57 protein-coding genes, 2 tRNA genes and 1 pseudogene (1 of these 60 only partly in view) are annotated in these 54,405 nt (G+C 71.7%); 28 read left to right on the top strand and 32 right to left on the bottom strand.

Annotated features, from left to right (window positions below):
- Nucleotides 1–103: 103 nt before the first annotated feature.
- Complete coding sequence (locus tag ACFZBT_RS34375) at nt 104–448, top strand: cupin domain-containing protein (RefSeq protein ID WP_033307796.1); 345 nt, start codon at nt 104–106, stop codon at nt 446–448.
- A gap of 13 nt (nt 449–461) precedes the next feature.
- On the opposite strand, the gene ACFZBT_RS34380 is transcribed toward ACFZBT_RS34375, so the two are convergent.
- The gene (locus tag ACFZBT_RS34380; protein ID WP_391112204.1) at nt 462–1,460 is read right to left on the bottom strand and encodes a substrate-binding domain-containing protein; all 999 of its coding nucleotides are present in this window, start codon (nt 1,458–1,460) and stop codon (nt 462–464) included.
- A gap of 110 nt (nt 1,461–1,570) precedes the next feature.
- Here ACFZBT_RS34380 and ACFZBT_RS34385 point away from each other — a divergent pair, with 110 nt between their 5' ends.
- Nucleotides 1,571–2,734: a Gfo/Idh/MocA family oxidoreductase gene (locus tag ACFZBT_RS34385; protein WP_391112207.1), complete on the top strand. Its 1,164-nt coding sequence runs from the start codon at nt 1,571–1,573 to the stop codon at nt 2,732–2,734.
- A 4-nt stretch (nt 2,735–2,738) separates the two neighbouring features.
- Here the strand turns inward: ACFZBT_RS34385 and ACFZBT_RS34390 are convergent, their stop codons facing one another.
- Nucleotides 2,739–3,350 (bottom strand): TMEM175 family protein, encoded by a 612-nt coding sequence (locus ACFZBT_RS34390; protein WP_391112210.1) that lies wholly within the window; start codon nt 3,348–3,350, stop codon nt 2,739–2,741.
- Nucleotides 3,351–3,375: 25 nt separating this feature from the next.
- A complete protein-coding gene (locus ACFZBT_RS34395; RefSeq protein WP_391112213.1) occupies nt 3,376–4,410 on the bottom strand; it encodes a substrate-binding domain-containing protein in 1,035 nt (344 codons plus the stop codon).
- 108 nt (nt 4,411–4,518) lie between these two features.
- Here ACFZBT_RS34395 and ACFZBT_RS34400 point away from each other — a divergent pair, with 108 nt between their 5' ends.
- The 4 genes from ACFZBT_RS34400 to ACFZBT_RS34415 all read left to right on the top strand — a co-directional run bounded on the left by ACFZBT_RS34400 (nt 4,519) and on the right by ACFZBT_RS34415 (nt 8,600).
- Entirely contained in the window at nt 4,519–5,676 is a 1,158-nt protein-coding gene (locus ACFZBT_RS34400) for a phytanoyl-CoA dioxygenase family protein (protein WP_391112216.1), read from the top strand.
- Nucleotides 5,677–5,684: 8 nt separating this feature from the next.
- Entirely contained in the window at nt 5,685–6,461 is a 777-nt protein-coding gene (locus tag ACFZBT_RS34405) for an oxidoreductase (RefSeq protein WP_391112219.1), read from the top strand.
- Nucleotides 6,462–6,582: 121 nt separating this feature from the next.
- Nucleotides 6,583–7,587, top strand: coding sequence for a Gfo/Idh/MocA family oxidoreductase (locus tag ACFZBT_RS34410; protein ID WP_391112222.1), 1,005 nt, complete (start codon nt 6,583–6,585; stop codon nt 7,585–7,587).
- Nucleotides 7,584–8,600, top strand: a complete 1,017-nt coding sequence (locus ACFZBT_RS34415; protein WP_391112225.1) for a Gfo/Idh/MocA family oxidoreductase — start codon at nt 7,584–7,586, stop codon at nt 8,598–8,600. The genes ACFZBT_RS34410 and ACFZBT_RS34415 overlap by 4 nt, the downstream gene beginning before the upstream one ends.
- Nucleotides 8,601–8,640: 40 nt before the next feature.
- Here ACFZBT_RS34415 and ACFZBT_RS34420 read toward each other — a convergent pair whose 3' ends face one another.
- Genes ACFZBT_RS34420 through ACFZBT_RS34440 form a run of 5 tightly spaced genes read right to left on the bottom strand, consistent with a single transcriptional unit; the run spans nt 8,641 to nt 13,580 of the window.
- The gene (locus ACFZBT_RS34420; RefSeq protein WP_391112228.1) at nt 8,641–9,663 is read right to left on the bottom strand and encodes a Gfo/Idh/MocA family oxidoreductase; all 1,023 of its coding nucleotides are present in this window, start codon (nt 9,661–9,663) and stop codon (nt 8,641–8,643) included.
- An 18-nt stretch (nt 9,664–9,681) separates the two neighbouring features.
- Nucleotides 9,682–10,584, bottom strand: a complete 903-nt coding sequence (locus ACFZBT_RS34425; RefSeq protein ID WP_391112231.1) for a TIM barrel protein — start codon at nt 10,582–10,584, stop codon at nt 9,682–9,684.
- A 1-nt stretch (nt 10,585) separates the two neighbouring features.
- Nucleotides 10,586–11,479, bottom strand: a complete 894-nt coding sequence (locus ACFZBT_RS34430) for an ATP-binding cassette domain-containing protein (RefSeq protein WP_391112233.1) — start codon at nt 11,477–11,479, stop codon at nt 10,586–10,588.
- A gap of 5 nt (nt 11,480–11,484) precedes the next feature.
- Nucleotides 11,485–12,561 (bottom strand): ABC transporter permease, encoded by a 1,077-nt coding sequence (locus ACFZBT_RS34435; RefSeq protein ID WP_391112236.1) that lies wholly within the window; start codon nt 12,559–12,561, stop codon nt 11,485–11,487.
- Entirely contained in the window at nt 12,561–13,580 is a 1,020-nt protein-coding gene (locus ACFZBT_RS34440; protein ID WP_391112239.1) for a substrate-binding domain-containing protein, read from the bottom strand. The genes ACFZBT_RS34435 and ACFZBT_RS34440 overlap by 1 nt, the downstream gene beginning before the upstream one ends.
- 323 nt (nt 13,581–13,903) lie before the next feature.
- Between ACFZBT_RS34440 and iolC the strand changes: the two genes are divergently transcribed.
- From iolC to ACFZBT_RS34470, 6 genes are all read left to right on the top strand, one after another.
- The gene (gene iolC / locus ACFZBT_RS34445) at nt 13,904–14,887 is read left to right on the top strand and encodes a 5-dehydro-2-deoxygluconokinase (protein WP_391112242.1); all 984 of its coding nucleotides are present in this window, start codon (nt 13,904–13,906) and stop codon (nt 14,885–14,887) included.
- A gap of 13 nt (nt 14,888–14,900) precedes the next feature.
- The gene (locus ACFZBT_RS34450) at nt 14,901–15,779 is read left to right on the top strand and encodes a deoxyribose-phosphate aldolase (protein WP_391112245.1); all 879 of its coding nucleotides are present in this window, start codon (nt 14,901–14,903) and stop codon (nt 15,777–15,779) included.
- Nucleotides 15,780–15,840: 61 nt separating this feature from the next.
- Nucleotides 15,841–16,734, top strand: coding sequence for a 5-deoxy-glucuronate isomerase (gene iolB, locus ACFZBT_RS34455; RefSeq protein WP_391112248.1), 894 nt, complete (start codon nt 15,841–15,843; stop codon nt 16,732–16,734).
- Nucleotides 16,731–18,602, top strand: a complete 1,872-nt coding sequence (gene iolD / locus ACFZBT_RS34460; protein WP_391112250.1) for a 3D-(3,5/4)-trihydroxycyclohexane-1,2-dione acylhydrolase (decyclizing) — start codon at nt 16,731–16,733, stop codon at nt 18,600–18,602. Before iolB ends, iolD begins: the two co-directional genes overlap by 4 nt.
- Before the next feature lie 42 nt (nt 18,603–18,644).
- Entirely contained in the window at nt 18,645–20,138 is a 1,494-nt protein-coding gene (locus ACFZBT_RS34465; RefSeq protein ID WP_391112253.1) for a CoA-acylating methylmalonate-semialdehyde dehydrogenase, read from the top strand.
- A 21-nt stretch (nt 20,139–20,159) separates the two neighbouring features.
- Nucleotides 20,160–20,945: a UTRA domain-containing protein gene (locus tag ACFZBT_RS34470; RefSeq protein WP_391112256.1), complete on the top strand. Its 786-nt coding sequence runs from the start codon at nt 20,160–20,162 to the stop codon at nt 20,943–20,945.
- Between the two features lie 9 nt (nt 20,946–20,954).
- Here ACFZBT_RS34470 and ACFZBT_RS34475 read toward each other — a convergent pair whose 3' ends face one another.
- The gene (locus tag ACFZBT_RS34475) at nt 20,955–21,770 is read right to left on the bottom strand and encodes a DUF427 domain-containing protein (protein ID WP_391112258.1); all 816 of its coding nucleotides are present in this window, start codon (nt 21,768–21,770) and stop codon (nt 20,955–20,957) included.
- Nucleotides 21,771–21,902: 132 nt separating this feature from the next.
- On the opposite strand from ACFZBT_RS34475, the gene ACFZBT_RS34480 reads away from it, so the two are divergent.
- Together ACFZBT_RS34480 and ACFZBT_RS34485 are read left to right on the top strand one after the other, a co-directional pair.
- Nucleotides 21,903–23,237, top strand: a complete 1,335-nt coding sequence (locus tag ACFZBT_RS34480) for a SpoIIE family protein phosphatase (protein ID WP_391112261.1) — start codon at nt 21,903–21,905, stop codon at nt 23,235–23,237.
- Nucleotides 23,238–23,304: 67 nt separating this feature from the next.
- The gene (locus ACFZBT_RS34485) at nt 23,305–24,303 is read left to right on the top strand and encodes an MASE1 domain-containing protein (RefSeq protein ID WP_391112264.1); all 999 of its coding nucleotides are present in this window, start codon (nt 23,305–23,307) and stop codon (nt 24,301–24,303) included.
- A 38-nt stretch (nt 24,304–24,341) separates the two neighbouring features.
- On the opposite strand, the gene ACFZBT_RS34490 is transcribed toward ACFZBT_RS34485, so the two are convergent.
- Nucleotides 24,342–24,415, bottom strand: a tRNA-Pro gene (locus ACFZBT_RS34490).
- Nucleotides 24,416–24,515: 100 nt separating this feature from the next.
- Between ACFZBT_RS34490 and ACFZBT_RS34495 the strand changes: the two genes are divergently transcribed.
- From ACFZBT_RS34495 to ACFZBT_RS34505, 3 genes are read left to right on the top strand one after another with little or no spacing between them, the layout of a single operon-like run.
- Nucleotides 24,516–25,082: a DUF309 domain-containing protein gene (locus tag ACFZBT_RS34495; protein WP_391112266.1), complete on the top strand. Its 567-nt coding sequence runs from the start codon at nt 24,516–24,518 to the stop codon at nt 25,080–25,082.
- 48 nt (nt 25,083–25,130) lie between these two features.
- Complete coding sequence (gene cobF, locus ACFZBT_RS34500) at nt 25,131–25,901, top strand: precorrin-6A synthase (deacetylating) (protein WP_391112268.1); 771 nt, start codon at nt 25,131–25,133, stop codon at nt 25,899–25,901.
- An 18-nt stretch (nt 25,902–25,919) separates the two neighbouring features.
- Nucleotides 25,920–26,720, top strand: a complete 801-nt coding sequence (locus tag ACFZBT_RS34505) for an HAD-IIA family hydrolase (RefSeq protein WP_391112270.1) — start codon at nt 25,920–25,922, stop codon at nt 26,718–26,720.
- 7 nt (nt 26,721–26,727) lie between these two features.
- Here the strand turns inward: ACFZBT_RS34505 and ACFZBT_RS34510 are convergent, their stop codons facing one another.
- Together ACFZBT_RS34510 and ACFZBT_RS34515 are read right to left on the bottom strand one after the other, a co-directional pair.
- Complete coding sequence (locus ACFZBT_RS34510; protein ID WP_391112273.1) at nt 26,728–27,501, bottom strand: TSUP family transporter; 774 nt, start codon at nt 27,499–27,501, stop codon at nt 26,728–26,730.
- 72 nt (nt 27,502–27,573) lie between these two features.
- Nucleotides 27,574–28,761, bottom strand: a complete 1,188-nt coding sequence (locus tag ACFZBT_RS34515) for an acetyl-CoA C-acyltransferase (RefSeq protein WP_391112276.1) — start codon at nt 28,759–28,761, stop codon at nt 27,574–27,576.
- Between the two features lie 125 nt (nt 28,762–28,886).
- On the opposite strand from ACFZBT_RS34515, the gene ACFZBT_RS34520 reads away from it, so the two are divergent.
- Genes ACFZBT_RS34520 through ACFZBT_RS34535 form a run of 4 tightly spaced genes read left to right on the top strand, consistent with a single transcriptional unit; the run spans nt 28,887 to nt 30,652 of the window.
- Nucleotides 28,887–29,144, top strand: a complete 258-nt coding sequence (locus ACFZBT_RS34520; RefSeq protein ID WP_391112279.1) for a WhiB family transcriptional regulator — start codon at nt 28,887–28,889, stop codon at nt 29,142–29,144.
- Nucleotides 29,141–29,623 (top strand): ferritin-like domain-containing protein, encoded by a 483-nt coding sequence (locus ACFZBT_RS34525; protein WP_391112282.1) that lies wholly within the window; start codon nt 29,141–29,143, stop codon nt 29,621–29,623. The genes ACFZBT_RS34520 and ACFZBT_RS34525 overlap by 4 nt, the downstream gene beginning before the upstream one ends.
- A gap of 34 nt (nt 29,624–29,657) precedes the next feature.
- Nucleotides 29,658–30,002 (top strand): DUF3140 domain-containing protein, encoded by a 345-nt coding sequence (locus tag ACFZBT_RS34530; protein WP_391112285.1) that lies wholly within the window; start codon nt 29,658–29,660, stop codon nt 30,000–30,002.
- Between the two features lie 2 nt (nt 30,003–30,004).
- Nucleotides 30,005–30,652: an endonuclease gene (locus ACFZBT_RS34535; RefSeq protein WP_391112288.1), complete on the top strand. Its 648-nt coding sequence runs from the start codon at nt 30,005–30,007 to the stop codon at nt 30,650–30,652.
- A gap of 26 nt (nt 30,653–30,678) precedes the next feature.
- Here the strand turns inward: ACFZBT_RS34535 and ACFZBT_RS34540 are convergent, their stop codons facing one another.
- The 7 genes from ACFZBT_RS34540 to ACFZBT_RS34570 are packed head-to-tail and all read right to left on the bottom strand — an operon-like array spanning nt 30,679 to nt 37,597.
- On the bottom strand, nt 30,679–31,368 hold the full coding sequence (locus ACFZBT_RS34540) for an SDR family oxidoreductase (RefSeq protein WP_391112291.1): 690 nt from the start codon (nt 31,366–31,368) through the stop codon (nt 30,679–30,681).
- Entirely contained in the window at nt 31,365–32,246 is an 882-nt protein-coding gene (locus ACFZBT_RS34545; RefSeq protein WP_391112294.1) for a cupin domain-containing protein, read from the bottom strand. The genes ACFZBT_RS34540 and ACFZBT_RS34545 overlap by 4 nt, the downstream gene beginning before the upstream one ends.
- Nucleotides 32,243–33,604: an amidohydrolase family protein gene (locus tag ACFZBT_RS34550; RefSeq protein WP_391112296.1), complete on the bottom strand. Its 1,362-nt coding sequence runs from the start codon at nt 33,602–33,604 to the stop codon at nt 32,243–32,245. Before ACFZBT_RS34550 ends, ACFZBT_RS34545 begins: the two co-directional genes overlap by 4 nt.
- 22 nt (nt 33,605–33,626) lie before the next feature.
- Nucleotides 33,627–34,607 carry a pyruvate dehydrogenase complex E1 component subunit beta gene (locus tag ACFZBT_RS34555; protein ID WP_391112299.1) on the bottom strand — a complete coding sequence of 327 codons (981 nt, stop codon included), beginning with the start codon at nt 34,605–34,607 and terminating at the stop codon, nt 33,627–33,629.
- The gene (locus tag ACFZBT_RS34560) at nt 34,595–35,572 is read right to left on the bottom strand and encodes a thiamine pyrophosphate-dependent enzyme (RefSeq protein WP_391112302.1); all 978 of its coding nucleotides are present in this window, start codon (nt 35,570–35,572) and stop codon (nt 34,595–34,597) included. The genes ACFZBT_RS34555 and ACFZBT_RS34560 overlap by 13 nt, the downstream gene beginning before the upstream one ends.
- Nucleotides 35,572–36,897: a M24 family metallopeptidase gene (locus tag ACFZBT_RS34565; RefSeq protein WP_391112305.1), complete on the bottom strand. Its 1,326-nt coding sequence runs from the start codon at nt 36,895–36,897 to the stop codon at nt 35,572–35,574. Before ACFZBT_RS34565 ends, ACFZBT_RS34560 begins: the two co-directional genes overlap by 1 nt.
- 52 nt (nt 36,898–36,949) lie before the next feature.
- Nucleotides 36,950–37,597 (bottom strand): cupin domain-containing protein, encoded by a 648-nt coding sequence (locus ACFZBT_RS34570; protein ID WP_391112307.1) that lies wholly within the window; start codon nt 37,595–37,597, stop codon nt 36,950–36,952.
- Between the two features lie 25 nt (nt 37,598–37,622).
- On the opposite strand from ACFZBT_RS34570, the pseudogene ACFZBT_RS34575 reads away from it, so the two are divergent.
- From ACFZBT_RS34575 to ACFZBT_RS34605, 7 genes and pseudogenes are all read left to right on the top strand, one after another.
- Nucleotides 37,623–38,260: pseudogene (locus tag ACFZBT_RS34575) on the top strand (DNA-binding response regulator).
- Between the two features lie 110 nt (nt 38,261–38,370).
- Nucleotides 38,371–39,198, top strand: a complete 828-nt coding sequence (locus ACFZBT_RS34580; RefSeq protein WP_391112312.1) for a hypothetical protein — start codon at nt 38,371–38,373, stop codon at nt 39,196–39,198.
- A 138-nt stretch (nt 39,199–39,336) separates the two neighbouring features.
- Nucleotides 39,337–40,149, top strand: coding sequence for an SAM-dependent methyltransferase (locus tag ACFZBT_RS34585; RefSeq protein WP_391112315.1), 813 nt, complete (start codon nt 39,337–39,339; stop codon nt 40,147–40,149).
- Between the two features lie 16 nt (nt 40,150–40,165).
- Nucleotides 40,166–41,569, top strand: a complete 1,404-nt coding sequence (locus ACFZBT_RS34590) for a glutamine synthetase (protein WP_391112318.1) — start codon at nt 40,166–40,168, stop codon at nt 41,567–41,569.
- 1 nt (nt 41,570) lies between these two features.
- Nucleotides 41,571–42,710, top strand: coding sequence for an amidohydrolase family protein (locus ACFZBT_RS34595; protein WP_391112321.1), 1,140 nt, complete (start codon nt 41,571–41,573; stop codon nt 42,708–42,710).
- 76 nt (nt 42,711–42,786) lie between these two features.
- The gene (locus tag ACFZBT_RS34600; RefSeq protein WP_215117242.1) at nt 42,787–43,323 is read left to right on the top strand and encodes an NUDIX hydrolase family protein; all 537 of its coding nucleotides are present in this window, start codon (nt 42,787–42,789) and stop codon (nt 43,321–43,323) included.
- A 123-nt stretch (nt 43,324–43,446) separates the two neighbouring features.
- Nucleotides 43,447–44,010: a hypothetical protein gene (locus tag ACFZBT_RS34605; RefSeq protein WP_391112324.1), complete on the top strand. Its 564-nt coding sequence runs from the start codon at nt 43,447–43,449 to the stop codon at nt 44,008–44,010.
- An 86-nt stretch (nt 44,011–44,096) separates the two neighbouring features.
- Here the strand turns inward: ACFZBT_RS34605 and ACFZBT_RS34610 are convergent.
- The 13 genes from ACFZBT_RS34610 to ACFZBT_RS34670 form a co-directional block, all read right to left on the bottom strand.
- Nucleotides 44,097–44,170: transfer RNA gene (locus tag ACFZBT_RS34610), tRNA-Pro, on the bottom strand.
- Nucleotides 44,171–44,278: 108 nt separating this feature from the next.
- On the bottom strand, nt 44,279–44,638 hold the full coding sequence (locus tag ACFZBT_RS34615; protein ID WP_391112327.1) for an MmcQ/YjbR family DNA-binding protein: 360 nt from the start codon (nt 44,636–44,638) through the stop codon (nt 44,279–44,281).
- Nucleotides 44,639–44,668: 30 nt separating this feature from the next.
- Complete coding sequence (locus tag ACFZBT_RS34620) at nt 44,669–45,202, bottom strand: GNAT family N-acetyltransferase (protein ID WP_391112330.1); 534 nt, start codon at nt 45,200–45,202, stop codon at nt 44,669–44,671.
- Nucleotides 45,199–45,777, bottom strand: a complete 579-nt coding sequence (locus ACFZBT_RS34625; protein ID WP_391112333.1) for a helix-turn-helix domain-containing protein — start codon at nt 45,775–45,777, stop codon at nt 45,199–45,201. Before ACFZBT_RS34625 ends, ACFZBT_RS34620 begins: the two co-directional genes overlap by 4 nt.
- A 46-nt stretch (nt 45,778–45,823) precedes the next feature.
- A complete protein-coding gene (locus tag ACFZBT_RS34630; protein WP_391112336.1) occupies nt 45,824–46,741 on the bottom strand; it encodes a LysR substrate-binding domain-containing protein in 918 nt (305 codons plus the stop codon).
- Nucleotides 46,742–46,767: 26 nt separating this feature from the next.
- Nucleotides 46,768–47,970: a glycine C-acetyltransferase gene (locus ACFZBT_RS34635; protein WP_391112339.1), complete on the bottom strand. Its 1,203-nt coding sequence runs from the start codon at nt 47,968–47,970 to the stop codon at nt 46,768–46,770.
- A gap of 34 nt (nt 47,971–48,004) precedes the next feature.
- Nucleotides 48,005–49,033, bottom strand: a complete 1,029-nt coding sequence (gene tdh / locus ACFZBT_RS34640) for an L-threonine 3-dehydrogenase (protein ID WP_391112342.1) — start codon at nt 49,031–49,033, stop codon at nt 48,005–48,007.
- 154 nt (nt 49,034–49,187) lie between these two features.
- Nucleotides 49,188–49,760: a GAF domain-containing protein gene (locus ACFZBT_RS34645; protein ID WP_391112345.1), complete on the bottom strand. Its 573-nt coding sequence runs from the start codon at nt 49,758–49,760 to the stop codon at nt 49,188–49,190.
- Between the two features lie 61 nt (nt 49,761–49,821).
- On the bottom strand, nt 49,822–50,451 hold the full coding sequence (locus ACFZBT_RS34650) for an ATP/GTP-binding protein (protein ID WP_391112348.1): 630 nt from the start codon (nt 50,449–50,451) through the stop codon (nt 49,822–49,824).
- Entirely contained in the window at nt 50,429–50,800 is a 372-nt protein-coding gene (locus ACFZBT_RS34655) for a DUF742 domain-containing protein (RefSeq protein ID WP_391112442.1), read from the bottom strand. The genes ACFZBT_RS34650 and ACFZBT_RS34655 overlap by 23 nt, the downstream gene beginning before the upstream one ends.
- Before the next feature lie 2 nt (nt 50,801–50,802).
- On the bottom strand, nt 50,803–51,237 hold the full coding sequence (locus ACFZBT_RS34660; RefSeq protein WP_391112351.1) for a roadblock/LC7 domain-containing protein: 435 nt from the start codon (nt 51,235–51,237) through the stop codon (nt 50,803–50,805).
- Between the two features lie 87 nt (nt 51,238–51,324).
- On the bottom strand, nt 51,325–53,196 hold the full coding sequence (locus ACFZBT_RS34665) for an ATP-binding protein (protein WP_391112354.1): 1,872 nt from the start codon (nt 53,194–53,196) through the stop codon (nt 51,325–51,327).
- 396 nt (nt 53,197–53,592) lie between these two features.
- Nucleotides 53,593–54,405 carry the 3' portion of an MBL fold metallo-hydrolase gene (locus ACFZBT_RS34670; RefSeq protein ID WP_391112357.1) on the bottom strand. It continues 453 nt past the right edge of the window, so 813 of the gene's 1,266 nt are visible here — the last part of the coding sequence; the start codon falls outside the window, past its right edge; it ends in the stop codon at nt 53,593–53,595.

Raw genomic sequence — 54,405 nt, forward strand, 5'->3', positions numbered from 1 at the left:
CCGGTGAACGTCTCCACCCACACCGGCTCAGCCCTCAACACCCCACCCATACAGGCAAGATGCCCGCCACCAAGCCTTCTGCAACACCCTTTAGGGTCGCCGCATGACGCACAGCTTCGTAGTCCACATCCCCGACGCCGAGCTCGAACCCGAGCCCCTCGCGCCCGAGCAGATCGTCTCCGGAACGCCCGAGGTCACTGGCAAGGTCGTCTGGGAGTCGGAGGACGGCCGTCAGGTCCGGGGCGTCTGGCAGATCACGCCCGGCGTGGTCACCGACACCGAGGCCGACGAACTGTTCGTCGTGATCAGCGGCTCGGCGACGATCGAGGTGGAGGGCGGGCCGACCCTCACGGTCGGGCCCGGCGACCTGGCCGTCCTGCGCGAGGGCGACCGTACGACGTGGACGGTCCACGAGACGCTGCGCAAGGCGTACGCGATCAACCTCTGAGCGAGGTGAGCGGTCAGGGCGCCGGGGCCGTCGACCCCCGGATCTCCAGGGTCGGCGTGGCCAGTTGGATCCGGCCCGCTCCGCCGGGCCCCTCGAAGCGCTCCAGGAGGCAGCGGGCCGCGCGGCGGCCGACCTCGTGGCTCGTGTTGTCGACCGTCGTGAGCCACACGTGCCGCAGCCGGGCGATGCTCGTGTTGTCGTAGCCGACGACGGAAAGGTCGCGCGGGACCCGCAGCCCCAGTTCCTCGGCCGCCGAGAGCACGCCGATGGCGGCCATGTCGTTGACGGCGAAGACGGCCGTGGGCCGTTCGGGGCCGCTGAGCAGCCGGACGGTCGTGCGGTAGCCGCCCTCCTCGGTCATGTCGCTCGGCTCGACCACCGCCCGCTCCGCCAGGCCGTGCCGGAGCATGGTCGCCTCGAAGCTGCCGCGCCGCAGCTCGCCCACCGCGCCGTAGCCGGCGATGTGCGCGATACGGCGGTGCCCGAGGCCGATCAGGTGCTCGGCGGCCAGGCGGGCGCCCCGCTCGTCGTCGCCCGCCACCACGTCCACGCCCGGCGGGGCCGGTTCGCGGGAGCCGGCCAGTACGACCGGGATCTGCTCGGCCACCGCGCCGAGGGCCGCCGGGTCGGGCAGCGTGCCGACCACGACCAGGCCGTCGACGCGCAGGTCCAGCAGGGGGTCGGCGGGGTCCTGGCCGGTGCGGCGGTTGAGACGGGCGTCGGCCAGCAGCATGTGCAGGCCGTTGGCGTGCAGCAGGGAGTTCAGGCCGTCGAGGAGGTCGACGAACCAGGGGTTGCGCAGGTCGTTGAGGAGGACGCCGACTGTGCGGGTGCGCTGCTCGCTGAGGCTGCGGGCGGCGGCGTTGGGCCGGTAGCCCAGCTCTTGGGCGGCCCGGAGCACGGCGTCCCGTCTCTCGGGGCGTACCTGGTCGGAGCCGCGCAGCACCAGGGAGACCAGCGACTTGGAGACTCCGGCGCGTTCGGCCACGTCGCGGATCGTCGGCGGTCTCATGTATGGACCGTTCCATGCGGGTCCACGGCTTGTCAAAGGGTTGACAGGCACGGGAAACCGCGCTCAGGGTGGGCTGGACAGTTTCTGGAACGGTCCAAAGAGGGGCTCTCATGGTGGACACGCTCGGCGTCGCCGTCATCGGATTCGGCTGGATGGGGCGGGTGCACACCCAGGCGTACGCGCGCGTGCGGCACCACTTCCCGGGACTGCCCCTCGTCCCGGAGCTGGTGACGGTCGCCGAGGAGGTGCCGGGCCGGGCGGAGGAGGCCGCCGCGCGGTTCGGGTTCGCCTCGACGACACGCGACTGGCGCGAGGTGGCCGCCGACCCTCGGGTCAAGGCGGTCAGCATCACCGCGCCGAACTTCCTGCACCGCGAGATCGGCGTCGCCATGGCCGGGGCGGGCAAGCACATCTGGATCGAGAAGCCGGTGGGACTGACCGCCGAGGACGCCGGCGCGGTCGCGGACGCGGTGGCCAAGGCGGGTGTGCAGGGCGCCGTCGGCTTCAACTACCGCAACGCGCCCGCCGTCGAGGCGGCGCGTGAGCTGATCTCCTCCGGGGAGATCGGCACGGTCACCCATGTCCGCATCCGGCTGTTCAGCGACTACGCGGCTCATCCCGAGGGCGCGCTGACCTGGCGGTACGAGCGGGAGCGGGGCGGCAGCGGGGTGCTGGGCGATCTGGCCTCGCACGGCACCGACCTGGCCCGGCATCTGCTCGGCGACATCACCTCCCTCACCGCCGACACCGCGGTCTTCCTGCCCGAGCGGGCCCGCCCGACCGGCGCCACGGCGGGCCACAGCCGCGCCTCCGGCGGGGAACTCGGCCCCGTCGAGAACGAGGACTACGTCAGCTGCCTGCTGCGCTTCGCCTCCGGGGCGCGCGGTGTCCTGGAGGCCTGCCGGGTGTCAGTCGGCGAGCAGAACAACTACGGCTTCGAGGTGCACGGCACGAAGGGCGCCGTCTTCTGGGACTTCCGCCGGATGAACGAACTGGGCGTCAGCCGCGGCACGACGTACCAGGACCAGTCCGTCACCACGGTGTACGTCGGCCCGGGCCATGGCGAGTTCGCCGCGTTCCAGCCCGGGGCGGCGAACTCGATGGGGTACGACGACCTGAAGGTCATCGAGGCGTACCGCTTCCTGCGCTCGGTCGCCGAGGGCACCCCGCACGGGGCGACGCTCACGGACGCCGTGCACAGCGCCGCCGCGCTGGACGCGATGGCGCGGTCGGCGGCCAGTGGTGCGTGGGCGGACGTGTCCGCGGGGGCGTGACGTCTCAGGCCTGCTTCTGGAGGCGGCGGCCGAGGAGGAACCTCACCGGGACGAGGCCGAGCCACAGCCACATGGCGTGCGACCCCACCACCACGGCCAGCGGCACGGTCACGGCGAACACCGCCACCATCGTGGCGCTGTCGACGAGGTAGAGCGTGGTACCGGCCTCCGATGACGTGCCGTGGCGGAGCCAGGGGCGTCTGGCCAGGAGGGCGGCGAGCGCCAGGTGGGCGGCGCCCATCGCGGCGACCGCCGCCGCGTAGACGGCGACCGAGACGGGCTCGTCGCCGTACTCCGCGAGCAGCCTGGTCGGAAAGGGCACCAGGGCCGCGACCCCCAGTCCGGCGATGCACAGGGTGATCACCTGTCCGTCGACCTCCCGCACATCACGGAAGATCCTGCGATGGTCGTGCCAGAAGCTGCCGAGCACCGTGACGCTGAGCACGTAGGCCCCGAGATCCGGGAGCAGTCGGCGCAGCGCCTGGTCGTACTGGGCCGCGTCAAGGCCGCGCGGTACGTAGAGGTCCAGGACCAGCAGTGTGATGGCGATGGCGAACACGCCGTCGGCGAGCGTCAGCAACCGGTCGGGCCCGCCGTCCGGGCGCGATGTCCACATGGGCACGACGGTAAGGCACCCCGCCTCACACACCCGGGGCCTGCGGCGGCATGTTGTACGGCGTCACCACCTGGATCGCCGACGGCAGGGTCGGTCCGGCCGGCGGCAGCGCGTCGTGCGCCCGCATGACGGTGTGGCAGGCCTCGCGTACGTCCTGGCGCAGGTCGTGGTGGAGCACGGCGGACAGGCGGTGCTCGCGCAGCAGCCGGGTGTTGTCGTGGTCGAGGTCGTGCGCCACGAACACGGCGCACTCGCGGCCGAGGTCGTCGAACGCCCTGAGCGTGGCGATGTTGCCGCCGCCGATCGAGTACACCGCGCGGATCTCCGGGTCGCGTTCCAGCGCGGCCCGCACCAGGTCGTACTGGGTGGCGTCCAGGCCCTGCCCCTCGGCGATCTCGACCAGCGCGCGCTCGGGGTGCCGGGCGCGCATCCCGCCGCGGAAGCCCATCTCGCGCTCCTCCTCGTTGCGGAAGAAGCCGCTGCTGAGGCTGGTGAGGACGTTGCCCGGACGGTCGCCGAGCCACTGCCCCATCAGATACGCGGCCGTCGCCCCCGCCGCCCGGTCGTCTATACCGACATACGCACGGCGGGCGCTTGCAGGCAGGTCGGTCACCAGGGTCACAACCGGGATGCCGGCGGCATCGAGCCGGCCGACGGCGGCGGTGACCTCCGGGACGTCCGGGGCCTTGAGGATGACGCCCTGCGAGCCGCGCCGGGCGATCCGGTCCAGGGTCCGCACCAGTTCCCCGGCCGGGCCGGTCTCGCGGAAGTGGAAGCGGGAGCGCAGCACGGCTGGGTGCAGGGACGGCAGCTCGGCCTCCAGGGCGGCGCGGACCGCCGTGGTGAAGCGCTCGGGCGCCTGCATCACGATGTCGACCATGAACGTCCGGCCGACGAGCCGGACCTGGGTGCGCTGCCGGTCCAGGTCGGCGATCGCGCGGCGCACCTCCCGCGCGGTGCTCTCCCGCACCCCGCCCCGGCCGTTGAGCACCCGGTCGACGGTCGCCTCGCTCAGTCCCGCCTGACGGGCGATCTCCCGGATCGGGAAGGGGTGGCCCATGCGCCGGCTCCTTGAGGGGTTTTTGATGGCTGACTGCTGGTTGTTCGAGGGGTTTGTACTGACAAGAATGGCAGGGCTGCGTCGCTCCGTGACCCCGAAGGGACGACGATGTCCTTCACTTCCGTACACCACCGTGCCTGGCTGTCCGAGCAGGACTGCGATCTCGACGCGTTCCGCGTACTGGTCGAGCAGGGGACGGACCCCGCCGACTATCCGCACGCCTCCGCCGTGGAGCGGAACGTGCCGGTCTACGACACCGGACTGCTGGAGGGTGACCGGGTGGTCCAGGCCGAGCTGTCCCGGGCACTCGCCGACGGTCCCGGCATCGTCGTCTTCCGCGGCGCCTTTCCCGACCCGGACGTCGTGGACCGGGCCACCGCCGTGTTCGACGCCCTGATCGCCGAGCAGCGCGCGTCGGGTGCGACGGCCGGTGACCACTTCGCGAAGCCGGGCGCCAACGACCGGGTGTGGAACGCGCTGGAGAAGGCGGCCCTGTACGACGCGGAGGCCTTCGCCGACTACTACGCCAACGAGGTGCTGGCGCTGGTCGCCACGGCCTGGCTGGGTCCCGGCTACCAGGTCACCTCCCAGCTCAACGTGGTCAACCCGGGCGGCGCCGCGCAGAGCGCGCACCGCGACTACCACCTGGGCTTCCTGTCGAACGAGGCCGCCGCCGCGTACCCCGCGCACGTGCACCGCCTCTCCCCAGTACTGACCCTCCAGGGCGCGGTCGCGCACTGCGACATGCCGGTGGAGTCCGGGCCGACGATGTACCTGCCGCACTCCCAGAAGTACCAGCCGGGCTATCTCGCCTGGCGGCTCCCCGAGTTCCGGGCGTACTTCGAGGCGCACCAGGTGCAGCTGCCGCTCGCGAAGGGCGACGCGGTGTTCTTCAACCCGGCCCTCTTCCACGCCGCCGGCACCAACCGCTCGGCGGACATCCGGCGCATGGCCAACCTGCTGCAGGTGTCATCGGCGTTCGGTCGGGCGATGGAGACGGTGGACCGGGAGGCCGTGACCAACGCCGTGTACCCGGTGCTGATCGAGCGCCGGGCCGAGGGTGCCGACGAGGCGTGGCTGGACCGGGTGATCGCGGCGAGCGCCGAGGGCTACCCCTTCCCCACCAACCTCGACAGCGACCCGCCGGTCGACGGATTGGCCCCGCCCTCACAGGCGGATGTGCTGCGGCGGGCGCTGCGTGAGAAGTGGACACCGGAGGCGCTCCGTGCGGAGCTGCGGGCCGGTACCGAACGGCGAGAGAGCTGAGGAAACCTGTGGGACTTCTCGACGACAAGGTCGTCCTGGTCAACGGCGGCAGCCAGGGGGTCGGCGCGGCCATAGCGCGGGCCGCGGTCCGCGAGGGGGCGGTCGTGGCCGTCACCGGGCGGCGCCCCGAACCCGGCGAGGCCCTGGTGGAAGAGCTGATCGCCGGAGGCGGCAAGGCCCTGTACGTACGGGCCGACCTGTCGGACGCCGAGCAGGCGAAGGCCTCCGTGGCCCGGGTCGTCCAGGCGTACGGCCGCGTCGACTGTCTGGTGAACTCGGCCGGGCTGACCTCCCGCGGGACGCTGCTGGACACCACGCCCGAGCTGTTCGACCAGCACATCGGGATCAACCTCAAGGGACCGTTCTTCGCCATGCAGGCGGCGGTCGCGGACATGGTCACGCGCGAGGCGCCCGGCACGGTCGTCAACATCATCACCTCGTCGGCACACGGCGGGCAGCCGTTCCTCGCGCCGTACGTCGCCGCGAAGGCGGGGCTGATCGGGCTCACCCGCAACGCCGCGCACGCGCACCGGTGGGACCGGGTCCGGATCAACGGGCTGAACATCGGCTGGACCGCGACGGAGGGCGAGGACGCGACGCAGAAGGCGTTCCACGGGGCGGGGGACGACTGGCGGGAAGAAGCCGCCGCGAAGCTGCCGATGGGCAAGCTGGGGCAGCCGGACGAGATCGCCGATTTCGTGGTGTTCCTGCTGTCGGACCGGTCCGGGGTGGTCACCGGGTCGATCATCGACTGGGATCAGAACGTGCTCGGCGGACTCGACTGAGGATGTGCCGCGCACTGTCGTTGGTCGTGTGCGGCGCCGTTGTGGTTGATCGCGCAGTTCCCCGCGCCCCCAAAAGAAGGGGCGTAGCACCACCCTCTGTTTACCTCTAGGAGCAATACCCATGCGTATCGGAATCCTCGGCCTCGGCCGTATCGGCGCCTTCCACGCCGAGACCCTCTCCGGGCTCGACGCCGTCGAGTCGCTCGTCGTCACCGACCCCTTCGCGGGTGCCGCCAAGGCCGCGGCCGAGCGGTTCGGCGCCGAGGTCGTGGACTCGCCCGAGGCCCTGCTGGCCGCCGGCGTGGACGGCATCGTCGTCGCGGCGGCCACCGACGCCCACCCGGCGCTGATCCTGGCCGGGGTCGAGGCCGGTGTCCCGGTCTTCTGCGAGAAGCCCGTGGCCAGGACGATGAGCGAGGGCGTCGAGGTGCTCAAGGCCGTCCGGGGCCGGGACGTACCGATCCAGATCGGCTACAACCGTCGTTTCGACGCCGGGTTCGTGGCCGCGCGCGCCGCCGTGCAGGCCGGTGAGCTGGGCACGCTGCACACCGTGCGGTCGACCACGCTGGACCCGGCGCCGCCGCCGGCCGCGTACATCGCCGCCTCCGGCGGGATCTTCCGCGACTGCTCGGTGCACGACTTCGACATCATCCGCTGGGTGACCGGCCGTGAGGTGACGGAGGTGTACGCCGTGGGCGGCAACCGCGGCGCGGACTTCATCAAGGAGGCCGGCGACGCCGACACCACCGGCGCGATCCTCACCCTCGACGACGGCACGATCGCGGTGGTCTCCAACTCCCGCCACAACGCCCGTGGTTACGACGTCCGCATGGAGATCCACGGCTTCACCGACTCCATCGCCGTCGGCCTGGAGGACAAGCTGCCGCTGCGCTCGGTCGAACCGGGCGTGACCTTCCCCGCGGGCACCCCGCACGACTTCTTCATGGACCGCTTCACCGAGGCCTACCGCGCCGAACTGACCGCGTTCACCGAGGTCGTCGCCGGCACCCGCCCCTCCCCCTGCACGATCGAGGACGCCCTGGAGGCGGGCTGGATCGCCGACGCGTGCACCCTGTCGCTGCACGAGCACCGTCCCGTGACCATCGAGGAGGTACGGCAGGCATGAGCGAGAAGGGCCGGGAACCCCTGCGCATAGGTGTGCTGGGGGCCGCGCGGATCACCGAACGCTCCCTGATCGACCCGGCCCGGGCGACCGGCCACCGTCTCGTCGCGGTGGCCGCCCGCGACCGTGCCCGCGCCGAGGCGTTCGCCTCCGAGCACGGTGTGGAGCGGGTGGCGGGGTCGTACGCCGAACTGGTGGCCGATCCCGAGGTCGACGTGGTCTACAACCCGCTCGCCAACGGCCTGCACGGCCCGTGGAACGTGGCCGCCCTCGCGGCCGGCAAGCACGTCCTGTCGGAGAAGCCGTCGGCGAGCAACGCCGAGGAGGCGGCCGAGGTACGGCGGGCCGCCGAGAAGGCAGGGACGGTCTTCATGGAGGCCTTCCACTACCTCTTCCACCCGGTCACCCGCCGTCTGCACGAGCTGCTGGCCTCGGGCGAACTCGGCGAACTGCGGCACGCCGAGGCCCTGGTCGCGATCGCGGCCCCGCCGGACGCCGACCCACGCTGGTCGCTGCCGCTGGCCGGCGGCGCCCTGATGGACCTGGGCTGCTACAGCCTGCACGCGCTGCGGATGCTCGCCCCCTGGGCGGGCGGCGGGCCCCGTCTCGCCGGGGCCCGGGGCGGGGAGCGGGCGGGCGCGCCCGGGGTCGACGAGTGGCTGGACGCCGATCTGGAGTTCCCCGGGGGCGCGACGGGCTCCGCCCGCTGCCACATGGCGTACGACGGGCTGGAGATGAGCATCCGGGTCGTCGGCTCCCGGGGTGAGGCGACGGCCCCGAACTTCGTGCTGCCCCAGTTGGACGACCGGATCGTGGTCCGCACCCCGGAGGGCGAGCGCACGGAACGGCTCGGGACGCGCTCGTCGTACACGTACCAGCTGGAGGCGTTCGCCGCCCGGGTGCGGGACGGTGCTCCGCTGCCGCTGGACGCGGACGACGCGGTGACGACCATGGAGCTCATCGACGCCTGTTACCTGGAGGCCGGCTTCGAGGCCCGGCCGCGTACCAGGATCTGAAGGACGGCCGAAAGGGCCCGGGGTGCGACCCCGGGCCCTTTCACGCGTACAGAGCGGGTTTCCCGACGAGCTCGACCTCCACCCGTCCGCCGTCCTCCAGCGCCCGTACGCCCGCCTCGCACACGGCCGCCGCGGCATAGCCGTCCCAGACGCCCGGGCCGGTGACCTCGCCGCGCCGGGTGGCGTCGACCCAGGCTTGGATCTCGTGGTCGTAGGCCGTCTCGAAGCGTTCGGTGAAGTCCTGGGCGATGGTGCCGCCCCAGCGGCCGGCCATGTTGGTGACCAGGGCGTGGCCGTCGCCGACGCGGGCGGTGCCGCGTTCGCAGACCACCTCGGCCTGGACCTGGTAGCCGAAGCCGCAGTTGACGAAGATCTCCACGTCGGAGAGGGCGCCGCCGTCGGTCTCGAAGACGACGAACTGCGGGTCGCGCAGTCCGTCGGGGGCGTTGTCGGAGGGGGTCGGGCGCAGCACCGTGACGGCCGTGATCTCGTGGCCGAGCAGCCAGCGGGTCGCGTCGGCCTCGTGGGCGACGGAGTCGGTGACGAGCATGGTGCTGGTGAAGAAGGGCGGGCTGGCCGCGTTGCGGTGCCGGTTGTGCACCATCAGCGGGCGGCCGAGCTGGCCGGTCGCCAGCAGGGCCTTCAGCTTCACGTACTCGGGGTCGTAGCGGCGCATGAAGCCGACCTGGACCCGGCGGTGGCCGAGACGCGTTTCGGCTTCGAGGACGCGCAGGGCGGAGGCCGCGTCGGGGGTGAGCGGCTTCTCGCACAGGACGGGCAGATCGTGCTCGAAGGCGGCGAGCAGCGTGGCCTCGTGGGCCGGGCCCGGTGAGGCGATCAGGACGGCGTCGACGTCGGCCGCCGCCATCGCGGCGGCCGGGTCCGTGTAGGGGGTGCAGCCGTCGACGCGGGCGGCGACGGATTTCGCGCGTTCCGCGTCGACGTCCACGACGGCTGTCACCCGTGCTCCGCTGGTGACTTCGTGGAGGCGGCGCACATGGTCGGCGCCCATCCTTCCGGTACCGATGACCGCGACTCCGAGGGTGGTGGCGCGCTCAGTCATGGCCGTCCTTTCGGGTCGTCAGGCGCCGCAGGACCTCAGGAACTTGCGGGTGCGCACCGCGATCGGCAGCGGCTTGTCCGGCTCGCAGGGGTACATGTCCTGCTCGACGATGGCGAAGAGGTCCACGCCCAGCTTCTGCGCGGCCGTCAGGACCGGGCCCAGCTCGGGGACACCGGCGGGCGGTTCGCACATCACACCGCGCGCCACGGCGGGGCCGAACGGCACCTCGTTCTTCACCACGTCGGCGAGGATCTCCGGGTCGACCTGCTTGAGGTGGAGGTAGCCGATGCGCTCGCCGTACGTCTCGATCAGCTTGACGCTGTCGCCGCCGCAGTAGGCGTAGTGCCCGGTGTCGAGGCAGAGGTTGACCGCGTCGGAGTCGGTCGAGTCGAGGAACTGCTCGACGTGCTCCTCGGTGTCGATGTGGGTGTCGGCGTGCGGGTGGACGACGATGTCCAGGCCGTACTTGTCCTTCACCTCACGGCCGAGGCGCTCCATGCCCGTGGTGAGGTTGCGCCACTGCTCGGTGGTGAGCTCCGGCGGCTCCAGGATCTCGGCGGTCTTGTCGTCGCGCCAGAAGGACGGGATGACGACGAGGTGCTTGGCGTCCATGGCCTGGGTGAGCGCGGCGACGTTGCTGACCTGCTCCCAGGTGGAGTCCCACTCGGAGGGACCGCGGTGCAGACCGCAGAAGATGGTGCCGGCGGAGACCTTGAGGTTCCGCTTGGTCACCTCGTCGGTGAGCCGGGCCGGGTCGGTCGGAAGGTAGCCGTACGGGCCGAGTTCGATCCACGAGTAGCCGGCTTCGGCGACCTCGTCGAGGAAGCGTACCCAGGGCACCTGCTGGGGGTCGTCGGGGAACCAGACGCCCCAGGAGTCGGGGGCGGAGCCGACCCGGATGCGGTCGAGCGCGAGGGCCATGTCAGGACTTTCCTTCCGAGGACGCTGCTACGGGGGCGGTGAGGTCCCCCTCTTCGGGGAGCTCTTCGACGTCGACGCCGTGGACCTGCGCCAGCTCGTGCTTGAGGGAGGCGAGTTCGGCGCCGCCGGCCATGTGGTTGGTCAGCTCTTCGAGGCTGACGTCGCTGCGGGACGCGGAGAGTTCCATGGTGCCCAGGCGCAGCACGCTGAAGTGGTCGCCGACCATGTAGGCGTGGTGCGGGTTGTGGGTGATGAAGATGACGCCCAGGCCCTTCTCGCGGGCGGCGGCGATGTACTTCAGCACGACACCGGACTGCTTGACGCCCAGGGCGGCGGTCGGCTCGTCGAGGATCAGGACGCGGGCTCCGAAGTAGACGGCGCGGGCGATGGCCACGCACTGGCGCTGGCCGCCGGAGAGCGTGCCGATGGGCTGCTCCATGTCGTCCAGGACGATGCCCATGGCGCGCAGTTCCTCGTCCGCGGTCTTCTTCATCTTCTCGATGTCGAGACGGCGCACGGGCCAGGGGCCCTTGGTCATCTCCGAGCCGAGGAAGAAGTTGCGCCACACCGGCATCAGCGGGACGACGGCGAGGTCCTGGTAGACGGTGGCGATGCCCTTGTCGAGGGCCTCGCGCGGGGTGGAGAAGCGCACCGGTGCGCCGTCGACGAGGAACTCGCCCTCGGTGTGCTGGTGCAGCCCGGAGATGATCTTGATGAGGGTGGACTTGCCGGCGCCGTTGTCGCCGAGGACGCAGGTCACCTTGCCGGGGTGGACGGTGAGGTTCACGCCGTGCAGGGCGCGGATGTTGCCGTAGGACTTGCCGGCGCCCTTGAGTTCGACGAGAGCGGCGTCCTTCGTGGCGGCCTCGTCGGTGGCGGTTGCTTCGCTGGTCATTGCGGTCACCTCCGGGTCGCCGTGCGCTGGACCCACAGATTGATGAGGACGGCACCGAGGAGCATCACGCCGAGGAAGGCCCTGAACCAGTCGGGGTTCCAGCCGGCGTAGACGATGCCCTGCTGCACCAGGCCGAACATGAAGGCGCCGAAGACCGGGCCGATCGCCGAGCCGTAGCCACCGGTGAGCAGACAGCCGCCGATGACGGCCGCGGCGATGTAGATGAGCTCCGCGCCCACGCCCTCGCCGGACTGCACGGTGTTGAACGAGAACAGCTGGTGCATGCCGACGAACCAGGCGCCGAAGCCGACCAGCATGAAAAGTGAGATCTTGGTGAAGGTCACCGGGACGCCGACGGCCCGCGCCGACCCCTTGTTGCCGCCGACGGCGAAGATCCAGTTGCCGTACTTGGTGCGCAGCAGCACCCAGGTGGCCAGGGCCGCGAAGACCAGCCAATACACCACGGTGATCTTGACGTTGACCCCGCCGACCTCGAACGTCGAGGCGAAGATCTTCTGCGCCTGCGTGAAGCCGTCCATGTCGCTGATGTCGTCGGTGGCGACGTTGCCCGTGACCAGCTTGGTGACGGCGAGGTTCACGCCCTGCAGAATCAGGAAGGTGCCCAGGGTGACCAGGAAGCTCGGCAGGCCGGTCTTGACCAGCAGCCAGCCGTTGAACGCGCCGATCGCGAGCGACACGAGCAGCGCGACGATCACGCCCACCCAGACGTTCAGGGTCAGCTGGTAGCTGAGCATCGACGCGGTCAGCGCCGAGGTGATCACGGCGACACCGGCCGAGAGGTCGAACTCGCCGCCGATCATCAGCAGGGCCACGGGCAGCGCCATGATCCCGATGGTCGACGACTGGTACAGGATGTTGGCCATCGAGCTGCCGTCGCGCACCGGCGGCGCCGCGACGAGGAAGAACACGAGCACGGCGACGGCGCCGAGGAAGACGCCGACCTCGGGCCGGGCGAGCAGCCGCAGCGCCAGCGGCCGCTGCCGCGTCCGGCCGTCGGACTGCTTCTGGCCGGGGGCCGGCGGTGTGTCCACCGCCGGCGTGGCCTGCTGGGTCATGCTCATCACCGGGTGCCCTTCGCGGCGAACTCCCCGATCTTGTCGACGTTCGACTTGTCGACGAAGGCCGGGCCGGTCAGCACGGGCTGCTCACCGCCACCGCTGTAGTTGCCGTTGTTCTTGTACAGCCACAGGCCGTCGACGGCCAGGTACCCCTGGAGGTAGGGCTGCTGGTCGACGGCGAACTGGATGTCGTCGCTCTTGATGGCCTTGATGAGGTCCTTGTTGAGGTCGAAGGTGGCGACCTTGGCCTTGCTGCCGGCGTCGCCGATCGACTGCACCGCGGTCAGCGCGAAGGGCGCGCCGAGCGTGACGACGTAGTCGATGGACGGGTCCTGCTTCAGCTTCGCGGTGATCGTCGACTTCACGCCCGGCATGTCGGTGCCGTTGACGTTCTGGGTGTCGAGCTTGCCCTCGAAGGTCTTCTCCACGCCGTCGCAGCGCTGGGTCAGGCCGACGTTGCCCTGCTCCTGGACGACACAGAGGGCATGCTTGGCGCCGACCTCGTTGAGCTTCTTGCCGAAGGCCTCGCCGGCGACGGACTCGTCCTGGCCGAAGAACTCCAGCATGTTGAGGTTCTTCCAGTCGCTCAGGCCGGAGTTGAGGCCGACGACGGGTATGCCCGCCTTCTCGGCCTTGCCTATGACGCCCTTGAGCGCGTCCGGCTTGGCGAGGGTGACGGCGATGCCGTCGACCTTCTGGTCGATCGCGTTCTGGACCAGGTTGGCCTGGTTGCCCGCGTTCGGGTCGGCGGAGTAGATGAGCTTGATGTTGTCCTTGTCCGCGGCGGCCTGGGCGCCCTTGCGGACGGTGTCCCAGAAGGTGTCGCCGGGCGCCTGGTGGGTGACGAGGGCGACGGTCATGCGCGGCGTGGTCGCCTTGCCGGCGGAGGCGTTCGCTGCGCCTTCCTCGGCCTCCTTGCCCCCGGAACTGCTGGAGCAGCCGGCGAGAGTCAGGGCCGCTGCCGCGGCCATAGCGACGACGGGCGCGATTCTGCGGGAGCGGGGGTGAGAAGAGCGGTCCATCTTTCCTGGCACCTCACTGTGCTACTGCGGGGGAAAGGGGAGGGATCACGAAGGGATCCGTGGTCCCGGAGCCTTACGGAGTCCGGATCATGATGCCGCAAACAGATTGTGGCGATGCCACCGGATACAAGTGCCTGCCGCGCTCGCTGTCAATACTTTGTTAAGACATCATTTCACAAGCAGGTCCGAATGTAAGTACAAACTATTGACAGCGCCGCCCTCCGCGACCTACACCTGAGGGGCGGCAGGTCCCTCGGATCCACGCCCCCACCGTGTCAGGGCGCCCCGGGACCCGCATCCCCAGCTTCCCGAGGAGGTCGCGCATGGCCGGGCCGGCACAGTATTTCGACTTGATCACGATGGGACGCATCGGCGTCGACCTCTATCCCCTGCAGACCGGCGTCTCCCTGGACCGTGTGGAGACGTTCGGGAAATTCCTGGGAGGTTCGGCGGCCAATGTGTCGGTCGCGGCGGCCCGCCTGGGACGCCGTACGGCGGTGATCACCCGCACCGGCGACGACCCCTTCGGCACCTATCTGCACGAGGAGCTGAAGTCGTTCGGCGTCGACGACCGCTGGGTCACCCCGGTCGAGGCCTACCCGACGCCGATCACGTTCTGCGAGATCTTCCCGCCGGACGACTTCCCGCTGTACTTCTACCGCCGCCCCAAGGCCCCGGACCTGGAGATCAGCACCGACGAGCTGGACTTCTTCGCGATCCGCGGGGCCCGCATCTTCTGGATCACCGGCACCGGCCTGAGCGAGGAGCCGAGCCGCTCCGCCACGCTCGCCGCCCTCAAGGCCCGCGACAAGTCCGGCATCACCGTCTTCGACCTCGACTGGCGACCGATGTTCTGGCGCGACCCCGACGAGGCCCGCCCGTACTACCGCGAGGCCCTGCGCCACGCCACCGTCGCGGTCGGCAACCTCGACGAGTGCGAGATCGCCACCGGCGTCCGCGAACCGCAGGCCTGCGCGGAGGCGCTGCTGGAGGCGGGCGTGGAGCTGGCCGTCGTCAAGCAGGGCCCCAAGGGCGTGCTCGCCGTGCACCGCGACGGCAGCCGGGCCGAGGTCCCGCCCGTGCCGGTCGAGGTGGTCAACGGCCTGGGCGCGGGCGACGCCTTCGGCGGCTCGCTCTGCCACGGTCTGCTCGCCGGCTGGGACCTGGAGAAGATCATGCGCCACGCCAACGCCGCCGGCGCCCTCGTCGCCTCCCGCCTCGCCTGCTCTTCCGCGATGCCGACCGAGTCCGAGGTCGCGGACCTCCTCGCCGAGGCGTCGTCGCCGTCGCCGAGCACGAGCCACTGAAACGGAGCCTTCCTTGAACATCGGGATCCCCGACCTCACCACGGTCAGAGCCCGCAACCCCGAGGCCGTCGCCGAGGCGGCGGCCCGCCGGGTACGCCGCCCGCTGATCGGCGACAGCGGCCGGCTGATGATCGTGGCCGCGGACCACCCGGCGCGCGGCGCCCTCGGGGTCGGCGACCGGCGCCTGGCCATGGCCAACCGCGCCGATCTGCTGGAGCGGCTGTGTGTCGCGCTGTCGAGGCCCGGCGTCGACGGTGTGCTCGCCACCGCCGACATCCTGGAGGACCTGCTGCTGCTCGGGGTGCTGGAGAACAAGGTCGTCATGGGCTCGATGAACCGCGGCGGACTCGCCGGGGCCTCCTTCGAGATGGACGACCGTTTCACCGGTCACCGCGCCGAGGACATCGCCCGGCTCCGCTTCGACGCGGGCAAGCTCCTGGTGCGCATCGACTACGACGACCCGGGCTCGCTGACCACGCTGGAGTCCACGGCCCGTGCCGTCGACGCCATGGCGGCCCACCGGCTCCCCCTGTTCGTGGAGCCGTTCATCTCCCGGCGGGTCGACGGGAAGGTCCGCAACGACCTGTCCGCCGACGCCGTCACCCGGTCCGTCGCCATCGCCTCGGGCCTGGGCGGCACCTCCGCCTACACCTGGCTGAAGCTGCCCGTCACCGACGACCCGGACGACATGGCCGAGGTGCTGGAGACCTCCACCCTGCCCGTGGTGCTGCTCGGCGGCGAGGTCGGCGAGGACCAGGAGGGCGCCTACGAACGCTGGCGCAAGTCCCTGCGTCTGCCCACCGTCCAGGGCCTGGTCGTCGGGCGTTCGCTGCTCTACCCGGCCGAGGGCAGCGTGGAACAGGCCGTGGACACGGCCGTCGGCCTGCTGTGACGCAAGAGGAACCTGCTGTGATTCAAGTGGCACCTGCTGTGATCCGAAAGGCACGCACACGATGACGTATCACCTTCCCGCGGGTAAGGCCCTCGGCGGCCCCTACATCGTCGACATCACGCCCGAGAAGGCCGGCTGGGGCCACTCCAGCCTGCGGATCCTGGAGCTGCCTCCCGGCGGCACGCACACCTTCGAGACCGGCGACAGCGAGTGGATCGTCGTCCCGCTGTGCGGCGGCTGCACGGTCGCGGCCACGGACGACTTCGGCCAGGGCACCTTCGAACTCCGGGGCCGCCGGGACGTCTTCAGCGGCGTCAGCGACTTCGCCTACGTGCCGCGCGACGCCCGGGCGACCGTGACGTCCGCCGGCGGCGGGCGGTTCGCGCTGACCGGCGCGCGCTGCGAGCGCCGGCTGCCCGCCCGCTACGGAGCGGCCTCCGACGTGCCCGTGGAGCTGCGGGGCACCGGGAACTGCTCCCGGCAGGTCAACAACTTCGGCGCGGCGGGCGTGTTCGAGTGCGACAAGCTCATCGCGGTCGAGGTGATCACGCCGGGCGGCAACTGGTCGTCGTTCCCGCCGCACAAGCACGACGAGCACCGGCCGGGCGAGGAGTCCGTGCTGGAGGAGATCTACTACTTCGAGTTCGCCGGCCACGACGGCGTCCCCGGCCTCGGCTACCAGCGGGTCTCACCCTCCGGGCCCGGCCGGGACACCGACGTGCTGGCCGAGGTCCGCGACGGCGACGTGGTCCTCATCCCGGACGGCTGGCACGGGCCCTCGATGGCCACCCCCGGCCACCACATGTACTACCTCAACGTCATGGCGGGCCCGGAGGCCGAGCGCGCCTGGCTGATCTGCGACCACCCCGACCACGCATGGGTCCGCGACACCTGGCCGGACCAGCCGGTCGACCCCCGGCTCCCCCTCTACACCGCCCCGGAGACCTCCGCATGAACGCCCGCACCCGCCGACTGACGACCGCCCAGGCCCTGGTGCGGTTCCTGTCCGCCCAGTACACCGAGCGGGACGGCGTGCGGCGCCGGCTGATCGCCGGGACCTGGGGCATCTTCGGCCATGGCAACGTTGCCGGGGTCGGCCAGGCGCTGGTCGAGTACGCCGATGTGATGCCCTACCACCAGGGCCGCAACGAGCAGTCCATGGTGCACGCGGCGGTCGGCTACGCCCGGCAGCTCAACCGCCTGTCCGCGCAGGCGGTGACGACCTCGATCGGCCCGGGCGCCACCAACCTGGTCACGGGCGCGGCCCTGGCGACGATCAACCGGCTGCCGGTGCTGCTGCTGCCCGGCGACTACTTCGCCTCGCACGCCCCCGATCCGCTGCTCCAGCAGCTCGAACACCCCGTCGAGGCCGACGTGTCGGTCAACGACACGCTCCGCCCGGTGTCGCGCTACTTCGACCGGATCACCCGCCCCGAGGCGCTGATCCCCTCGGCGCTCCAGGCCATGCGCGTGCTGGCCGACCCGGCCGAGACCGGCGCCGTCACCCTCGCCCTGCCCCAGGACGTGCAGGCGGAGGCGTACGACTGGCCGGAGGAGTTCTTCGCCGAGCGCGTCTGGTACGTACGGCGTCCCGCGCCGGACCCGGTCGAACTCACCGCTGCCGTCGAGGCGATCCGGTCGGCCGAGCGCCCGCTGATCGTCGCGGGCGGCGGCATCCACCACAGCGAGGCCGAGGAGGCGCTGAAGGCGTTCGTGGAGGCGACGGGCGTCCCGGTCGCCTCCACCCAGGCCGGCAAGGGCTCCCTGCGCTTCGACCACCCCGCCGACCTCGGCGGCATCGGCCACACGGGCACGGCCGTCAGCGACGACCTCGCCCGCACCGCCGACCTCGTGATCGGCGTGGGCACCCGCTACACCGACTTCACCACGGCCTCCGGCACGCTCTTCCAGCACCCCGAGGTGCGGTTCCTCAACCTCAACATCACCGGCTTCGACGCGCACAAGCTGGCCGCGCGCACCCTGGTCTGCGACGCGCGGTCCGGCCTGGAGAAGCTGCTGGAGGCGCTCCCCGGCCACCGTGTGAGTGAGGCGTACGAGACGGAGTACCGCACCGGCAAGGACCGCTGGGACGAGGTCGTCGAGGCCGTCTACCGCGCCGACGACGAGAACGCCGTACCGACCCAGACGCAGGTGCTCGGCGCGCTGGACGCGGCCGTCGGCGACGACGACGTGGTGATCAACGCCGCCGGCTCGCTCCCGGGCGACCTGCACAAGCTGTGGCGCTCCCGCAGCCCCCGCCAGTACCACCTGGAGTACGGCTACTCCTGCATGGGCTATGAGATCCCGGCCGGCCTCGGCGTCCAGCAGGCCGCCCCGGGCACCCCGGTCTGGGCGCTGGTCGGCGACGGCACCTACCTGATGATGCCGACGGAGATCGTCACGGCCGTCCAGGAGGGCCTGCCCCTCAACATCGTCCTCATCCAGAACCACGGCTACGCCTCCATCGGCGGCCTGTCGCAGGAGACCGGGGGCGAGCGCTTCGGCACCGCCTACCGCTTCCGGGCCGCCGACGGCACCTTCACCGGCGCCCCGCTCCCCGTCGACCTGGCCGCCAACGCCGCCAGCCTCGGCATGGACGTACTGCGCGCCAAGACCGTGCGGGAGCTGCGCGAGGCACTGGCCGCGGCCCGCGCCTCCGACCGGCCGACGTGCGTCTACGTCGAGACCGACCCGGCCCCGACCGCTCCCCCGGCCGAGGCCTGGTGGGACGTGCCGGTGGCCGAGACCGCCTCCCGCGAGGCCGCCGTCGAGGCCCGCGAGCGCTACGACCGTCAGGTCGCCGAGCGCCGCCGCCACCTCTGAACTCCCCGCTGACATCACGCTCCACGAAAGGCCCCGCACACGATGAAGACCATCACCCACTGGATCGACGGCAAGCCCGTCGAGGGCACCTCCGGCCGCTTCGGCCCCGTCTACGACCCGGCCACCGGCGCCCAGGAGAAGCAGGTCGCCTTCGCGACCGTCGACGAGGTGGACGCCGCCGTCGCCTCCGCCAGGGCCGCCTTCGAGTCCTGGGGCGAGTCCTCGCTCGCCAAGCGCACGGCGATCCTGTTCAAGTACCGCGAGCTGCTGGACGCCCACCGCGACGAGATCGCCGAGCTGATCACCGCCGAGCACGGCAAGGTGCACTCCGACGCGCTCGGCGAGGTCGCGCGCGGCATGGAGATCGTCGAGCTCGCGTGCGGGATCTCCGTCCAGCTCAAGGGCGAGCTGTCCACCCAGGTCTCCACCCGGGTCGACGTGGCCTCCATCCGCCAGCCGCTGGGCGTGGTCGCGGGCATCACGCCGTTCAACTTCCCGGCGATGGTGCCGATGTGGATGTTCCCGCTGGCCATCGCCTGCGGCAACACCTTCGTGCTGAAGCCGTCCGAGAAGGACCCGTCGGCCTCCTTCAGGCTCGCCGAACTCGCCTCCGAGGCCGGGCTGCCCGACGGCGTCCTGAACATCGTGCAGGGCGACAAGGTCGCGGTGGACCGCATCCTGGAGCACCCGGACATCGAGGCGGTCTCCTTCGTCGGCTCGACCCCGATCGCCAAGTACATCCAGCTCAAGGCCGTCGAGCACGGCAAGCGCGTGCAGGCCCTCGGCGGCGCCAAGAACCACATGCTCGTCCTGCCCGACGCGGACCTGGACCTCGCCGCCGACCAGGCGATCAACGCGGCCTACGGTTCGGCCGGCGAGCGCTGCATGGCCGTGTCGGTCGTGGTCGCGGTCGGCGACATCGGTGACGACTTGGTCGGCAGGATCACCGAGCGGGCGAAGAACCTCCGCATCGGCCCCGGCAACGACCCGGCCTCCGAGATGGGCCCGCTGATCACCCGCGAGCACCGGGACAAGGTCGCCTCGTACGTGGCGAGCGCCGCCGAGCAGGGCGCCGAGGTCGTCGTCGACGGCACCGGCTACTCGGTCGAGGGCCACGAGAACGGCTTCTTCCTGGGTGTCTCGCTGCTGGACCGGGTGCCGCTGACGGCGGACGCCTACCGGGACGAGATCTTCGGCCCCGTGCTGGCCGTCGTGCGTGCGGAGACGTACGAAGAGGCCATCAAGCTGATCAACGACTCCCGCTGGGGCAACGGCACCGCGATCTTCACCCGGGACGGCGGCGCCGCCCGCCGCTTCCAGCTGGAGGTCAAGGCGGGCATGGTCGGCGTCAACGTGCCGATCCCGGTCCCGGTCGGCTACCACTCCTTCGGCGGCTGGAAGGACTCGCTCTTCGGCGACCTGCACATCTACGGCAACGACGGCATCGCCTTCTACACCCAGGGCAAGGTCATCACCACCCGCTGGCCGGACCCGTCCGACGGCGGTATCAACCTCGGCTTCCCGAGCAACTCCTGACACCCGGAGGGGGGTTCATTCATGGCGAAGACCGGTGACCGGGCCCGCACCACGGCCGCCCCCGCGCTCAGCTCACTGGACTTCGCCCTGGACCGGGGCAGTCCCGTGCCGCTGTACCACCAGCTCGCGCAGCAGCTGGAGGCCGCGATCGAGCACGGGGTCCTCATCCCGGGCAACCTCCTGGGCAACGAGGTCGACCTCTCGGTGCGCCTCGGCCTGTCCCGCCCCACTGTCCGCCAGGCCATCCAGTCCCTCGTCGACAAGGGGCTGCTGGTCCGGCGGCGCGGGGTGGGCACCCAGGTGGTGCACAGCCAGGTCAAGCGCCCGCTGGAGCTGAGCAGCCTCTACGACGACCTGGAGGAGGCCGGGCAGGGGCCGGCCACCGAGGTCGTGCGCAACGAGCTCGTCCCGGCGTCCTGCGACGTCGCGGCCGCGCTCGGCGTCGCGGAGGGCAGCGAGGTCACCGCGCTGGAACGGCTGCGCAGCACGCACGGCCAGCCGGTCGCCCTGCTCTGCAACTACCTGCCGTCCGCCCTGCTGGACCTCGACAGCGCCCGTCTGGAGTCGACGGGCCTGTACCGGATGATGCGCTCGGCGGGCATCACCCTGCACAGCGCCCGCCAGACCGTCGGCGCCCGCGCCGCCACCGCCGAGGAAGCCGCCCGCCTGGACGAGCGGGAGGGCGCGGCGCTGCTCACCATGCGGCGGACGGCGTACGACGACACCGGCCGCCCGGTCGAGTACGGCACGCACATCTACCGGGCGTCCCGCTACACGTTCGACTTCCAGCTGCTGGTGCGGCCGTGAGGGGGCCGGTCACCTCCTGCGCAGCATCCGGCTGAACGGCGTGTCCGGGCGCTCCAGACGCTCACCGTCCAGCGTGATGTCGACGACCTCGTTGAAGAAGGCGACGCGCCCCCGGACCGCGGCCACCGCGGGCAGCGGGGCGGCGTAGCTCCACAGGATGTTGGGCGGCACCTCGCCCTCACCGCGCCAGGACCAGTACTCGGCGGTGCCCTTGTAGGGGCATCCGGTGCTGTGGTCGGTGGCGTCGAACAGGTCGAGGCGGACGTCCTCGCGGGGGAGGTAGTACCGGGTCGGCAGGGAGGTCTCGAAGAGCAGGACGGGATCCCGGGTGTCCGCGACGACCTGACCCTCGATCTCGACCCGGACATGGCGGCTGCTCGGCAGCGCGTCCACGCGTTTGTGCGGGTCGCGGGGGTGGATGAAGATCTCCTCGTCCTCCTCGTACCAGTGGTCGAGGCCCGTGTCGGTGCGCAGGAACCACTCGAAGGCGATGTGACCGGCCAGGTCGTCGGCGGGGAACGTCCAGGCCGCGTTGGAGCGCACCTCGCCCTCCGCGTCGAGGTCGTAGAAGATCCGGGAGCCGGTGTGCTTGCCGGTGGGCGGGTTCTTCGCCGGGCGGAGCAGGTCGGTGCGGACGTCCGCGCGCGGGAAGACGTACTGCGGCACCGGCAGGTGGGGCTCCCACACGAGCACGGGGTGCCGGCTGTCGACGACGGTGACGTCGCCCTTGCGGCCGCGCACCCAGCGGTCGCTGGGCTCCCACAGGAGGCCTTCGGGGGTGGTCCTGATCGTCGGGGCGGCGGGGTGGGCCGGGTGGGTGGTCATGGCCGGTGCTCCTTCCGGAGGTCCGGATGTCCGGTTCTTTCAACGGTCCCACGGTCCCTGCGCCCGGGGGCAGGCCGGGCGGACCGCACTAAGCTGTAGGAACCGTACCTTTCAGGCCACGAGGCGCTCGTGATGGCAGGAGAGAGGCGAGGTCGGCATTCCGGGCAGCCGCAGCTGCCCGACCTGCACGCGCGCCTGCGTACCGAGCTGGACCGGATCGACGAGCAGTTGCGCGCCCTGCTGGACGCCATGGACCGGATGCAGGGCCTGCTGGACTCGGTGGTGGCCATCAGCCGGGAGGTGGAGCTGACCGCGGTGCTGCACCGCATCGTGACCACCGCCATGGACCTGGTCGGCGCCCGCTACGGCGCGCTGGGCGTGCTCAACGCGTCCGGGGAGCGCTTGGAGGAGTTCATCACCGCCGGTCTGTCCGAGCGGGAGCTCGACGACCTGGGCGATACCGACCTGCCGCGCGGCCTGGGGGTCCTCGGCCACCTGATCAGCCACCCCGAACCCCATCGGATCGACGACATCCTGTCCCATCCGTCCTCCGTCGGTTTCCCGCCCGGCCATCCGCACATGCGGACACTGCTCGGAGTCGCGATCAGCGTCCGCGGCGAGATCTACGGCGATCTGTACCTGGCCGAGCGGCGCGACGGGCAGCCCTTCGACGTCCAGGACGAGAACGTCGTCACCGCCCTGGCCAGCGCCGCCGGCATCGCCATCGAGAACGTCCGCCTGTTCGAACAGGTGCGGGTCGGAGCCGAGCAGTTCCAGCGGCTCCTGCTGCCCGCCCTGCCCGACCTGCGGCCCTTCGGCGCCGCCGCCGTCTACCGGCCGGCCGCCGAGCCCAGCAAGCTCGGAGGGGACTGGTACGACGCGATCCCGCTGTCCGACGACGTCGTGGCGGTCGTCATCGGTGACGTGGTCGGCCACGATCTGAAGGCGGCGGCCGCCATGGCGTCCACCCGCAACATGCTGCGGGCCCTGCTGTTCGACCAGGGCAGTACGCCGGGCGCGCTCCTGGCCCGGCTCGACCGCATCCTGCAGGCCATCACGACCAACCCGGTCACCACCACAGCCCTGGCCCGCATCGAACCGGAGGGACCGGGTTGGCGCATCCGCTGGAGCACGGCGGGCCATGTCCCGCCCCTGCTGATCACTCCTGACGGACAGGCGGAGTACCTGACCGCCGAGCCCGGACTGCCGCTCGGGGTCGACCTGGAGGAACCCCGCCCCGATCACTCCCGCTTCCTCCCGCCGGACGCTACCGTCGCCTTCTTCACCGACGGGCTGATCGAGCATCCCGCCCACTCCATCGACGAGAGCCTGAACGAACTCGCCGGGCTCGCCAGCGCCCACACGCACCTGCCTCTGCACGAGTTCGTACGGGCACTGGCCGATCACCACCCGAGCGACGGTCACGACGACATGGCCGTCCTGGCGCTGCGCACCCCACCCGCCTGACGTGGCGTGGAGGTTCGGACGGAACCGACGGATGATGGTCGAGGTGATGTCGATGGGGAGGTCCCCGATGACTGTCGCGCGGCATGCCGGGGCCCGGCGTGGTGGCGCGGTCGCCCTCGAGATCTGCGCCGTCGCCGCGCTGTACTGGGGCTCGGCCGAGATCGGACTGCTCCAGCAGCAGGTACGGGGCCAGGTCACCCCGATGTGGCCGCCGAGCGGTATCGCGCTGGCCAGTCTGCTCCTGCGCGGGCCGCGGGTCTGGCCGGGGATCGCGCTCGGGGCGTTCCTGGTCAACATCTCGCTGGGGCCGTCGTTCCTGGCCGTACTCGCGATCGCGGCGGGCAACACGCTCGCGCCCGTCTGCTCGTACGCCCTGCTGCGCCGTGCCCGGTTCCGCGGCGAGATGAACCGCCTGCGGGACGCCCTCGCCCTGATCTTCCTCGGCGCGTTCACCGGCATGCTGGTCAGCGCCACGGTGGGCACCGGGACGCTCGTCTTCACCGGTGTGCTGGACACCGGCGACTTCTGGCCGACGTGGTCGGTCTGGTGGACCGGCGACGCGGTGGGCGTCCTGGCGGTCACACCGGTCGTGCTCCTTCTCCGCTCGGCGCGATGGCCCAGGGGCATACCGCCGTCCCGGTGGGCGGAGGGGATCCTGCTCCTGGCCGCCACGGTCTGCACCGGCTTCGTCGAGACCAGCACCACGCCGCTGCTCTTCCTCGGCTTCCCGCTGCTGATCTGGGCTGCCTTCCGCTTCGGGCTGGCCGGGGCCGCGCCCTGCGCCCTCGCCGTGTCGACCTTCGCGATCATCGCGGCCGCGCAGAAAACGGGCCCGTTCGCCGGTCACGACCTCTTCACCAACATGATCACCCTGCAGGCGTTCAACGGTTCCGTCTCGCTGACCGCCCTCCTGCTCGGAGCGGCGGTCAACGAACGCGCCCGGACCGAGAAGGAGATCGCGCTGGCGTGCGGACAGCTCGCCGAGATGGTCACGAGAATCGCCGCGACGGACCGCCGGCCGGCTCTGGGCCCGGAGATGACGAAGGGCCCCGCCCCACCGAAGTGAGGCAAGGCCCTGCCCGGGGAGAACTCCCGGGCACTCTGTCGGGACGACAGGATTTGAACCTGCGACCCCTTGACCCCCAGTCAAGTGCGCTACCAAGCTGCGCCACGTCCCGATGCGCGTCCACTCGCGGGGAAACCGCGTGATCGCGCGAACAGCACCTTACCCCACCCCCCTGGCCGCGCCGAAAACGGCCCGGGCGGGACAATCGGCGTATGGGCAGCACAGACAGCAGGGGAAGCGCGGGAGACACGGGAAGCCCCTCCGCGGAGGGGCCGGGCGACGCCCGGGACCGCGACAGCGAGGGGCGGGCACGCAACGCCCGGCCGAGGGACGGGCTGGGGCGGCCCCTGCCGTACGGCGCGGACGGCGTGCCCCGGCAGCCCGAGGGCGTGGTCCGCACGCCGGAGGAGACCGTCGCCGAGGCGCAGCGGCTGCTGGACGAGGGGAAGCCGTTCCACGCGCACGAGGTCTTCGAGGACGCCTGGAAGTCGGGCCCCGACGCGGAGCGGGAGCTGTGGCGCGGACTCGCCCAGCTCGCCGTGGGACTCACCCACGCCGCCCGCGGCAACCTCACAGGCGGGGCACGGCTGCTCCGCCGCGGGGCGGCCGCGACCGAGTCCTGGGCCTCCGGCTCCGGACAGCCGCTGCCGCACGGCATCGACGTCGAGGCCATCGCCGCCTGGGCCCGGGAACTGGCCCAGGACGTCGAACAGAACGGCCGCTCCGTGGACGCGGGCGCCCGGGCGCCCCGGCTCCGGGGAGCGGACACGGGGCGCTGAGCCGGGGCGCGGTGCGGGGCTGTCGTTGATGTGCGGCAGACTCGGGGTGTGCGAAAGATTCATGTCATCGGTATCGGCGCGGGCGACCCTGAGCAGCTGACCCTGCAGGCGGTGCGGGCGCTGCGGCACACGGACGTCTTCTTCATCCTGGAGAAGGGCGAGGAGAAGGCGGACCTCACCCGGCTGCGGCGCGACATGCTCGACACGCACCTGACGCGGGGGACGTACCGCGTCGTCGACGCGCGTGATCCGGAGCGGGACCGGACCGCCGACGGCGCGGCCTACTCCCCCGCCGTCGGGGACTGGCGCAGCGCCCGCGCCGACATCTACGAGCGGCTGATCGCGGAGGAGCTCGGCGAGGAGGAGACCGGCGCCTTCCTGGTCTGGGGAGACCCCTCGCTGTACGACAGCACGCTGGGGATCCTGGAGGAGGTGCTGGAGCGGGGCGCGGTGGCGTTCGAGTACGACGTCGTCCCCGGCATCAGCAGCGTCTCGGCGCTCGTCGCCCGGCACCGGACGGGGCTCAACCGCATCGCCCGGCCCGTGCAGATCACCACCGGGCGGCGCCTGGCGGAGGGTTTCCCGGAGGACGTGGACGACGTGGTGGTGATGCTCGACGCCCACCAGACCTTCCAGCGGTACGCGCGGGAGGACGTCGACATCTACTGGGGCGCCTATATCGGCACCCCGGACGAGATCCTCGTCTCCGGCCCGATCGGCGAGGCCGCGCCCCGCATCGAGCGGTTGCGTGCCGAGGCCCGTGAGCGCAAGGGCTGGATCATGGACACGTATCTGCTGCGCAGGCACCCCCGGGACTGACACCGCTATCGTCCGGACATGGAGTCCGTGCGTGCCGTACTGATCGACATCGACGGGGTGCTCACCGTGTCGTGGCGCCCCCTGCCCGGGGCTGTCGGGGCGCTGCGCGAGATCCGGGATGCCGGGCTCGCCGTGCTGCTGGTCACGAACACGACCTCCCGCACGAGGGCTTCGATCGCCGGGACACTGGCGGACGCGGGGTTCCCGGTGTCCGGCGAGGACATCCTGACCGCGCCCGCGGCCACCGCCGCCTATCTCGCCGAGCACAGTCCCGGCGCCCGGTGCGCCCTGCTGAACAGCGGCGGCATCGAGGAGGACCTCGACGGTGTGACCGTCGTCGACGCGGCGGACACCGAGGCCGTGCCGGATGTCGTACTGGTCGGCGGGGCCGGTCCGGAGTTCGGCTATGAGGCGCTCGACCGGGCCTTCGGGCAGCTGCGGCGCGGGGCCCGGCTGGTGGCGATGCACCGCAACCTGTACTGGCGTACGGACGAGGGACTGCGGCTGGATTCCGGTGCGTTCCTGGCGGGTCTGGAGCTGGCGGCCCGGACGGAGGCCGAGATCACCGGCAAGCCGGCGCGGGCGTTCTTCGAGTCGGCGCTCGCCCGGGTGGGCGCCCGTGCGGACGAGGCCGTGATGGTGGGCGACGACGTCGAGTCCGACGTGCTCGCGGCACAGCGGGCGGGTGTCACCGGGGTCCTCGTACGGACCGGCAAGTTCCAGCCGGAGGCGCTCAGGGCCGCCGGCGGCACGCCCGACCACGTGATCGACTCCTTCGCGGACCTCCCGGCGCTGCTGCGGAGTTCCGCACCGCGGTAGCCGCCCGTCAGCGGAGCAGCAGTTGGAGTCCGCCCACGATCGTCGCCGCGATGACCAGCTGCTCGAACAGCCGCTGGTTGATCTTGTGCACCGCCCACTTGCCGAAGAGCGCGCCGGGCACGACGAACACCACGAGCGCCAGGTCCAGGAGCAGCGAGCGGCCGTCGATCAGGCCGAGGCCGGCGCTGAAGGGCAGCTTGGAGACGTTGACGATCAGGAAGAAGAAGGCCGACGTGCCGAGGAAGCCGAGCTTGCGGAAGCCCGCGGAGAGCAGGTACATCGACATCACCGGGCCGCCCGCGTTGGCGACCATGGTGGTGAAGCCGCCGAGCACGCCGTAGGAGCGGGCCTTGACCCGGCCCGCCCGGCTGGTGAGCGCGTCCGGTTGCTCCTCCGCGTCCGCCGTGCGCCGGCGCCACACCGTCACGGCCGCCATCAGCAGCAGGATCGCGCCGATGGAGGTCCGTACGATCGCGTCGTCGGCCCACATCAGGAACACCGTGCCGACGACGACGCCCGCGGCGACCGCCGGGAACAGCCGCCACAGGGTGGGCCAGTGGGCGTGCCGCCGGTAGGTGGCGACGGCCAGCAGGTCACCGGCGATCAGGACCGGCAGCAGGACGCCGGTGGAGGCCCGGGCGGGCAGCACGGCGGCGAAGATGGCGAGGCTGACCGTGTTGGCCCCGCTCACGGCGGTCTTCGAGAAACCGACGAGGAGGGCCGCGAAGGCGAGTGCGGCGAACTCCCAGCCGGTGATGTTCCAGAGCGTCATCGTGTTCATGCGAACACTGATGCTATGTGCACCGAACGGGGCCCTGTAGTGCCGTCTCGCCTGGTGGCCCAGGGCGCCGGGCTACCCCCGTTCGACGAGGAGCGCGCTCCCCTGCCCGACCCCCACACACATCGTCGCCAGCCCCCGCCCGGCCCCCGTACGCCGCATCCGGTGGAGCAGTGTCGTCAGGATGCGGGCGCCCGAGCAGCCGAGGGGGTGGCCGAGGGCGATGGCGCCGCCGCTCGGGTTGACCAGGTCGGGGTCGATGCCGAGCTGGTCGACGCAGGCCAGGGCCTGGGCCGCGAAGGCCTCGTTGAACTCGGCCTCCTCCAGGTCGCCGACGCTCCAGCCGGCGCGGGCCAGGGCCTTGCGGGTGGCGGGGACCGGGCCGATGCCCATGATGTCGGGGTGGACACCGGCGGAGGCGCCGGCGACGTAGCGGCCCAGGGACTGAAGTCCCAGGTCGTTCAGGGCCTCCTCGCTGACCAGGAGGAGACCGGCGGCGCCGTCGTTCATCGGGGAGGCGTTGCCCGCGGTGACCGTGCCGCCGTCCCGGAAGACCGGCTTGAGCCGGGACAGCTTCTCGTACGAGGTGTCCTCGCGGACGCACTCGTCGGTGTCGACGACCACGCCGTCGGGGCGTTCCACGGGCAGGAGTTCGTCGTCGAAGTGGCCGTATCTGCGGGCGAGGGCGGCGCGCTGGTGGCTGCGCAGGGCGAAGTCGTCCTGGCGTTCACGCGCGATGCCGTACCGCGTGGCGACCTCCTCCGCCGTCTCGCCCATGGACAGGAGGCCGTGCAGGTCCCGCATCGCGGGGTTGACCAGGCGCCAGCCGAGGCGGGTGTCGACGGTCTCGATGCGGTGGGGCAGGGCCTCGTCGGGGCGGGGCAGGACGAAGGGGGCGCGGCTCATCGACTCGGAGCCGCCCGCGATCACGATGTCGGCCTCGCCGGCGGCGATGGTGCGGGCGGCCGTGGTCACGGCTTCCAGACCTGACGCGCAGAGCCGGTTGACGGTGGCCCCGGGGACGGTCTCGGGGAGGCCGGCGAGCAGGGCTGCCATGCGGGCGACGTTGCGGTTGTCCTCGCCGGCCTGGTTGGCGGCACCCCAGTAGACGTCGTCGACGCGGGCCGGGTCCAGCGCGGGCACGTCCGCGGCCAGGGCGCGGATCACGTTCGCGGCGAGGTCGTCGGGCCGCACCGAGGAGAGGGACCCCCTGAGCTTGCCGATGGGGGTGCGGCGGGCGGCCGCGAAGTGGACGGGACGCACGAGGGGCTCCTCACACCGCACATTAATTAGCACTGCTAGTTTCGGACTATAGACCCTCGTCCCGCCGCCTGTGAAGGCGCCACGGGTCGCGTTTGCACCAGTGCGCCCCGGGCACCCGCGCGGTCATGGAGTGGTTGCGGAACGCCGCCTGCGTGGACGAGGACCCCGAGTTGTTCTTTCCCGTGGGCACGGCGGGTCCGGCCCTGCGGGACGTCGCGGCGGCGAAGCGGGTCTGCGCGCGCTGCCCGGTGACCGGCCCGTGCCTGAGCTTCGCGCTGAGCAGCGGCCAGGCCTCGGGCGTGTGGGGCGGGACCTGCGAGGAGGAGCGTGACGCACTGCTCCGGAGCACGAGGAACGACGCGAGAAGGAGAAGCGCCCTATGACGGCCGTGAGGAGCACACTGACCGACGAGGCCCGCCGGGTTGCCTGCGAGGCACTCCAGGACACCCTGGTCGACCTGCTCGGACTCTCGCTGATCGGCAAGCAGGCGCACTGGAACATCGTAGGACCGCGTTTCCGGTCCATCCACCTCCAGCTCGACGAGGTGGTGTCGGCCGCGCGGAACTTCGCCGACACGGTCGCGGAACGGTCCGCGGCGCTCGGTGTCCCGCCGGACGGCCGGCCGGAGACCGTCGCCAAGACGTTCACGCTGCCCGCCCCCAAGGAGGGCTGGGTGCGTGACTCGGACGTGGTGCGGGTCATGGCGGAGGCCCTCCAGGACGCCGTCGGCCGGCTGCGCGAGCGCATCGGCACGACCGAGAAGGCGGACCTGGTCACCCAGGACCTGCTGATCGGCATCACCGCGGAGCTGGAGAAGCAGCGGTGGATGTTCGACGCCGAGAACGTCCCCCACGAGGACTGACCGGCGCGCACGTAACGTACGGAAGGGGCACCCGATGACCGACGCCCTCGAACTCGACGCGCTGTGGGAGGACTTCCACCGCGTGGTGAACATGACCTCGCAGGAGCTCGCGGCCTGGCTGCGGACGCGGGACGCCGACGAGAACGCGGAGCCGCTGCCCGACCGGGCGGGGAGCGAGACCGGACAGCACGTCCTGGCGATCCTCCAGAAGCGGCGCACCGACCTGACCGAGGACGATCTGCGCGTGATGCGGAACGTCGTGGACAGGGTCACCTCCCAGGTGGACCTGGAGAACGAACCGCTGCCGGAGGTGACGGCCGAGGACACACGTCGGCGGCACCGGCTGATGACGGTCGGCCACGATCCGCTGAAGGGATAGCCGTGACCCGCCAGGAGCGCGTGGTCCGCGAACTCCTCGGCACACACGGCCGGACGTACGCCGAGGAGGCGGGCATCCGGCTGAAGAACACCCCGCAGCCGCTGTACCGGCTGCTGGTGCTCTCCCATCTGCTCAGTGCCCGTATCCGCGGCTCGATCGCGCTGGCCACCGCCCGTGCCCTGCACGAGGCGGGGCTGCGCGATCCGCGCCGCATGGCGGCGGCGGACTGGCAGGAGCGGGTGGACGCGCTCGGCCGGGGCGGCTACCGGCGTTACGACGAGCGTACGGCCACGCAACTGGGCGACGCGGCCGAGCTGTTGACCGAGCGGTGGGGCGGAGACCTCCGGCGGCTGCGCCGGGAGGCGGACGGCAACGTCTCCGAACTGCGCTGTCTCCTTCAGGAGTTCCCCGGGATGGGCCCGGCCGGCAGCCACATCTTCCTGCGCGAGGCCCAAGGCGTCTGGCCCGAGGCAGCCCCTTACCTGGACGGCAAGGCCCTCCAGGGCGCCGAGCGCCTCAACCTGCCGGAGGACCCGGAGCGCCTCGCCGAGCTGGCCGGAAAGACCGACCCGGCCGTTCTCGCCGCCGCGCTGGTGCGGGCGGCGGTGGACAAGGAGATCGCCGAGGACACCCTGCGGCGGGCCGGGTGACCCGCCGGGCCCCGGGCCCGGAAGCTTCACCCCAGCAGCCAGCCCCCGTCAACGCTGAGTTCGACCGCGTTGACCGAGCGGTTGCGCAGCAGGAAGTCGACCGCGTCCACCACGTCCGACATGGTGGCGAGGCGGCCCGTGGGCGTCTCGGTCTGCAGTGTGGTGAGCACTTTCTCGGGTTTGGCCTGCCAGTAAGGGCTGTCGCCGACGACACCCGGATGCACGGAGTTGACCCGGACGGGAGCGAGTTCGACGGCGAGGGAGTTCATCAGACCGCGCACACCCGCGTTGACGGTCGCCACCGTCGTCGCGCCCGGATAGGGGCGTTCCTTGGCCTGTCCGCCGAACAGCACGATGGCGCTGTCGTCGTGCAGCCGGGTGCGCAGCGTGTGCACCACCTCGGTGTAGCCGACGAGCTTGAGGGTGACCAGCCGCAGGGCGGCGTCGATGTCGTACTCGGTCACCTTGTTGTCGTCCCGGGAGACACCCGCGATCACCAGATGGTCGACGCGTCCCACCTCGGCGAGCGACGCCGCGACCTCCAGCGGTCGCGTCAGGTCGAGGCCGAGGCCCCGGGCGCCGAACTCCTTGGCGAGCGTGTCGGCCCGGTGGGCGTCGCGGCCGGTCAGGACCACGTCGTCCCCGCACTGCGCCCTGGTCCGGGCGAACTCGAGGCCGATCCCCGACGTGCCTCCGACGACAAGGACACTGCTCATGACTCCTCCTCAAGCGCCTGGCGCAGGTAGTCCCAGTCCCGCGTGAACCGGTAGGAGTGTCGCGACGGCGGCTGCGGCGCCTGCGTCTCCAGCCACCTCAGGGGCCCCTGCCCGGCGTTGACGAACCCATGCACACAACCGGCGCCCGCCCACGCGAGGTCCCCGGGTTCCAGCCGGTACCACTCGCCGTCGAGAGTGGCCTCCGCCACGCCCTCCAGGATCAGATACGTCTCCTCGAAGGGATGGTCGTGCGTGCCGATGACGCCGTCGGACGCGTACCGCACCATGAACATCGTCGAGGCGACCGCGCCCAGGTCGCCGTCGACCATCATCTTCACGGTGATTCCGCTGTAGACCAGCAGCGCGGTCCGCATGCTCGCGGTCACGGCCAGCAGGTCCTGGGACTGTTTGGCGGGATCCATCTGCTCGGGCTCGAAGTGCCCGAAGGTCCTGGTGCGCGGATCGCGGACGTCGATGCGGACCGGGTCGCGGGCGGGCAGCTCCGGCACCTCCTGGGTGTCGTGCCCGTAGCGTGCCCGCGGCACGGGGGCCAGCATGTCCGCCCAGCGACCGCCGGTGCCCCCGGCCCCGCGCCAGGCGTGCGGCACACCGGTGGGCAGGAGGCCGTAGTCGCCCTCCTCCAGGAGGTACGACCCCTCGGGCACGTCGAGGACCACGGCCCCGTCGAGGATGTGGAAGGTCTCCTCGTACGAGTGCACATGGGCGGGCACGCGGCCGTCCGGCAGCAGTTCGCAGAGGCCGAAGCCGGTGTGCACACTGCCGTCGTCCTCGCCGACCAGCGTCCGCCGCCGGTGGCCGTGGCCGTCGTACGGGGGATCGGGCCGGTCGGCGGCGCGGCGCACCAGGTGGTTCGTCATGCGGTGGCCCTCCCTCCCTTCGCCTCCTTCGCCGCGAGGAGCCGGTCGCGGGACTCCTCGACGAGCCGGCGGGCCCGCCCGGTGTCCTCGAGCAGCCTGCCGTCGCGCTTGTGGATCACACCGTCGACCAGGACGGTGTCCACGTTGGACACGTCGGCGCACAGGGTCACCGCGGCTGCCGCGTCGTGCACCGGGGAGACGTTCGGAGCGGTGGCGTCGATCGCGACGATGTCGGCGCGCTTGCCGGGCGTCAGGGATCCGGTCCGGTCCTCGAGACCGGCGACGTGAGCGCCGTTGAGGGTGGCGATCTCCAGCATCTGCCGTGCTGTCAGCATGGTGCTGGGCACCGCCATGTTGGCCTGCCAGCAGTCGGCGTTGACACGGGCGCGTTCGGCCCCGAAGGCGGCGCGGATCTGGGTGAACATGTCGCCGGGCACGGTGGTGACGACGTCGATGCTGAGCGAGGGCCGCAGGCCGTGCTCGATCGCCTGCATGACGGGCGGCCAGCCGTGTCCCATCTGGAGCTCCACCTGCGGCGCGACCGACACCGTGCCGCCGCTGTCGGCGACCATCCGCCACTCCTCCTCGCTGAAGTAGCAGCAGTGGACGTAGGTGGTGTCCGGGCCGAGGAGCCCCATGCCGTGGAGCTGCTTGACCATGCCGAAGCGGCCGGCGAGGCGCCCCATGGCCACGTGCACGGTGATCGGGATGCCCAGCTCACGCGCCAGGGCCCATTCGGCGGCGACGACCTCGTTGACGCAGAAGCCGGGTCCGCGGGTGGCGAGGCCCATGGTCAGCAGGCCGTCGTCGGAGGCGAAGTGCGTCGACCTGATCCTGCGCACGTCGTCGGCCGGGATCGCGACCTTGCTCTCGAACCAGTACTCGGCGAGGGAGGTGTTGGCGCTGCCGTACGCGTACTGCGCCCGGATGCCGGATTCCTTGAGGCCCTGGATGGCGGCGTCCGGGTGGTCGGGCGTGTTGTTGATGTGGGACCAGTCGACGAGCGTGGTGATGCCGGCGTTGAGGCATTCGAGCGTGCCCGCGAGGTTGCCGGCGTAGACGTCCTCCGGGGTGTAGAGGGGTGCGAAGCTGTCGAGGACGTCGACGAAGTAGTCGTCGAGGGTGGCGTCGGGGGCGACGCCCCGGATCGGGGCCTCCCAGGTGTGGCGGTGGGTGTCGACGAAGCCGGGGACGACGATGCGGCCGGTCATGTCGAGGACCTCGGCGTCGGCGCTGATCTCGGGCCGGACGGCGGCGATCCTTCCGTCTTCGACGAGGACGTCACCCCTCGGCAGGTCCCCGACCGCGGGGTCCATCGATATGACATGCCCGGCGCGAAGGAGTGTCCGATCAGTCATCGTGGTTCCTTCCATGGGGTGTTCAGTACGCGGCGAGGCTCCGGACCGCCGCTACGACCTTCTCCGCGGTGGGGATGACCCGCTCCTCCAGCGCGTCGGCGAACGGCAGCGGGACGCACTCCCCCGTCACCCGCCGCACGGGCGCGTCCAGCAGGCCGAATCCCTCGTCGGCGACGACCGAGACGACGGTGGCGCCCCAGCCGCCCTGGTACGGGTTCTCCTCCACGGTGACCAGTCGCGAGGTCCTGCCCAGTGAGGCGAGTACTGTCGCGGTGTCCAGCGGGACCAGCGAGCGCAGGTCGATCACCTCGGCCTCGATCCCCTCCCCCGACAGCGCGTCGGCGGCCCGCAGGGCCAGGGGCACCATGGAGGCCAGCGCGACGAGCGTGACGTCCGCGCCCTCGCGCACGACTGCGGCCCGCCCCAGCTCGACGACGTGACCGGGCGGTGGCGGGGCGCTCTTGGTGGCCAGCAGGGCCTTGTGCTCGAAGAAGACCACGGGGTCGTCGCTGCGGATCGCGGCCGCCAGCATGCCGATGACGTCGGCGGGCGTCGCCGGTGCCGCGATCTTCAGGCCGGGGACGGTCAGCGCCCAGTTCTCGGTGGCCTGGGAGTGCTGGGCGCCGAAGCCGAGTCCGCCGCCGTTGGCGGTGCGCACGACGAGCGGCACGGTCACCTGGCCGCCGGTCATGTAGCGGACCTTGGGGATCTCGTTGGCGAGGTAGTCCCAGCAGCAGGCCAGGAAGTCGGAGAACATGATCTCCGCGACGGGTCGCATCCCGGTCATGGCGGCGCCCATCGCGGCGCCCACGATGGCCTGTTCGGAGATGGGCGTGTCCCACACCCGCTCGGGCCCGAACTCCTCGCGCAGCCCCACGGTCGTCTTGAACACCCCGCCGGCCGCGCCGATGTCCTCCCCGAGGCACACCACCGACGCGTCCCGGCGCATCTCGCGCGCGATGCCCTCGGCGACGGCGTCCCGGTAGGTGATCACGTCCGCCATGCGGCACCCCCGTCGGCCCACACGTCGGTGAGGGCCTCCCGCGGGTCGGGCGGCGGTGCCCCCTTCGCCTCCTCGACGGCCCGCTCCACGACGGCCCGGGCCCGCTCGTCGGCCTCCGCGACCGCCTCCGCCCCGATGCCCAGCTCGGCGAGCCGTCCCCGCGCGAGGTCCAACGGGTCGTGCTTGAGCCACCGTTCGACCTCCTCGGCCGGGCGGTAGGTCGCCGGGTCGGTGCGGCTGTGCCCGAAGTGCCGGTAGGTCTCGGCCTCCAGCACGGCGGGCCCGTCTCCCGCCCGGGCCCGCCGCGCGAGCCGCCCCACCGCCTCCGCGACGGCCACGACGTCGTTGCCGTCGACCACCTCGCCCGGGATGCCGTACGCGGGCGCCCGGTCGGCGGCGGGCCGGGACACCGCCGTGACCTGCGCGATGGGCGTGTACTCCATGTACAGGTTGTTCTCGCACACGAAGAGCACGGGCAGCCTCCACACGGCGGCCAGGTTGAGCGACTCGTGGAAGGCGCCGATGTTGGTGGCGCCGTCGCCGAAGAAGGCGACCGCGAGCTGCTCGCTCCCCCGCAGCCGCGCCGACCAGGCGGCACCGACCGCCATCGGTAGATGGGATCCGACGATGGCGTACGAACCGAGCATGCCGGTGGCCGCCTTGGTCAGATGCATGGAGCCGCCCTTGGCCCGGCACAGCCCGGTCGCCCGGCTCATCAGCTCGGCCAGGCACTCCTCGGGGGTGGCGCCCCGGGCGAGGGCATGGTGGTGGCCTCTGTAGGTGGCGAACACATAGTCGTCGGGGCGCAGGGCGGCACTCGCGCCCACGGCGATCGCCTCCTGCCCGGCGGCGAGGTGGGTGGTGCCCTTCACCAGGCCTCGCAGGAACAGGTCGTGGGCGGCCTTCTCCGTGCGGCGGATGACGGCCATCCGCTCGTAGGCGTCGAGGAGGGCGACCGGATCCATCACTGCGACCCGGTGTTCAGATGCGACTGCGCCTCACGGCGGGTGTTCAGCTCGCCGCCCACCGTCCAGTACTTGCGCCCGGCCACCAGCAGCTCCTCGGCGGGGAACTTGGTGATGACCTCGCAGCCGTCGGCGGTGACGACCAGTTCCTCCTCGATGCGGGCGGCGGACCAGCCGTCGGCGGCCGGCCAGTAGGTCTCCAGGGCGAACACCATGCCCTCCTCCAGGACTTCGGGGTGGTCGAGGGAGACCAGGCGGCTGAAGATCGGCTTCTCCCAGATCGACAGTCCCACACCATGGCCGTACTGCAGGGCGAAGGCGGCGGTCTCGTCGGCGAAGCCGAACTCCTCGGCGCGCGGCCAGACCCGGACGATGTCGGCGGTGGTGGCCCCGGGCCGGACCAGGGCGATCGCCTGGTCCATGTACTCCCGGCAGCGCACATAGGCGTCCCCTTGCGCGCGGGAGGCGCTGCCCACGGCGAAGGTGCGGTAGTAGCAGGTGCGGTAGCCGAGGTGGCTGTGCAGGATGTCGAAGAAGGCCGGGTCGCCGGGGCGGATCAGGCGGTCGCTGTAGACGTGCGGGTGCGGTGAACAGCGCTCGCCCGAGATGGCGTTGACACCCTCGACGTACTCGCTGCCGAGGTCGTAGAGGACCTTGCTGACGACTCCGACGCACTCGTTCTCGCGGACACCCGGGCGCAGGTAGCAATAGAGCTCCTCGTAGGCCGCGTCGACCATGGCGCAGGCCTGGGTGAGCAGGGCGATCTCGTCGCCGGTCTTGATCCGGCGGGCCTCCAGGAAGACCTGCTGTCCGTCGACGACGTCGATGCCCTCGGCGCGCAGGGCGGCGAGGACCGGCATCTCGGCGACGTCGACGCCGAGGGGCTCGTTCGCCAGCCCGTGCTCGCGCAGCTCTCCGGCGATCTTGGCTGCCACGTCCTCGGCGATCCCGGCGTCCGGGTGGAAGGCGCCGCGCAGGGTGGAGATGCCGGCGCGGGCGCCGGTGGGCGGGCCGCCCTTGCCGTCGCTGTAGTCCAGCCACGGGTTGTACAGCTGGTGGTGGCGGGCGGCGGAGCCGAAGTCCCAGACGACCGGTTCCCCGTCGCGCACCAGCAGGGCGAAGCGGATCAGCTTGTCCATCGCCCAGGTGCCGATGTGGGTGGCCGTCATGTAGCGGATGTTGGCGAAGTCGAAGCTGAGCACCGCGCCCAGCCGGGACCGGTTCAGGGACTCGTGCAGCCGGGCCAGCCGCTGCCCGCGCAGCCGGTCCAGGTCGATGCGCTCTTCCCAGTCGACGGCGTTGGGGCCGTATGTGCGGATCGCCATGGCGACCACCCCCACTTCGGAGTGAACGCCCGGGTGACAGGAGTGTCAAGTGTCACTGAACATCGCCGGACACGAACCAGACGCCCACAGCGGGTACCTCTCCATCGTTGCGGTATCGGTGGGGAGTCGTCGACTCGAAACACACGGCGTCGCCCGGGCGCACCGTGTACTCGTCGAAACCGAGGGTGAGGATCAGCTCGCCGGAGGTCAGATAGCCGTACTCGGTTCCCCCGTGCCGCATCAGTCCGCCGGAGCCGGCGGAGGAGCCGCCGGGCCGGTAGGTCACCAGCAGGAAGCCGACGTCCGCGCCCGGCACCCGCCCGAGGCGCTCCCACACGACCCCCGAGTCCAGCTCCAGCGTCTCGCGCTCACCCGCGACGGCCAGCGGGCCGACGCGCCGGCCCGGACCGGCGGCGAAGGCCGCGAGGACGTGCGGAAAGGACGGGAGGGAACCGGGTGTGCTCGCACCCACCGCGGGCGAAAAGGCCCGCGCGTCGAAGAGGGACTCCACGGAGATCCCGAGGGCCGTCGTGATCGCGTACAGCGTGCTCACCGAGGGCTGGCTCTTGCCGGTCTCGATCTGCGACACCAGACTCGCCGACACGCCGACCTCCCGGGCCAGCGCGCGCAGGCTCGTGCCGCGCTCCAGCCGGGCCTGCCGGATACGCGCGCCGACGGGCGGCACGACGGCGGGTGACACGGGCGGCTCCTCTCGCGCGCGGCCGGTGTACAGCTTCATTGAACAGCGCACGGGAGCCCGGAAGCCAGGTGCGGAGCGGCTCGCTGACTGCTTCCCCGCCGGAAACTCCGCTCGCACCTGCCAGCCCGCTCCCCCGGTGCGCGGCCCAGCACACAGTTCGCCGCCCAGCGCGGTCACCCGTTCCGTCAGGCCGACCGGACCGGAGGTCCCCGACCCGCTGCGGGTGGTCGTGGTCACCACCTTCGATCTCGACGAGTACGTGTACGGCGCGCTGCGCGGCGGCGCCTGCGGCTTCCTGCTCAAGGACTCCGGGCCGACCCTGCTCGCGGAGGCCGTCCGCGCCGCCGCCGCGGGCGACTCGCTGGTCTCCCCGTCGGTCACGGTCCGTCTGCCAAGCACCTCACCGCCGCTCCGGCCACCGGCAGTGCGCGACAACCGGCCCCCACGGCCCCGCTCCAGGAGCCGCTGACCGAGCGCGAACTGGACGTGGTCCGCCTGGTCGCTCTCGGCCGCACCAACGCCGAGATCGCGGCCGGACTGTACGTCTCCCTCTCCACGGTCAAGACGCACCTGTCCAGCGTCCAGCTCAAACTGGCCGCCCGGAACCGCGTCGAGATCGCGGCCTGCGCCTGGCAGAACGGACACGCGCGGGGCGGAACATGAGGCGTCCGCACTCCGGGCGGCGCTCACCCGATCGGTCCGGTGCCGGTGGTGGGCCGTCGGTGCCGGTGGTGCGCTGAGGAAACGCGTCCCGTTCCCAGGAGGCACTCCCGATGACCCGTCGTCCGTCCCCGCTCGCCCGCGTTCTCTCCTCCGCCCTGGCGGCAGGCACCCTGCTGGCCACCGCCGCCTGCTCGGACGGCGGCGACGACAGAGACGGATCACGGGCGTCGGGCATCACCGCCACGCAGGTCGCCGGGAGGCAGCAGACCCCCTCGCCCACCGCCACCCTCACCGAGGACGGCGCCCAAGCCGCGCTGATCACCGAGGCAGACATCGAGGACGACTGGACCCAGGTCAAGGACACGGAGGCCGAGAACTGGAACGACAGTCTGGTCATCGGCACGGTCGACGTCTCCGACTTCCTCACCGCCAAGACCGACGCCGCCGACTGCCAGCGCCTCATGAACTCCCTGTTCGACGACGATCTGCTGGGCAGGCCGTCGGGAGCGAACGCGCTGCGCGGTTTCCAGCAGGGCGACTCACGCCTGCTGTACCAGGTCGCCTCCTACGACCGGACCGACCCGCAGGACTCCCTGAGCTGGATGGCGACCCTGCCGGAGACGTGCGACCAGTTCACCGTCACCGAGGACGGCGAACAGCGCACCGTCCAGGTCATCGAGACCTCGCTGCCGAAGGTGGGCGACGCCCGTCAGGGCCTGCGCGTGACGGTGCGGGGGACGACCGGGGGCGCGGAGGCCACGCTGACCCTGACCGTCGCGGCCGTACGCGTCGGCAACGACGCCATCACCGTCACGACGGGCGGGCTCGACGGGGACGAGCAGGACTCCGCCGAACAGGCGGTGCGGATCGGCACCCAGAACCTGAAGGACGTGCTGGCCGGCAAGACGCCCTCCCCGGACCCCAGCGAGGTCGAGTAGCCCGGCGACGGCTCTCCTCCACGACACGTCAAGGGCCGTGCCCGCTCCGCCGGTTCCCGGGACAGCGTGATCACCGGAACGGCACAATGGCGGCGACGGCCGGTCCTCCCGGTCGCCGGTCCGAGGAGAGGAAGAGACGTGAGTGAGAGCCACACCCCGCCGAGCGGCTCGGCGCGGCTGAACACCGGTGTGGCGCACAACGCCCGCGTGTGGAACTACTGGATCGGCGGCAAGGACAACTACGAGGTCGACCAGCGGGTCGGCGAGCATGTCGCCGGTATGTTCCCGATCATCCGGGACATCGCCCGGGCGGACCGGGAGTTCCTGGGCCGGGCGGTGTCGTTCCTGGCCTCCGAGCGTGGGGTGCGGCAGTTCCTCGACATCGGGACGGGGCTGCCGACGGCGGACAACACCCACGAGATCGCCCAGCGGATCGCGCCCGACTCACGGATCGTCTACGTCGACAACGACCCGATCGTGCTGGTGCACGCCCGCACCCTGCTGACGGGTACCCAGGACGGCGTCACCGCCTACATCGACGCCGATGTGCACGACCCGGACGCCATCCTCGAACGGGCCGGGCACACCCTGGACCTGACCCGGCCCGTCGCCGTCATGATGCTGGGCATCCTCAACTTCGTGCTGGACACGGAGAAAGCCCGGGAAATCGTGCGCCGCGTGATGGCCGCGGTCCCCTCCGGCAGCTTCCTCGTCCTCACCCACCCCACCTTCGACGACGAGCTGGGCGGCGCGGGCCAGATACCGGCCATGAAGTTCTGGAACGAGAACGCCACTCCCCCGATCACCGCCCGCAGCGGCACGGACATCGCCGCGTTCTTCGAGGGTCTCGAACTGCTCGAACCGGGCATGGTGTCGTGCGGGCAGTGGCATGCCGAGTCCGGCTCGGCCGTGCTGGTACCGCAGTTCGGCGCGGTGGCCGTGAAGCCCTGACCCGAGGAAGAGGCGTATGACCACCCTTGCCGATCCCGTGCCCGGCGGCCGCCCCGGCGACGTCGAGCGGGCCACCGCGCTGAGCGGCGAGCTCTCCGGGCGGGGCGTGCACGGCGTCGTGCTGGCCTACGTCGACACCGCGGGCATCTGCCGGGTGAAGACCGTCCCGACAGCCCGGCTCGCCTCCGCCGCGGCCTGGGGCGTCGGCATGTCCCCGGTGTTCGACACGTTCCTGGCGAACGACTCCATCGTCACCACCGACGTCCTCGGCTCCCCCGACGGCGACCTGCGCCTCTACCCCGACCTCGACCAGCTGGTGGTGCTGGCCGGGCAGCCCGGCTGGGCGTGGGCGCCGGTCGACCGGATCACACAGGACGGTGAGCGGCATCCCGGCTGCACGCGCACGTTCCTGCGCCGGACCGTCACCGAGGCGGCCGAGCGCCACGGCCTCGCCTTCCGGGCGGGCATCGAGATCGAGTGGACCGTGGCCAGGGGCGACGCGCCCGACGACACGTTCACGCCCGCGACGACCGGCCCCGCCTACGGCGCCACCCGGCAGGTCGAGCTCGGCGACTACACCGCCGACCTGCTGGCGGCCTGCGCGGCGCAGGGCATCGACGTGGAACAGGTCCATCCCGAGTACGCGGCCGGGCAGTTCGAGATCTCGGTGGGTGCCGTCGATCCAGTGGCGGCGGCCGACCGCAGCGTGCTGGTACGGCAGACCGTCCGCGCGGTGGCCCAGCGGCACGGGCTCCGGGTCTCCTTCGCACCGGCCGTCGTGGGCCTGGGCGTCGGCAACGGCGGCCACGTCCACCTCTCCGCGTGGCGTGACGGCGTCAGCCTGCACTCCGGGGGCGGGGGCCGGTACGGCATGACGGCCGAGGCGGAGTCGTTCACCGCCGGCCTTCTCTCCCATCTGCCCGCCCTCACGGCCGTGACCGCCCCGAGCCCCGCGAGCTATCTGCGGCTCAGGCCCTCCCAGTGGGCCGGCGTGTTCACCGCCTGGGGCCGCGAGACCCGGGAGACCGCCCTGCGCGTCATCACCGGCACGGCGGGCCTGCGCGACCAGGCGGCCAACCTGGAGATCAAACCGGTCGACCTGGCGGCCAACCCCTACCTCGCGATCGGCTCCCTGATCGCCGCCGGGCTGGACGGCCTGACGTCGTCCACCGCCCTGCCCGGGGAGATCACCGGGGACCCGGCAGGACTGGCCGAGGCGGAGGCGGCGGCCCGGGGCGTGCGACGGCTGCCGGTGTCGCTGCAGGAGGCCGTCGAGGAGTTCCGCCGGGACGCACCGCTGCGGGCGGCGCTGGGACCGGTCCTGGCCGACGCGGTGATCGCCGTACGGCGGGGCGAACTGGCGTCCGTGGCCGGGCTGGACGACGACCAGGTGGCGGCGGCGTACCGATGGAAGTACTGACGTGAGCGCGGTCCGCGAGACGCTCGACGCCCTGAAACTGGTGGACCACCACTGCCACGGCACCGTCACCGCCGACCTCGACCGCGCGGCCTTCGAGTCGCTGATCACGGAGGGCGACGTCTGGCCGGGCCTCTCGCCCTTCGACAGCCCGGTGGGCGTGGCCGTGCGCCGCCACTGTGCTCCCCTGCTGGGCCTGCCCCGGCACGCTCCCGCCGAGGAGTACCTCGCCCGGCGCTCCGAACTGGGGTGGCAAGAGGTGCGGCGGCGCTTCCTGCGCGCCTCGGGCACGGACGTCCTCTGCGTCGACACCGGCCTCACCCCCGACCGGCTCACCACCCCGCCCCAGCTCGCCGAGGCCGCGGGCGGGTCCGCGTACGAGGTCGTACGGCTGGAGGCGGTCGCCGAGTCGGTGCGGGCCGGCGGTGTGGAACCGGACGCGTACGCGGACGCCTTCCGCGCGGCCGCCCTCGACGCCGTGCGGCGGCCCGGCGTGGTGGCCGTGAAGTCGGTGGCGGCCTATCGCACCGGCTTCGACCTGGACCCGGCCCGCCCCTCGGACGCGGAGGTCACCGAAGCCGCCCGGCGCTGGTCCACTGACGGCGGGCGGCTGGCCGACCCGGTCCTCGTACGGCACCTGCTGTGGACCGCCGTCGACCTGGGTCTGCCGCTCCAGCTGCACACCGGGTTCGGCGACAACGACATCCGGCTGCACCGGGCCGACCCCAGCCACCTCACGGACTGGCTGCACCTGACCGCCGGGACGATCCCCGTCCTGCTGCTGCACTGCTGGCCCTACCAGCGGCAGGCCGCCTACCTTGCGGCGGTCTTCGAGCAGGTGTACCTCGACGTCGGCCTCACCCTGCACTACGTCGGCCCCGCCCGGGCCGGTGCGGTCCTCGCGGAGGCCCTGGAGATCACACCGTTCCGCAAACTGCTGTACAGCTCGGACGCGTACGGTGTGGCCGAGTTCTTCCACCTCGGGGCGCTCGCCTTCCGGCAAGGGCTCTCGGGGCTGCTCCAGGAGCGGGTGGACACCGACGAGCTGTCCCTGCCGGACGCGCTGCGCATCGCGCGGTGGGCCGGTCGGGACAACGCCCTGCGGGTCTACCGGCTGCCGGACGACATGCCGGGAGGGGATTAGGACGGCGTGGGGCCGGTCACAGTTCCCCTGGAGCGGCTATCCAGGAAGTCCGAACGGCTGAAAGTATGATCAAGCGATGTCTGACATGACCGATACCACGCCCGGCTGGCTGTCCTCCGACGAACTGGAGATGACACGTGCCCGCATGCCGATCCTGTACGTCGAGGCCGTCCCGGTCCGCGTCGACGACAGCGGCGAAGTCACCAGTGTCGGTGTGCTGCTGCGCATCGGGCCCGACGGAACGGTCAGCCGGACGCTGGTCTCCGGACGCGTGCTGCACCACGAGCGCGTCCGCGACGCCCTGCTGCGCCATCTGGAGAAGGACCTCGGCCCGGTCGCGCTCCCCCGCGTCCCGGCGTCGCTGCAGCCCTTCACGGTCGCGGAGTACTTCCCGACCCAGGGCATCACGGCGTACCACGACCCCCGCCAGCACGCGGTGTCGCTGGCCTACATCGTGCCGGTGACGGGCGACTGCCGTCCTCGGCAGGACGCGCTCGACCTGGTGTGGTTCAGCCCGCAGGAGGCCGTCTCCGAGGCGGTGCAGAGCGAGATGCCGGGCGGACACGGAGTGCTGCTGAAGCAGGCGCTGGCCCATGCGGGCTGTGTGATCTGACCGGGGCGGGCCCTCACGAAGGGGTGAGCAGCCAGGACCTGCTGGACTGGACGCACCCCGTCGTGGTGTTCAGTACCGCCGAGCCGGAGGGCAGCTGGGCATGTCGGATGTTGAGGGGGCAGCATGAGCTTTGAGGGATTTCCGGTCGGTGGCTGGCGCACGAGGACGGTGCCCGTGCACCGGGCGGCCGGGAGCCCGGCCGTTCTCGTGGTGCGCTCTCGCGGGCCGTTGACGAGCTTCGTGATCACACCGGTCATCGACACGCCGAGGGTGAAGAGGACAGGGGGCTACTTGCTGCGGACGTGGGGCACCGCGCCCCATGCGTTCGTGCTGCCGGGCGAGTACACGCATGTCGAGGTGGAGAGAGCCGGCCGAGAGTCGAACGGATTCGCTCGCTGGAGTCTTGACCGGATTGCCGTCGATGAACTGCGGCCCCTTCGGGGCCGGGTCATCGGGACCGGCTCGCAGGTCTTCATCTGGCGAGGCAGTGAGGGACGCTTCCGGTTCGACTTCACGGACAAGTACAGCCGGAACTCGTTCGGCTTCTTCTCCTTCGACGACGGAAGGGAAGACCGCTTGGAGAGTGACGGCGACACCCGGGGCACGGCCACGATTCCAGGACCCGGTTTCGTGAGGATCCAATCCCCGGGCACATGGACGGCCAACGTCGTCGACCAGCCTGGTTGAAGGCCGGTCCCCATCTGGGCCCCAAGAATGATCGAAGGCCGGTTTCGGATGCCTCCGAAACCGGCCCTGATCTGCGACTTCATAAGTCGGGACGACAGGATTTGAACCTGCGACCCCTTGACCCCCAGTCAAGTGCGCTACCAAGCTGCGCCACGTCCCGTTGCCCGTCTGACCTGGGGGTTCCCCCGGCCGAACGCGCAGGGAAACAATACCGCACTCGCGCCGGTGATCGCGCATCCGTTTCCGGGGGCCCGCCCTCCAGGGGACGTCACTCCTCCGTCGGGAGTCCCAGCCGGGGATGCGCCTCCAGAAGCCTGTTCGGGGCCGCCTGGCGCCAGGAGTCGGCGAGGATGTCCCGCAGTTCGTCCTCGCCCTCCAGCGCGTCCAGCCGGGCTCGCACCCAGGCGAACGAGGCCTCGTGGTCGGCGATCCAGAATTTCTTCGGCTCGGCGAGCACCAGTTCGTCCCGCTCCACCTTGGGGCAGCGCACGGCGATGGACGTCTCGTCCTCGGGGAGCATCACGAACATCTTCCCGGCGACCCGGAACGTGGGCATGCTCCAGGCGATCTTCTCCGTCGTGTCCGGGAGGGAGAGGGCGATTCGTCGTACGTCTTCGGCATCCGGCATGGCAGGCACGGTAGCCGCACCCACTGACAATCACCTGGTGAGAGCGTCTGCCGGTATGTGCTTGTAGTAGATCGTCGTCGGCCGAAGCACCCCGTCGGGGCTCGCCGCGTAGTCCGGGATCGCGCCGATCGCCGTCCAGCCCGCGGACCGGTACAGCCGCTCGGCGGGGCTGCCGGTCTCGGTGTCCAGGTGCAGGAGGGTGACCCCGGCCGCCGCGGCGGCGTCCTCCGCCGTCGCCAGGAGGCCGCGGCCGAGGCCGCGCCCGCGGGCGTCCGGGTCCACCATGAGCTTGACGATTTCGGCGCGGTGACGGCTGTTGGCCTTGCCGGGGAAGGCGAGGCTCACGGTGCCCAGCACCCGGTCCCCGTCGTACGCCGCCCACACGGCGAGCCGTCCCGCGGCCGCGTCGGGGGCCCGCTCCTCCCACCATGCGCGAGCCTCCGCCCGGTCGAGCGGGGCGAGGAAGCCGACCGAGGCACCGGCGTTGACGGTGCCGGCCAGCAAACCCGCCAACTCACCTGCTTGCACCTTCAGTCGAGTTTCGTCGAGACGCTTGACGATCACGGCCGCACCACCGCCAGCAGATACCGCACACCCCCTGGAGCGGCGCACCGGAACCTGGTCGGTCCCCACACGCGCATGCGCAGGCAGTCGCCGGTGCCGAGGTGGTGACCGGTGTCCTGCGAGGTCACGTCGAGGGCGCCTTCCAGGACCCAGATGTGCTGTTCGAGGCCGGCGACGGGCGGACGGTCGTAGGCGATGTCGGCGCCGGGCGAGAGCCGGGCCTCGACGAGTTCGCCGCGCAGGGCGGAGTGCGGAGGGGACACGGACCGTCGTACGAAGCCGGAGGCATGGTCCCGCCACAGATGCTGGTCGGCCGCCCGCACGACGGGCGACGGCTCGGCCTCGACCTCGCTGAGCAGCTGCGACATGGTGCGCCCGTAGACGGCGCACAGACGGTTCAGCAGCGAGGCCGTGGGGCTGATCTCCGCCCGCTCGGCCCGGGACAGGGTGGACCGGCTCACTCCGCTGCGGTCGGCCAACTCGCCCAGGGACCAGCCGTGTTCGGCGCGCAGCTCGGCCAGGCGCAGACCCAGCCGGGTGTCGACGGAGTCCGCGCCCTCGTCATCGCTTCTCATATCCGGGACACTATCCCGAATATGAGACATCAGGGTTTCGCGGTCCTCACACCGGCAGCGGCTGTGCCTGGGCCGCCGCGCCGAGCGCGTCCAGCACCGGGCGGATCAGGGGATGCTCCTCGGCTCCCCGGCGGACGGCGGCGAAGACCCGTCGCGTGGGGGCGGTGCCGTCGACGGGGCGGACGACCACGCCCGCGAGGTCCATGCCGCGCAGCGCCGAGCGCGGCACGAGGGCGACACCGGCGTCGGCGGAGGCGAGGGCGACGACCGCGCGGAAGTCGTCCGAGGAGTGCTCCATACGAGGCTGGAAGCCGGCGTTCTCACAGGCCAGGACCACCACGTCATGGCAGGGATTGCCGGGGTACGGGCCGATCCAGGGGTCCTTGGCCAGTCCGGCGAGCGGGACCTCCGGCACGCCGGACAGCGGGTGGGTGACCGGCACGACCGCGTCGAAGGGCTCGGCGTACAGCGGTACGTGGGCCAGTCGCGGGTCGTCGGCGGGCGGGGCACCGCGGTACTCGACGGCGACGGCGACATCGACCTGCCGGTCCAGCACCATCGGCAGGCTGGCGTCGCCCTCGGCGTCCTGGACGCGGATACGGATCCCGGGCGCGGACTCGGCGAGCCGGGCCACCGCGGGTGCCACGACCAGGGCGATGCCGGTCGCGAAGGAGGCGACCGTGACGGTGCCCGCGGCTCCCGAGCTGTACGCGGCCAGCTCGGCCTCGGCCCGCTCCAGCTGGGCGAGGACCGCGTTGGTGTGGTCGAGCAGGATCTCACCGGCGGGAGTGAGCCGTACGCCTTTGGCACCTCGCTCGACGAGCCGGTGGCCGGTCTCCTGCTCCAGTGCGGCGAGCTGCTGGGAGACGGCCGACGGGGTGAGGTACAGCGCGGCGGCAGCCGCCGTCACCGTACGGTGGTCCGCCACCGCACGGAGGATGTGGAGCCGCCGCGCTTCGATCATGCGATCGATTGTCTCAAACGCGCCGCTCAGGCCTGCTCGGCGTCAAGCTGAGCCCGTGCCGCCACGAACGCGTCGACCGCGCGGTTGACGTCGTCCGTCGAGTGCGCGGCCGACAGCTGGACCCTGATCCGGGCCTGCCCCTGCGGCACGACCGGGTAGGAGAAGCCGATCACGTACACACCGCGCTCCAGCAGCAGCTCCGCCATACGGCCGGCGACCGCCGCGTCACCGATCATCACCGGTGCGATGGCGTGGTCGCCGGGGAGGACGTCGAAGCCCTCCTCGGTCATCCGGCCGCGGAAGAGGGCCGTGTTCTCGGCCAGCCGGATACGCAGGTCGTCAGCGGACTCCAGCAGGTCGATGACCTTCAGGGAAGCCGCCGCGATCACCGGGGCGAGCGTGTTGGAGAAGAGATACGGCCGGGAGCGCTGGCGCAGCAGGGCGACGATCTCGGCGCGGGCCGCCACATAGCCGCCGGACGCGCCGCCGAGGGCCTTGCCGAGGGTGCCGGTGATGATGTCGACGCGGTCCATCACGCCGTGCAGCTCGGGCGTGCCCCGCCCGCCGGGGCCGACGAAGCCGACGGCGTGCGAGTCGTCGACCATGACCATCGCGTCGTAGCGGTCGGCCAGGTCGCAGATCTCGCGCAGCGGCGCCACATAGCCGTCCATGGAGAAGACGCCGTCGGTGACGATCAGCCTGCGCCGCGCGTCGGACGCCTCCTTCAGCCGGGCCTCCAGCTCGGCCAGATCACGGTTGGCGTAGCGCAGGCGGCGGGCCTTGGACAGCCGGATGCCGTCGATGATCGACGCGTGGTTGAGCGCGTCGGAGATGACCGCGTCCTCCGGGCCGAGCAGCGTCTCGAACACACCGCCGTTGGCGTCGAAGCAGGAGGAGTACAGGATCGTGTCCTCCTGGCCGAGGAACGCCGACAGCCGCGCCTCGAGTTCCTTGTGCACCTCCTGCGTGCCGCAGATGAAGCGGACGGAGGCCATGCCGTAGCCCCACCGGTCCAGGGCCTCGTGGGCGGCGGCGACGACCTCGGGGTGGTCGGCGAGGCCGAGGTAGTTGTTGGCGCAGAAGTTGAGGACCTCGCCGGGGCGGCCACCGGCGGTGACGTTCACGGTGGCGGACTGCGGGGTGCCGATCACGCGCTCGGGCTTGTGCAGGCCGGCGGCGCGGATCTCGTCGAGGGTGGCGCGCAGGTCGTCGCGCACGGAGTCGAACATGAGGGGCTCCTGAGGTGCTTGCGGGACAGGGGGGTTACGCGGTCCAGTCGAGGATGACCTTGCCGCCGCGGCCGCTCGCCGCGTCGGCGAACGCCGCCTCGAAGTCGCGGAAGGCGTACCGGCCGGTGATGACGGGCGCGAGGTCGAGGCCGCCTTCCAGCAGGACGGACATCGCGTACCAGGTCTCGAACATCTCGCGGCCGTAGATGCCCTTGACGGTGATCATCGAGGTGACGATCCGGGCCCAGTCGACGGGGAACTCCTCGGCGGGCAGGCCGAGCATCGCGATCCGGCCGCCGTGCGTCATGTTGGCGATCATGTCGCGCAGGGCCTCGGGGCGGCCGGACATCTCCAGGCCGATGTCGAAGCCCTCGCGCAGACCGAGCGCGCGCTGCCCCTCGGCGATGCCGGCGCCGGAGACATCGAGGGCGAGGCTCACCCCGACCTTGCGGGCCAGTTCCAGCCGCTCCGGGCTGACGTCGCTGATCACGACGTTGCGGGCACCGGCGTGCCGGGCCACGGCCGCGGCCATCAGACCGATGGGACCCGCGCCGGTGATCAGGACGTCCTCGCCGACGAGCGGGAACGACAGCGCGGTGTGCACGGCGTTGCCGAACGGGTCGAAGATCGCGGCCACGTCGAGGTCGACGGGCACCCGGTGCACCCAGACGTTGGCGGCGGGCAGCGCCACGTACTCGGCGAACGCCCCGTCCCGGCCCACCCCCAGCCCGACGGTGGCCCGGCACAGATGCCGGCGGCCCGCCAGGCAGTTGCGGCACTTGCCGCACACCAGATGGCCCTCGCCGCTCACCCGGTCGCCGATGCCGATGTCGGCGACGTCCCGCCCGGTCTCCACGACCTCGCCGACGAACTCGTGTCCGAGCACGAGCGGGGTGCTGATGGCCTGCCGCGCCCAGCCGTCCCAGGCTCTGATGTGCAGGTCGGTGCCGCAGATACCGGTGCGCAGCACCTTGATCAGTACGTCGCCGGGCCCGACGGCGGGCTCCGGGACGTCAGTGAGCCACAGTCCGGGCTCCGCCTTCTCTTTGACCAGCGCCTTCACCGCTAGGGCTCCTGTGGGTGAGTCCCGGCTCCGGGCATGCCGAAGAAGCCCCTGGGCCGGGAGAGGAGTGGGATCGCACTGCAATCTGCCGTACGGCGGCCGCACCGGTCCATCGAGGATTTCTTAAGCGCTGCCTCAGCTTTCCTTCACGCGCTCAGCAGGGCAGCGAGCCGTCCAGGCCCTCCAGCCGCAGGACGAGCTGCGCGGCGTGTTCCTTGATGGCCGTCAGGCCCGGCTTGCCCCAGGGGCGCGGCTCGACGTCGGCGACACTGACCGTGCCCAGCACCAGCCCCGTGCCGTCGAGGAGCGGTGCCCCCAGATAGGAGCGGATGCCGAACTCGTCGACCACCGGATTGCCCGCGAACCGCGGGTAGTCGCGGACGTCCTCCAGGACCAGGGCCTTGCGTCGCGCCACCACATGGGGGCAGAAGCCATGGTCGCGGGGCATGGCACGGCCCACCTGAGGGCTGGTGCCGTCGCCGCGCACCACCGGCGCCACGGGCGGGACGTACAGGCCCGCGTAGAACTGCCGCTGCTCGTCGGGGAAGTTGACCATGGCGTACGGCGCACCGGTGAGCTCGGCGAGGCGGTACGCGAAGGCGTCGAGCGCGGGTTCGGGGCGCTCCCCCAGACCCAGCCGGCGCAGTCGGCGGGTGCGGGCGGGGGCCTCCTTGTCCTCGGGGGTGAGCAGCAGACGACCGGCCGGGCGCGGCGGGTCGTAGCTCATGGGCGTACTCGCGAAGTGTGGGCATGCGTCATACAGGGGCTCCCTGGCAGGTGTGAGGGGGTCACATATGGGCGCCGTACCCCGTCGTGGGGGCCGGGGTGTGGGCGATCAGGTGGCGCACGAGGGTCAGCAGGGTCCGGACCCCGGAGCTGGAGATCCGGGCGTCGCAGCACATGACGGGGACGTCCGCAGTCAGGTCGAGGGCCGCGCGCACCTCCTCGGGGTCGTAGCGGTGGGAGCCGTCGAACTCGTTGACGGCGACGATGAAGCCGAGGCCGCGCTGTTCGAAGAAGTCGACCGCCGCGAAACACTCCTCCAGACGGCGGGTGTCGGCGAGGATGACCGCTCCGAGAGCGCCCTCGCACAACTCGTCCCACATGAACCAGAAGCGCTCCTGGCCGGGCGTGCCGAACAGGTACAGCACATGCTTCGGGTCGAGGGTGATGCGGCCGAAGTCCATGGCCACGGTCGTCTCGACCTTGTTCTCGATGCCGTCGAGGTTGTCGGTCGCGGCACTGACGGTGGTGAGCAGTTCCTCCGTGCTGAGCGGCGCGATCTCGCTGACCGCGCCGACGAAGGTCGTCTTGCCCACGCCGAACCCGCCCGCGACCAGGATCTTGAGCGCGGTGGGGAACGGATCGGCGCTGCCGCGTGGTCCGTCGGCGTAGTCAGAGCTGTCGTCGTAGTCCATCGAGCACTGCCTCCAGAAGAGCCCGGTCCGTCGGGTTGTGGTAGAACGCGGGGGGCTTGGTGGTCAGCGCCCCGCAGTCGACGAGGTCCGCCAGCAGCACCTTGGTGACGGCCACCGGCAGTTTCAGATGGGCGGCGACCTCGGCGACCGCGACGGGCGCGCGGCACAGGTCGAGCGCCTGCGTGTGCTCGAGCCCGAGATAGCCGAGGGGGGTCGCCCCGGTGGCCATCAGCTGCGACATGAGGTCGAGCGCGACGGTGGGACGGGTGCGGCCGTTGCTGACGGTGAACGGGCGCACCAGCCGCCCGGCCGCTTCGTCGAGCCAGGGCCCGTCACCGGCCGCCGTCACGGTCAAGGCCTCATCGCCGGGGGTTCGACGGACTGCTGCCGGGGAGCGGTGACCAGGTAGGGGCGGACGCTCTTGACGAGCATCGCCATCTCGTAGCCGAGCACGGCGGCGTCGGCCTCGCGCCCGGCGAGCACGGCCAGACAGGTGCCGGAGCCGGCGGTGGTGACGAACAGCAGGGTCGAGTCGAGTTCGACGACGACCTGGCGTACCTCACCGCCGTCGCCGAAGCGGACACCGGCGCTGCGGCCGAGGGAGTACAGGCCGGAGGCCAGGGCGGCCATGTGGTCGGCGCTGTCCGGGTCGAGGCCGTGCACGGACTTCACGAGCCCGTCGCAGGACAGGAGCACGGCGGCGTTCGTGTGCGGTACGCGCTGCACGAGGCCGCTCATCAGCCAGTCGAGATCGGATACCTGGGCGGTCGGCGCATCGCTCGCCATGGTGGATCGACTCCTTGGGGTACGAAGGTCTGCGGGAGCGCTGGGGGTGGGGGTGGATAGGGGTGTGGGGGTGGACAGGGGGGGTGGTCATCCGGCGGGTGCGCTCCCGTCCTGCCGGGTGGTGGTGCTGTGATCGGTGTGCACCGGCTCCCTGTGCCCCGACTCCATGTGCTGTTGTGCCTCGGCGAGGCTGATGCCGCGCTGGAAGGCCGCCATCAGACCGGGGTCGTGGCCGACGAGGTACTCGGGGTCCTGGCGCGGCGTGGGACCGTCGCGCAGTTGCGGTGCGATGTGCTCCTGGGCGCGGCGGCGGGGCAGTTGGGGTTTGCCCATGGTGCCGCGCACGGCGCCGTTGCGGGGGGTGGGCGGCTCGGTGACGTTCCCGGCGAGGACGCGCCGGTGGTCCGGGCTGATCCCGGGCCGTGCCTCGGCCGGGGTGGGACGCTCCCGGCGGGTCCCGCGCACGGGCAGGGGCGCGGGGTGGCCGTTCTTCGGGGTCCCGCCCGAGTCCGGTTCGGATTCCGGCTGGTGCGCTCGGGGCACGGCACCCGACACGGTCGAGAATCCGTACACCGTCGAGGACCCTGCCGCGGACGCGGAACCGGAATCGGGCGTGCCGCCAGGGCCGGCCCCGCCGGGCACCGCTTCCTCGGCCGAGGAGGGCCTCTTGGACTCCGCCCGGGCTCCGGCCTCGGGCACCGTCCCGGCACCGGCACTGGGCCGGCCGCCCTCCGACGCACCTGCCTCCGCCCCCAGCAGCGCCTGCGGCACGACGAGCACCGCCTGCACTCCGCCGTAGATGTTGCTCTGGAGGCGGACGTTGATGCCGTGCCGCCGGGCGAGCTGGGAGACCACGAACAGGCCGATGCGTCCGTCCGCGAGGAGCCGGGCGACGTTCACCTGGTCCGGGTCGGCGAGGAGGGCGTTCATCCGCGTCTGCTCGTCGACGGGCATGCCGAGTCCGCGGTCCTCGACCTCCACGGCGAGCCCGGAGGTGACGAGGCCCGCGCGCAACAGCACCTGGGTCTGCGGGGCGGAGAACACCGTGGCGTTCTCGACGAGTTCGGCCAGCAGGTGGATGACGTCGGCGACGGCGTGGCCGCGCAGGGTGCCTGCGATCGGGGGCACGAGTTTGACCCGCGAGTACTGCTCCACCTCGGCGATGGCCGAGCGCAGCACCTCGGTCATGGAGACGGGGTTGCTCCACTGGCGGCGGGAGACCGCCCCGCCGAGCACGGCGAGGTTCTCGGCGTGCCGGCGGATGCGGGTGGCGAGGTGGTCGACGTGGAAGAGCCCCTTGAGCAGCTCGGGGTCCTCCATCTCGTTCTCCAGCTCGTCGAGGATGGAGATCTCTCGGTGCACCAGTGACTGCAGGCGCCGGGCGAGGTTGACGAACACCTCGAGCTTCTGTTCGCTGCCGGCCTGGCTGGAGAGCTGCGCGGCCTCTACGACGGCGGTGCGGGCGGCGTCGTGCGCGCGGGTCAGGTCGGCGGCCAGTAGGTCGAAGTCGTCGGCGTCCTCGGCGGGATCGCCGGGCTGGTCGTCGGGGCCGGGCCGCGGCGGGCCGTCGCCGCGGCGCAGCGTCTCGACCAGGCCGCTCAGGTCGGCCTCGCGCCGCTCGGTGGTGCGGCGCAGCGCGCCGATGCGGTCCTGCACGGACCGGGCGGCGCGGTTGGCGGCCACGGCGGCGACGACGATGCCGACGAGGGTCACCGAGACCGCCCCGGCGAGCACGGCCCACAGGGTGAGGCCCGGCCGCGCTCCGGTGGACCGGACGGTGAAGAGGACGGCGGCACAGCCGCTGAGGGCGACGGCGACGGGCGGCAGCACGGCGAGACGCAGCAGTTGGGGCCGTATGTGGGTCTCGGGCAGCGCGGGTGCGGTGCGGGCGGCCGGCCGCCCGTGCCGCCCGCCCTCACGGCGGTCTGCGCGTGCGGCCGGGGCGCGGAGGTGAGACATCGGTGTCCTCGTACTGGTCCGTCGGTGCTGGCTGCCAGGGGGGCTCGCGGGCGTGCGATCGGGCTCGCGTGGACGGCGGGGATCCCCGCCGCGTCTACTCCCTCGTCCGCCTTGCGCCTGCACGTGCCGGTCCCCGCTCCCTGGTCCGCCTGCTTCCCGACGGCCACTGACAGTAGTCGCCAGCGCATCATGTGCGGTGGGCAGTTGACAAACTCATACGGTGAGCGTCCTGCTCTGGTATGAGGTCTCGCACGACTGGCCGATATCCCCGGCACGCAACCGGATGTGAATAGACATCGTCTGATCCGACCTGGTCAGAAGCGGTCGCACAGAAACGGCGAGGGCCGGGAGCTGGAGGCTCCCGGCCCTCGCCGTCTACGTCCCGTCCGGTCCCCGTCAGCCCGCCGGGAGCGTCTCGGGGTCCTCGGTACCCTTGGCCGCCCCTCCCCGATCGTCACCCTCCGTATCAGCCTGGGCCATCACTCCCGCGCCCGCCGCGGTTTTGATCGTGGCGTCCGCAGGGCCCTCCCTGTCCGGAAACCCACCCGCCGGGGCGAGCGCCACCGCGCGCCACCACGGCTCGGACGGGACGGTTTCCGCCGTGGGCTCGAAAGGCTCGCCGGGTCGGGGCAGGGCGACCCGGGCGCCCACCGCGCGGGCGGCCGCGACCGTCCCCTCGCCGGGGTCCGCCCACGGATGGGTCGCGAGGTTGAAGGTGGCCCAGTGGATCGGCAGCATCGGGCCGTGCTCCGGTCCGCCCTGGAGGTCGAGGTGGGCGCGCATGCCCTCCTCGGGCGTCATGTGGATGTCGGGCCAGAAGTCGGAGTACGCGCCGATCTGGATCATCGTGGCGTCGAACGGTCCGTGCTCGGCGCCGATCTCCTTGAAGCCGTCGAAGTAGCCGGTGTCGCCGCTGTGGTAGATCCGGTGCTCCTCCCCCGCGACGACCCAGGAGGCCCACAGGGTGTGCTGGGTGTTGCGCAGGCCCCGGCCGCAGAAGTGCCGGGCCGGGGTGGCGGTCAGGGCCAGGCCGCCGATCTTCGTGGTCTCGTGCCAGTCCAGTTCGCGCAGCCGGCCGGCGGACACCCCCCAGTGCTCCAGGTGCGCGCCCACGCCGAGCGGCACGGCGAACAGCGTGTCCGTACCGGCCAGGGCCTTGATGGTGGGCATGTCCAGATGGTCGTAGTGGTCGTGCGAGATGACCACCAC

It is taken from the genome of Streptomyces sp. NPDC008137, from assembly GCF_042957035.1.
In the GTDB taxonomy this organism is placed as follows: Bacteria; Actinomycetota; Actinomycetes; order Streptomycetales; family Streptomycetaceae; genus Streptomyces.

Excerpts from the sequence above, each read along its gene's own strand:
- ACFZBT_RS34375 (WP_033307796.1), top strand. The coding sequence starts at position 104 with ATGACGCACAGCTTCGTAGTCCACATCCCCGACGCCGAGCTCGAACCC.
- ACFZBT_RS34380 (WP_391112204.1), bottom strand. The coding sequence starts at position 1,460 with ATGAGACCGCCGACGATCCGCGACGTGGCCGAACGCGCCGGAGTCTCC.
- ACFZBT_RS34385 (WP_391112207.1), top strand. The coding sequence starts at position 1,571 with ATGGTGGACACGCTCGGCGTCGCCGTCATCGGATTCGGCTGGATGGGG.
- ACFZBT_RS34390 (WP_391112210.1), bottom strand. The coding sequence starts at position 3,350 with ATGTGGACATCGCGCCCGGACGGCGGGCCCGACCGGTTGCTGACGCTC.
- ACFZBT_RS34395 (WP_391112213.1), bottom strand. The coding sequence starts at position 4,410 with ATGGGCCACCCCTTCCCGATCCGGGAGATCGCCCGTCAGGCGGGACTG.
- ACFZBT_RS34400 (WP_391112216.1), top strand. The coding sequence starts at position 4,519 with ATGTCCTTCACTTCCGTACACCACCGTGCCTGGCTGTCCGAGCAGGAC.
- ACFZBT_RS34410 (WP_391112222.1), top strand. The coding sequence starts at position 6,583 with ATGCGTATCGGAATCCTCGGCCTCGGCCGTATCGGCGCCTTCCACGCC.
- ACFZBT_RS34415 (WP_391112225.1), top strand. The coding sequence starts at position 7,584 with ATGAGCGAGAAGGGCCGGGAACCCCTGCGCATAGGTGTGCTGGGGGCC.
- ACFZBT_RS34420 (WP_391112228.1), bottom strand. The coding sequence starts at position 9,663 with ATGACTGAGCGCGCCACCACCCTCGGAGTCGCGGTCATCGGTACCGGA.
- ACFZBT_RS34425 (WP_391112231.1), bottom strand. The coding sequence starts at position 10,584 with ATGGCCCTCGCGCTCGACCGCATCCGGGTCGGCTCCGCCCCCGACTCC.
- ACFZBT_RS34430 (WP_391112233.1), bottom strand. The coding sequence starts at position 11,479 with ATGACCAGCGAAGCAACCGCCACCGACGAGGCCGCCACGAAGGACGCC.
- ACFZBT_RS34435 (WP_391112236.1), bottom strand. The coding sequence starts at position 12,561 with ATGAGCATGACCCAGCAGGCCACGCCGGCGGTGGACACACCGCCGGCC.
- ACFZBT_RS34440 (WP_391112239.1), bottom strand. The coding sequence starts at position 13,580 with ATGGACCGCTCTTCTCACCCCCGCTCCCGCAGAATCGCGCCCGTCGTC.
- iolC (WP_391112242.1), top strand. The coding sequence starts at position 13,904 with ATGGCCGGGCCGGCACAGTATTTCGACTTGATCACGATGGGACGCATC.
- iolB (WP_391112248.1), top strand. The coding sequence starts at position 15,841 with ATGACGTATCACCTTCCCGCGGGTAAGGCCCTCGGCGGCCCCTACATC.
- iolD (WP_391112250.1), top strand. The coding sequence starts at position 16,731 with ATGAACGCCCGCACCCGCCGACTGACGACCGCCCAGGCCCTGGTGCGG.
- ACFZBT_RS34465 (WP_391112253.1), top strand. The coding sequence starts at position 18,645 with ATGAAGACCATCACCCACTGGATCGACGGCAAGCCCGTCGAGGGCACC.
- ACFZBT_RS34470 (WP_391112256.1), top strand. The coding sequence starts at position 20,160 with ATGGCGAAGACCGGTGACCGGGCCCGCACCACGGCCGCCCCCGCGCTC.
- ACFZBT_RS34475 (WP_391112258.1), bottom strand. The coding sequence starts at position 21,770 with ATGACCACCCACCCGGCCCACCCCGCCGCCCCGACGATCAGGACCACC.
- ACFZBT_RS34480 (WP_391112261.1), top strand. The coding sequence starts at position 21,903 with ATGGCAGGAGAGAGGCGAGGTCGGCATTCCGGGCAGCCGCAGCTGCCC.
- ACFZBT_RS34485 (WP_391112264.1), top strand. The coding sequence starts at position 23,305 with ATGACTGTCGCGCGGCATGCCGGGGCCCGGCGTGGTGGCGCGGTCGCC.
- ACFZBT_RS34495 (WP_391112266.1), top strand. The coding sequence starts at position 24,516 with ATGGGCAGCACAGACAGCAGGGGAAGCGCGGGAGACACGGGAAGCCCC.
- ACFZBT_RS34505 (WP_391112270.1), top strand. The coding sequence starts at position 25,920 with ATGGAGTCCGTGCGTGCCGTACTGATCGACATCGACGGGGTGCTCACC.
- ACFZBT_RS34510 (WP_391112273.1), bottom strand. The coding sequence starts at position 27,501 with ATGAACACGATGACGCTCTGGAACATCACCGGCTGGGAGTTCGCCGCA.
- ACFZBT_RS34520 (WP_391112279.1), top strand. The coding sequence starts at position 28,887 with ATGGAGTGGTTGCGGAACGCCGCCTGCGTGGACGAGGACCCCGAGTTG.
- ACFZBT_RS34525 (WP_391112282.1), top strand. The coding sequence starts at position 29,141 with ATGACGGCCGTGAGGAGCACACTGACCGACGAGGCCCGCCGGGTTGCC.
- ACFZBT_RS34530 (WP_391112285.1), top strand. The coding sequence starts at position 29,658 with ATGACCGACGCCCTCGAACTCGACGCGCTGTGGGAGGACTTCCACCGC.
- ACFZBT_RS34540 (WP_391112291.1), bottom strand. The coding sequence starts at position 31,368 with ATGAGCAGTGTCCTTGTCGTCGGAGGCACGTCGGGGATCGGCCTCGAG.
- ACFZBT_RS34545 (WP_391112294.1), bottom strand. The coding sequence starts at position 32,246 with ATGACGAACCACCTGGTGCGCCGCGCCGCCGACCGGCCCGATCCCCCG.
- ACFZBT_RS34550 (WP_391112296.1), bottom strand. The coding sequence starts at position 33,604 with ATGACTGATCGGACACTCCTTCGCGCCGGGCATGTCATATCGATGGAC.
- ACFZBT_RS34555 (WP_391112299.1), bottom strand. The coding sequence starts at position 34,607 with ATGGCGGACGTGATCACCTACCGGGACGCCGTCGCCGAGGGCATCGCG.
- ACFZBT_RS34560 (WP_391112302.1), bottom strand. The coding sequence starts at position 35,572 with ATGGATCCGGTCGCCCTCCTCGACGCCTACGAGCGGATGGCCGTCATC.
- ACFZBT_RS34565 (WP_391112305.1), bottom strand. The coding sequence starts at position 36,897 with ATGGCGATCCGCACATACGGCCCCAACGCCGTCGACTGGGAAGAGCGC.
- ACFZBT_RS34580 (WP_391112312.1), top strand. The coding sequence starts at position 38,371 with ATGACCCGTCGTCCGTCCCCGCTCGCCCGCGTTCTCTCCTCCGCCCTG.
- ACFZBT_RS34590 (WP_391112318.1), top strand. The coding sequence starts at position 40,166 with ATGACCACCCTTGCCGATCCCGTGCCCGGCGGCCGCCCCGGCGACGTC.
- ACFZBT_RS34600 (WP_215117242.1), top strand. The coding sequence starts at position 42,787 with ATGTCTGACATGACCGATACCACGCCCGGCTGGCTGTCCTCCGACGAA.
- ACFZBT_RS34605 (WP_391112324.1), top strand. The coding sequence starts at position 43,447 with ATGAGCTTTGAGGGATTTCCGGTCGGTGGCTGGCGCACGAGGACGGTG.
- ACFZBT_RS34615 (WP_391112327.1), bottom strand. The coding sequence starts at position 44,638 with ATGCCGGATGCCGAAGACGTACGACGAATCGCCCTCTCCCTCCCGGAC.
- ACFZBT_RS34625 (WP_391112333.1), bottom strand. The coding sequence starts at position 45,777 with ATGAGAAGCGATGACGAGGGCGCGGACTCCGTCGACACCCGGCTGGGT.
- ACFZBT_RS34630 (WP_391112336.1), bottom strand. The coding sequence starts at position 46,741 with ATGATCGAAGCGCGGCGGCTCCACATCCTCCGTGCGGTGGCGGACCAC.
- ACFZBT_RS34635 (WP_391112339.1), bottom strand. The coding sequence starts at position 47,970 with ATGTTCGACTCCGTGCGCGACGACCTGCGCGCCACCCTCGACGAGATC.
- ACFZBT_RS34645 (WP_391112345.1), bottom strand. The coding sequence starts at position 49,760 with ATGAGCTACGACCCGCCGCGCCCGGCCGGTCGTCTGCTGCTCACCCCC.
- ACFZBT_RS34650 (WP_391112348.1), bottom strand. The coding sequence starts at position 50,451 with ATGGACTACGACGACAGCTCTGACTACGCCGACGGACCACGCGGCAGC.
- ACFZBT_RS34660 (WP_391112351.1), bottom strand. The coding sequence starts at position 51,237 with ATGGCGAGCGATGCGCCGACCGCCCAGGTATCCGATCTCGACTGGCTG.
- ACFZBT_RS34665 (WP_391112354.1), bottom strand. The coding sequence starts at position 53,196 with ATGTCTCACCTCCGCGCCCCGGCCGCACGCGCAGACCGCCGTGAGGGC.